This window comes from Modicisalibacter radicis (assembly GCF_900961225.1).
GTDB lineage: Bacteria > Pseudomonadota > Gammaproteobacteria > Pseudomonadales > Halomonadaceae > Modicisalibacter.
In genome coordinates this window covers 1-56275 of sequence record NZ_CAAHFN010000076.1, presented here as the reverse complement: position 1 = coordinate 56275, position 56275 = coordinate 1, and the positions used below count along the sequence as shown (strand labels likewise).

Below are 56275 nucleotides of genomic sequence, written 5' to 3'. Positions count from 1 at the left end.
CGATGATGTCGCCCGGCCAGGCTTCCTCGACCTGCGCCCGGTCGGAGGCCATGAAGGTCAGCGCGTCGGCGATCTTGACGTCCTTGCCGATCCGCACATGGCGCATCTTCATGTTCTTCTCGTACTTGCCCGAGCAGACCCGCAGGAAGGCCACCCGATCGCGGTGCTTGGGGTCCATGTTGGCCTGGATCTTGAACACGAAACCGGAAAAGCGCGGGTCCTCGGCGGTGACCTCGCGGGTATCGGTTTCGCGGGCCTGGGGCATCGGCGCGTATTCGACGAAGCCGTCGAGCATCTCGCGCACCCCGAAGTTACCCATCGCGGTGCCGAAGTAGACGGGCGTCAGCTCACCGCGGCGATAGGCCTCGAGATCGAATTCATGCGAGGCGCCACGCACCAGCTCGACCTCCATGCGCAGCTCCTCGGCCTGATCGGCGCCCAGCACCTCGTCGACCTCGGGGTTGTCGAGCCCCTCGATGCGCACGTCCTCGGGAATACGATTGCCCTGGCCCTGCCTGTAGAGGTGGATGACGTCGTTGTAGAGGTGGTAGACGCCGCGAAAATGACGACCCATGCCGATCGGCCAGGTCATCGGCGCGCACTGGATGTCGAGTACCGTCTCGACCTCGTCCATGACCTCGACCGGATCGCGGGTGTCACGGTCCATCTTGTTGATGAAGGTCAGAATCGGCGTGGTGCGCAGCCGGCAGACCTCCATCAGCTTGATGGTCCGGGCCTCGACCCCCTTGGCGCCGTCGATCACCATCAGCGCCGAATCCACCGCGGTCAGGGTACGGTAGGTATCCTCGGAGAAGTCCTCGTGCCCCGGCGTGTCGAGCAGATTGACGATCCGGCCGTTGTACGGAAACTGCATCACCGAGGTGGTCACCGAAATGCCGCGCTCCTGTTCCATCTTCATCCAGTCGGAGGTGGCGTGGCGGTCGTTGCGCTTGCTCTTCACCGAGCCCGCCAGCTGGATGGCATTGCCGAACAGCAGCATCTTCTCGGTGATGGTGGTCTTGCCCGCGTCGGGGTGGGAAATGATCGCGAAGGTGCGGCGTAATTCGGCGGCCTGCGCTATCTGGCTGTCTGTCATTCGTGGGATCGCTGGTCTGGGTACATCCGTCGCGACGCACAGCGCCGCGCCCGGCTGACGTGAATGGGCTGGCGGTCAATTCTACGGGCTACTCGGCCCGAGTTGTAGCCTGAGCGCAAGGCCGAGTTCAGGTATCATGCGCCGACCAGCCAGCCGGAGCGCCCATGCAACAACCGACCCCCCTGCCCCTGTCGACCCCCAACCGCAACCTGGTCCGGCTGACCTTCGTGCGCGGCATCACCTGGACCGGGTTCCTCGCGGCGATCATCTTCGGCATCGAGATTCTCGACTTTCAGTTGAGCGTCACGCCGGTGATCGGCGTGATCGTCGCCATGGGCCTGATCAACGTCGCCAGCTGGTGGCGGCTCGGCCGGCCACGCTCGGTCACCGACCTGGAATACCTGCTGCATCTGCTCGCCGACATCGCCGGGCTCTCGCTGCTGTTCTATTACACCGGCGGTGCGACCAATCCATTCATCTCCTATTACCTGGTGCCGGTGACCATCGCCGCCGCCACGCTGCCCTGGCGCCATGCCTGGACCATCGCCAGCGCCGCACTGGCCGGCTATACCTTCCTGATGCTGTTCTACGAGCCGGTTCCGCAGCTCAGCCATGCCGTGGTCGGCCCGGGCATCAGCCTGCACGTGCTCGGCATGTGGCTGAATTTCGCCCTGTCGGCGAGCCTGGTGACCTTCTTCATCTTCAAGATGGCGCATGCCCTGCGACGGCGCGAGATGGCACTGTCGCGCACCCGCGAGGCGGCGCTGCGCAACGAACAGGTGCTCGCGGTGGCCACCCAGGCAGCGGGCACCGCCCACGAACTGGGCACGCCGCTGTCGACCATGGCCGTGCTGCTCGCCGAAATGCGCCGCGACGCCGTCGGGCAGCCGACCCTCACGGCCGACATCGACCTGCTGCGCCAGCAGGTCGACACCTGCAAGACACGCCTGCAGCAGCTGGTCGCCAATGCCGACCGGCGGCGACTCGCCGAGCCCGATTCGCGCCCCGCCGTCGCCTGGCTCGAACAGGTCGTCCAGCGCTGGCTGGTGCTGCGCCCCGACGTCACCCATCGGGTCGAGATTCTCGGCAAGCGCGGCACGCCGATGCTGGCGGTCGACGCCACGCTCGAGCAGGCGCTGATGAACCTGCTCAACAATGCCGCCGACGCCAATCCCGACAATATCGTCATCAGCCTCGACTGGAACGCCGACGAGGTGATCATCGACATCCGCGATCACGGACCCGGGGTGTCCATGTCGATCGCCGACCAGCTCGGCGACACTTTCATATCGACCAAGAGCAAGGGCATGGGCATCGGGCTGTTTCTCACCCATGCCACCATCAACCGCTTCGGAGGCGGGGTGAGCCTGTACAATCACGAAGAGGGCGGCACGCTGACCGAGGTCAAGCTGCCGCGCCTGGTTGCCGGCCAATGAACGGCCACCATTCATCGCAGGAGGGGATACCGCCATGCCGACCGCCGAACGCCTGCTGATCGTCGACGATGACGAGATGTTCTGCCGCGTCATGGAGCGCGCGCTGAGCCGCCGCGGTTTCGAGGTGATGACCGCGGTGGATGCCGACCAGGCGCTGGGCCTGGCTCAACAGACGAGGCCCCAGCTGGCCACGCTGGATCTCAAGCTCGAGCACTCATCGGGGCTCAAGCTGCTGCCCGACCTGCTGGAGATCGTGCCGGACTGCCGCATCGTGGTGCTGACGGGCTACTCGAGCATCGCCACCGCCGTCGAGGCGATCAAGCTGGGCGCGGTCAACTACCTGTGCAAGCCGGTCGACGCCGACGAAGTGCTGGCCGCCTTCGAGCGCGACGGCGGCGATCCGGATATCGACATCGCCGACAACCCGCCGTCGATCAACCGCGTCACCTGGGAACACATCCAGAAGGTCCTGCAGGAACACCACGGCAACATCTCGGCGACCGCCCGCGCGCTGGGCATGCACCGCAGGACCCTGCAGCGCAAGCTTCAGAAACGCCCGGTGCGACGCTAGACTGGAATCATCAGACATCGTCATCAGGAGGCCTCATGCAGCTCGCCGAACGGCTCGCCATCGCCACCGACATCGCCGAGGAAGCCGGACGCGAAATCCTCAGGGCCCGCGAGAGCCCGTCCTACGAAAAGCGCTACAAGAAGGGCAACGAGCTGGTCACCGACGTCGATGTCGCCATCGACCGGATGATCAGCACGCGTCTCGAGCGGCACTTCCCGGACGAGCCGCGGCTCAGCGAGGAGCTCACCCCCGACCGGGAAACGCTCGACCAGCGCGGGCCGTTGTGGATCGTCGATCCCATCGACGGCACGGTCAACTTCGCCCAGGGCCTGCCCCACGTGGCGGTATCCATCGGCTGGGCGCTCGACGGCAAGATTCAGGTCGGCGTGGTGCATGCGCCGATTCTCGGCGAGACCTTCACCGCCATTCGCGGTCAGGGCGCCAGACGCGACGACCGGCAGATCCGCGCCAGCCTCGCCTCCTCGCTCGAGCGCAGCCTCGTCGCCACCGGCTTCCCCTATCGTCGCGACGGTCGCGCGCCCCTGCTGCGGCGTTTCTCGGCGGTCATGCAGAAGTGTCAGGACATACGCCGCTGCGGCTCCGCCGCGCTCGACCTGTGCAATGTCGCCTGCGGCCGGCTGGACGCCTATTACGAGAGCGTCGCGCCCTGGGACTTCGCCGCCGGCCTGCTGATCGCCCGCGAAGCCGGCGCCCGCACCGGGCATGTCTATGCCTGTCCGGAGGGCATCCCCGAGGAACTCTACGGCGAACATATCGTGGTTGCCGCCCCGGACATCTATTCGGAGCTGCGTACGTTGCTGAAGAACGCCGATGAAGATCGCCATGCCGACACGTCTTCATAGCGGCACGCAATGGCCTGGGTAGTGGTACCCTATTGGCATGTACCGCCACGATGAACGAGAATTGGCGACAAAATTTCCAACCGCATCCATCAACTCCCAGGAGAGCCAATGATCACCGTCATCTTCGGACGTTCCGGTTGCCCTTTCTGTGTGCGCGCCAAGGACCTCGCCGAGCAGATCAGCAGTGCTCGCGATGACTTCGAATACAAGTACATCGACATCCACGAAGAGGGCATCACCAAGGCCGACATGGAGAAGACCATCGGCAAGCCGGTCGAGACCGTGCCGCAGATCTTCGTCGACCAGACCCATATCGGCGGATTCACCGAATTCGACCAGTACGTTCGCGACAACCGGCTTATGCCCGAAAGCGTCAGCTAAGCGCCGCATCGTCCCCCGAACACCGGCCCCGAGGCCGGTGTTCTCGTTTCAGCGGCCGCCATGCGCGCCCCGTCCCGGATCGCATGATGCGCCGCAGCGCTGGCAGTCGACGGCCAGCGCGCCTAAAGTCGAAGGCATGCTTGCTTCCCGTCCAGGTTCTGGCGATCCACCGATAGGAGTCATAGATGCCCGCCCCGCTCGACACCCACGATGCAGCCCCGATCGGCGAACGTCACCGGCAGCTGCTCGAAGCCACACATGGCCATCCGCCGATTCCCACCGCCGTCGTCCACCCCTGCGACGCGCCCTCGTTGCGTGGTGCCCTGGCCGCCTGGCGGGAAGGCTTGATCGAGCCGCTGCTGGTCGGCCCGCGGACGCGTATCGAGGCCCTCGCCGTGGAATTCGATGCCGATCTCGGCGGGCTCAGGATCGTCGACACCCCGCATAGCCACGCTTCGGCGGAAACCGCCGTCAGGATCGCCGCCAGCGGTGAGGCCCGGGCACTGATGAAGGGGGCGCTGCATACCGACGAGCTGATGAGTGCGGTGCTCGCCCGCGATGCCGGCCTGCGCAGCGAACGCCAGATGAGCCATATCTATGCGCTGGATGTCGCCAGCTACCCTCGACCGCTGCTGATCACCGACGGCGCCCTGCATATCCAGCCCGACCTGGCCGCCAAGCGCGACATCGTCCAGAACGCCATCGAGCTCGCCCATGCGATAGGCCTGGCGCGTCCCCGCGTGGCGATCCTCTCGGCGGTCGAAACCGTCAACCCGCGCATCCCCTCGACCCTCGATGCCGCCGCGCTGTGCAAGATGAGCCAGCGCGGCCAGATCACCGGCGGCGAACTCGACGGTCCGCTGGCCATCGACAACGCCGTCTCGCTGCAGGCGGCCCGCACCAAGGGGCTCGACTCGGTGGTCGCCGGGTGCGCCGACATCCTCGTGGCGCCCGACCTCGAGGCCGCCAACATGATCGCCAAGCTGTTGATCCATCTGGCCGGTGCCCAGGCCGCCGGGCTGGTGATGGGGGCCCAGGTGCCGATCATGCTGACCAGCCGCAGCGACGATGTCGCCACCCGCCTCGCCTCGGCGGCGCTGGCCTGCCTGGTCGTGCGGCGCGGAGACGCCCCCTCATGAGCGGCCCGATCCTGACCGTCAATGCCGGTTCGTCATCGCTCAAGTTCGCGCTCTACGAGCGGGGCCGGGAGCAGCTTCGCGGACTGGTCGAGCGGATCCACGAGGCACCGCGCCTCAGCCTTCGCGATACCGATGCCAGCCGCGAGGGTTTCACGGTCGAAGGAACCGGCCACGCCGCGGTGGCCCAGGCCCTCCTTGGCTGGCTGGAAAACCGCATTGGCCAGGCGCCGCTCGCCGCCGTCGGTCATCGCGTCGTGCATGGCGGCCGCCGCCATGGCCGGGCTCGTCGCATCGACGAGGCCCTGCTGGACGAACTCGACGCGCTGGTCTCGCTGGCTCCGCTGCATCAGCCACAGTCGCTGGCGATCATCCGGCAGATCCAGGCGCACTGGCCGAACCTGCCCCAGGTCGCCTGTTTCGACACCGCCTTCCATCGCACGCAACCCTGGCTCAACCAGTGCTATGCGCTGCCGCGTCAACTGACCGAAGACGGCATCCTGCGCTACGGTTTCCACGGCCTTTCCTATGCGCATGTCGCCCGGCAGTTGCCCGACCTGCTGGGCGATCGGGCCCGGGGCCGGGTGCTGGTCGCCCACCTCGGCCATGGCTGTAGCCTGTGCGCGATCCGCGACGGCCGCAGCCAGGCGACGTCGATGGGCTTCACGGCGCTCGACGGCCTGATGATGGGGCGCCGGGCCGGCAGTCTCGACCCCGGGGTGGTGCTTTACCTGATGCAGTCCAGGGGCTGGAGCGCCGAGCAGGTCGAACACATGCTCTACCACGACAGTGGCCTCTACGGCGTCTCGGGCAGAATATCCGACGACATGCGCGACCTGCTCGAGAGCCAGGAACCGCAAGCCCGGGAAGCGGTGGCGCTGTTCGTGCGCCACGCGGTACGCGAAGCGGGGGCGCTTGTCGCCCTGCTGGGCGGACTCGATGCGCTGGTCTTCACCGCCGGCATCGGCGAGAAGGCCACGGCGGTCAGACGCGCCATCTGTGCCGAGCTCGGCTGGCTGGGCATCGAGCTCGACGACACCGCCAATGCCCGCCATGCACGACGCCTGGATGTCGGGCGCGGGCCTCTGGTCTGCGTGGTGACGGCCGACGAAGAGGCGGAGATCCACCGCGCGGTGGGGGAATGTCTGACCGACGACGGCTGAACATTCGCGAATCCTTCAGCGTTGAATAACCCGACGGGCAGTTGAAAACCGATCCATGTCGAGCCCCTATACTAGCTACTCAGGGCCCTGGGCATGGAGCGCCGAAACATGCAACGCGAAGAATTCCTGCAGCAGTTATGGCTGGATTACGTTCACCTGCACCCCGATCTCGGCGCGCTGGATTTCGCGCCATCCGTGGAGAACGCCGAGTATCTGGTCGCCGTCACGCTCAATCATGGCCCCTTCGCCGCCGAAGCCTTGCTGCCACCTCTTCGCCACTTCGGTTATCGCTGTGCCGGGCGATTCGCGATGGCCGATCGTGGCGTGCTGGTAACGCTTCTCTCGCCCGCCATGCCGGGCCCCTGGCTGGTGCTCTGCGAACTCCAGTCCGGCACCCTGACCCGTGAACCGCGCCGGCAACTGCAAGCCCTGGTCAATCAGACACCGCGCTGCGACACCCGCGGTCAGAACCTGCTGTGCCGGGGTCGTCCCTGGCCGATGCCCGACTGGGCGACCTATCAGCAGCTGCGTCAGGCCCATCCGCTGGCCGCCTGGCTGGCAGCGCTGGGGCCCCGGCTGCATCACGCCGGCTTCGATTGCAACGGCCTGGGCCAGCCCCTGGAGGCTCTCGACCAGCGGCTGCAACGAGCGGGCCTGATCGGGTCCAGCGATCGGCAGTCCGGGGTCTTCCCGGTCGCGCCACTGCTCGACTACCGCTTCTACCCCGCCTGCACCCGCCGGCTGGCCTTCGCCGATGGCGACGAACAGCGCATCGCGCTGGGCGGCATCGCGCTGGTCCGGAAGTGCCTGAGCAACAATCATGAGCGGGCCGCCGAACTGCTGCTCCCCGAACATACCCGCTGCGAGATCGCCTGAAGCCGCTCAATCGGCCCGGTCGGGGTAGATACGTCTGCCCGCTGCCCCGATCGCCGCTCGCCCGCGCTGCTCGCCAGCGTCCATCACCGACTCGGCCGGTGCCTCGTCCTCGGCCGGCGCGTCGTTGCTGCCGGCGTCTTCATAGTGATAGTTGACGAAGTCGAACTCCAGCTGCTGCGGCTCATGCCGGGGGTCGAGCTCGCTATGGTAGTGCGGCGTCTCCATGATCGGCATCGGCGCATAAGGCTCCTGCTCGATCGCCTGCTCGGCGGCGGTCGGCGCGCTGTACAACCGAACCGACACGAATACCGCCAGCGCCAGCGCGGCAGCGCCGAGGAACAACCACAGCCCCTCGGGTCCCAGGAACTGCATGACCAGCGAGGCGCTGAACGGGCCGATGATCGAGCCGATGCCGTACCAGATCATCAGCTTGGCGTTGGCGGCGATGATCTCGGAGGGCTCGAGCCAATCGTTGGTATGCGCCAGGCTCAGCGAATACAGGGTGTGCAGCATCGCCGTGTGCAGGCAGGCCACGACCAGCAGCGCCAGGTAGCTGTAGCTGGCGGCCGCCGAAATGAAGGCCCCGGTCACCGCCATCACGGCCGCCATGCACAGGATCACCTTGCGCCGGTCGAGACGATCGGAGATCCGCCCCAGCGACCATTGCGCGACCAGCGCGACCAGCGTGGTGGTCGCCATGAACTGGGCCGTCTGGCTGGTAGACAGGCCGATCTCCTGACCGAAGAACGGTGTCATGGCGAAGAAGGCCTGGGCCATCAGCCCGGCGGTAAATGCCCCCACCAGGCCCACCGGGGCCCGCTTGAACAGCTCCTTGAGCCGGATCTTGTGGGCCACGTCGTGGCTCGACTGCGAGGGTCCGTGGATACGGTGGATCGACAACGGTACCAGCGATAGCGCGAACAGCATGCCGGCCACCGAGAACAGCACGGCGGTGGCCGGATCGGCGATGTTGAGCATCCACTGGCCGCCGGCCAGCGACAACGTCGAGATCACCAGATACCAGCCCAGCACCTTGCCGCGGTTCTCGTTGCTCGATTCCCCCGACACCCACGATTCCATCACCATCAGCAGTCCGGCGGTCGCCGCGCCCCCGGCGACGCGCCAGACCAGCCAGGCCCAGGGGTTGATCCAGATGCCATGCAGCATCGCCGTGACCGCGAGCATCGCCGCGCAGGCGGCGAACACCCGGATGTGGCCCACCGAGCGGATGCGCTTCTCGAGGAAGTAACTGCCCAGCACGAAGCCCAGCGAAAAGCTCGACATCAACAGGCCCGCCATTTGCGACGGAAAGCCCTCCAGGGACATGCGCACCCCGAGCAGGGTCATGATCAGCCCGTGGCCGAGCAGGAAGCTGATTTCGCAGACGAAGAGAATCGGCAGGGTTGCCGGCAAGCCGCGCAAGAGCGTCACCTCCGGGTCGATGGGGAAAAACGAGGCCGCCGGAGCGAGTGAGACACCCGTCCGGCGGCTGAAATGCGGTAATGATGACAGATTGTAGCTTGCGGCCGCCGCCCCCACCAAATTCGCCGGCCCTGCCGGTAGTTATGCACAGTGGCTGTGCACAACCCTGTGAGCGATGGCTGGGCAACCGGTCCCAGGCCACGCGTGATGCGCGACCGGGAAGGTTGGCCACATCTTGATCAACCGACCAGCAGGCCCATGGCGTAGGCGCCGCCGAAACCCAGACTGTAGGCCAGCACCAGTGCGGGCAGGTAACGCAGATAACCGCTGAAGGTCAGTCCGCGCACCTTGGCCAGGGCGATGATCCCCGCCGCCGAGCCGATCACCAGCAGCGAGCCGCCGACGCCGGCGGCATAGGTCAGCGCCAGCCAGTCGGCACGCTGCATCTCGATGCCCGACTTGAGCAGTGCCGCGGTCAGCGGCACGTTATCGACCAGCGCCGAGAGCAGCCCCATCACGTAATTGGCCTGCCAGACCGGCAGCGACTGGTAGCCCTGGGTCAGGAAAGCCAGCACGCCGATCTCCTTGAGCATGCCCACCAGCAGCAGGATACCCAGGAAGAACAGCAGCGTGTCGTACTCGATGACCCGAATGTAGTCGAGCACCCGTCGCTCCTCGGCCTCGGAGCGACGCTCGACGTAATGACCGATCATGAACATCACCGACATCCCGAACAGGAAGGTCAACAACGGCGGAATGCCGAACAGCACGTTGCCGGTCAACGTGGCGAGGATGGTGATCAGAAAGACCGCCGCGATCAGACGGTCCGAGCGGCGGGTCTGGCGACGCTCGTGCGGGATGGTGACCGCGCCGCCGAGGCCGGGCATCAGCAACAGGGCCAGCACGATGACGGCGACCAGCGAGGGCAGCGACAGCAACATCAGGTCGGGGATCGCCACCTTGCCGCTCAGGAAGATCATCAGCGTGGTGACATCGCCGGTAATCAGGGCCACCCCGCCGGAATTGACCGCGAACACGGTCATCACCGCGAAGCGCCGGGTCTTCTCGGGCGGCAGCTGCAGCGACAGCACCAGGGTCAGCGAGACCAGCGAGGCGGTGATGTTGTCGGCCAGCGACGAGAACAGAAAGGCAAAGGCCGCGGTCAACAACAGCAAGGCGCGTTCGTCGATACGCTTGGGCAGGACGCGATAGATCAGATTGGCGATCATGCCCTTGGCATTGAGATAGGCGACGAAGGTCATCGCCGCCATCAGGAACAGCCACAGCGTGGCGATCTCGAGCAGGTTCTCGTTGAGCGCCTCGAGGGTCAGCCCGCTCTCCCGCGACGAAAAGATGAACAACAGCAGCCAACTGAGCGTGCCGATGAACAGCGTCGACTTGGCCTTGTTGAGATGGATGACGTCTTCCAGCGCGACGAGAACGAAAGCCAGCACCGCCAGCGCGACCAACAACCACGACAACCACGTCATCCGAAAGGCTCCTTGTCGAGCCGCCGGGCAATCGTGACAATTCACCGGCAGCCGTTTTCAATGATAGTGTTTTGCGCTGCACAAGCCGTGCGTCCGGGTCGTCGCGCGTCATCGCCCCACGCCCGCCATCGCCCGTCGGCCGCTCGCGAACTTCTGGGCCAACTCCAGCGCGCGCCAATCATAACCACCCCGGACAAGAAAAAGGAGCGGAAAGATGACCATGCCCCTCTGGCAGCCTTCACAGGCGAGCATCGAAGCCACCCAGATGCATGCCTTGATGCAACGCATCAACCGCGAGCATGGCCAGTCGCTCGCCGACTACGCCGACCTGCACGCATGGAGCGTCGCCAACCTCGAACGCTTCTGGCCGCTGGTCTGGGAGCTCGGCGGCGTGATCGCCGAGCAGCGCGGCGACAGCGTGCTTTCGCGTCCGGACGCCATGCCCGGCGCGCGCTGGTTCCCCGAGGCGCGGCTCAACTTCGCCGAGAACCTGCTGCGCCGGCGCGACGACAAGCCGGCACTGATCGCCTGCGACGAGCGCGGCCGTCGCCGCGAGCTGAGTTATGGCGAGCTCTACGAGCGGGTCGCCAAACTCGCCCATGCGCTGCGCGGCAGCGGCGTCACCCCCGGCGACCGGGTTGCCGGCTTCGTGCCCAACAGCGAACATGCGATCATCGGCCTGCTCGCCACGGCCAGCATCGGCGCGGTGTGGTCGTCCTGCTCGCCGGATTTCGGCTTCAACGGGGTGCTCGATCGCTTCGGCCAGATCCAGCCCAAGGTGCTGATCGCCACCGACGGCTACACCTGGAACGGCAAGCCGATCGATACCCGCGAACGCCTCGCCCGGATCAGCACCGCCATCGACTCGCTCAACCAGGTCGTGGTGTTCCCCTTCCTCCACGACGAACCCGACACCCACGGCATCGACAAGGCGGTCGCCTGGGACGACTACCTCAGCAACCCGGCCAGCGACATCGACTTCGAGGCACAGCCCTTCGATCATCCGCTGTACATCCTCTATTCCTCGGGCACCACCGGCGCGCCCAAATGCATCGTCCACTCGGCCGGCGGCAGCCTGCTCCAGCACCTCAAGGAGCACCGCCTGCATACCGACCTCGATGGCGACGACGTGCTGTTCTACTACACCACCTGCGGCTGGATGATGTGGAACTGGCTGGTCTCGGGCCTGGCCTGCGAAGCGACCCTGGTACTGTTCGACGGCTCGCCGTTCGCGCCGGACCCGCAAACGCTCTGGGAGATCGCCGCACGCGAGCGCATCAGCGTGTTCGGCACCAGCGCCAAGTACATCGCCGCCTGCGAGAAGGAGGGGCTCGCCCCCGGCCGCGATCACGACCTGTCGGCCCTGCGCGCGGTGCTCTCCACCGGCTCGGCACTGGCCCATGAATCGTTCGACTATGTCTATCGCGATATCAAGAGGGATCTGCTGCTGGCCTCGATCTCGGGCGGCACCGACATCGTCTCGTGCTTCGCGCTGGGCTGCCCGATCCGCCCGGTCTATCGCGGCCAGCTGCAGTGCCGCGGCCTGGGCATGGCGGTGGATGTATTCGACGACGACGGCAAGCCGCTGCGCGGCGAGAAAGGCGAGCTGGTATGCACCCGGCCCTTCCCGTCGATGCCGGTGGGTTTCTGGAACGACCCCGACGGCGAGCGCTATCGCGAGGCGTATTTCTCGGCCTTCCCGGGCATCTGGGCGCACGGCGACTACGCCGAGATCACCGCCGAGGATGGCCTGATCATCCACGGTCGCTCCGACGCGGTGCTCAACCCCGGCGGCGTGCGCATCGGCACCGCCGAGATCTACCGCCAGGTCGAGAAGGTCGACGGCGTGCTGGAATCGCTGTGCATCGGCCAGGAGTGGCAGGATGACGTGCGCGTGGTGCTGTTCGTTCGTCTGCAGGAGGGCGTCGCCCTCGACGACGCGCTGCGCGACGAAATCAAGCGTACCGTGCGCGCCAATACCACCCCGCGCCACGTGCCGGCACGCATCGTCCAGGTCGCCGACATTCCCCGCACGCTGTCGGGCAAGATCGTCGAGCTCGCGGTGCGCAATGTCGTTCACGACCGCCCGGTCAAGAACCAGGACGCGCTGGCCAACCCCGAAGCGCTCGAGCTCTACCGGGACCTGCCCGAGCTGCAGCATTGAGCGCGACGTACCCGCGAAGCCCCTCGCCGTCCTCACGCCGGACGCCAAGCATGGCCAGCGTGAGGCGCGCAAGGCTGGGCAGCCTGTTGCGCTTGCAGTAGCATGATCGCCAAGTCACTGATGGAGAATGGCATGTCGACCCTGAAAGGGCTCGTCAGCCTGCTGCTGCTGATATTCAGTACGCTGTTCTGGGGCATTCCCTTGCTCGTTTTGACACTGCTCAAACTGGTCACCCCGACACGCCGCCTGCGACTGCGGGTACTCGGCGGGCTCAACCAGGTCGCGCTGGCCTGGCTGGGAACCAACCTGTGGTGGATGCGCCACTGGATTCGCCCGGTCCTCGACATGCGCGTCCCCGAGGGACTGTCGCCCCAGCAGTGGTGGCTGGTGATCGCCAATCACCGCAGCTGGACCGACATCTTCGTGCTGCAGATGGCGCTGCATCGGCGCATCCCCATGCCGCGCTTCTTCATCAAGCGCGAGCTGATCTGGGTGCCGATCGTCGGCATCGCTTTCTGGGCCCTGGAATTTCCCCTCATGCGTCGCTACAAGCGCGAGCAACTCGCCCGCAACCCGGCCCTGGCCGAACGCGACCGCCAGGCCACCGAACGACTCTGCGAGCACGCCCAGCAGGTACCGATGGCCATCTACAACTTCGTCGAGGGCACGCGCTTCACCCCCGCCAAGCAGCAGGCGCAGGACTGCCCCTATCGACACCTGCTGCGGCCCAAGGCCGGCGGCAGCGCCCAGGTCATCAACCTGCTCGGAACGCGGCTAAGCGGGATCCTCGACGTGACCCTGGCTTATACCCGGCAACGCCCGAGCTTCTGGGACTTTCTCTGCGGCCGTGAAGGATCGATGAGCCTCTACGCCCGCCCTATCGAGTTGCCGACATGGATGCTCGGTGGCGATTACCACCAGGACCCGCACTACAAGGAACGCTTCCAGCAATGGCTCAACGCCCTATGGCAGGAAAAGGACGCCAGACTCGACTCGCTGCGCTGATCCTGCTCCTGCTAGTGCTGAGCGGTTGCGCCTCTCATTCACGTCCCACGATCAGCGACGGCACGCCGCTCGCCGGCAACTGGGTGAGCATCCGCCCCGGTGACACCCTCGGCGAACTGGCGCGCCGCGCCGACGTGCCGCTGTTGCGGCTGCAGCGCTTCAATCCCGGCGTCAAGGCCCGTCAGTTGCGGGTCGGACAGCGCATCCTGATCCCCACGCAACGCGAGCGCGCCCCGGGTGGCGGCCCCTATCGCTACCAGATTCGTCCCGGCGACACCTATACCGAAGTGGCGCGGCTTTTCGGCACCACGCCATCGCGCATCCAGGCCGCCAATTCAGGGCTGGCCCCCAACCAGCTCAGGGTCGGCCAACTGATCCAGGTTCCTCTGTCCGGCTCGCCGACGCGGAGCACCGCGAGGCGTGCCGCGCCCACCAAAGCCGCTTCGACCCGCGCGGCCAGCCTGCCCGACCCGGGGCCGCTGCCCAAGCAGAAAAAGCACTGGCCCTGGCCGCTCGACGACTATCGTCTGGTGCGCGATTTCGGACGCGATTCCCGCGGGACTCTCCAGCCCATGCTGCTGGCCACCCAGCAGGGCAGGCAGGCGCATGCGGTCGCCGACGGCGACGTTCGCTTCGCCAGCTCGATGCGCCAGCTCGGCCAGGTGGTGATCGTCCACCATCCCGGCAACCTGCAGAGCGTCTACGCCCTGTGCGGCGAGCTCGAGGTCAAGGAGGGCCAGCCGGTCAAGGCCGGCACGCCGCTCTGCATGGTCAGCCGCAACGCCACCACCGGCCGCTACGACCTGCTGTTCGACGTGCGCCACGGCGGCAAGCCGATCGACCCACGCCAGGTCCTGCGCTGAGCCGCGTCACCGACTCTTAACGCCCTTGTCGCGCGGCTGTCATCGCCGCACGCGAAGCTGAGCCCATTCAGCACGACGAGGGCTACCGCATGCGCATCGCCATGGTCAGCGAAACCTGGGCCCCCGATATCAATGGGGTCGCCCACACGCTGCAGCAGTTGAGCCGGGCGCTGATCCAGCGTGGCGTGACGCTGCAGCTGGTGCGCCCCAGACCCTTCCAGCCCGGCAAGGCCGCAGGGATGGAGCATGAACTGCAGGTCTCCGGCTTTCGCGCCCCGACCTACCCCGATGTACGCCTCGGCATGCCGGCGCGAAAGGCACTGACCCGGCTCTGGCAGCAGGCACGCCCCGACGCCATCTACATCGCCACCGAAGGCCCGCTGGGCTGGTCGGCGCTCAACGTCGCCAGACGACTGGCCATTCCGGCCGTCAGCGGCTTCCATACCAATTTCGATCACTATGCCGGCGACTACGGCATGCGCTGGCTGGAAGCCCCGGTACGCGGCACCCTGCGCTACTTCCACAACCGCAGCCAGGCGACGCTGGTGCCCACCGAGCAACGCGCCGAGGAGCTCCGGCGGACCGGCTTCGAGCGTGTGCGGGTCATGGGCCGCGGCATCGACGCCGACCACTTCGGCCCGCACAGGCGCGATGTCGCGCTGCGCCGGAGCTGGGGCGTCGACGAGCAACAGCCGGTGGCACTGCATGTGGGTCGGATCGCCCAGGAGAAGAACCTCGACCTGCTGGTCGAGTCGTTTGCGGCGATGCAGGCCGTGCAGCCCGATCTGCAACCCCTGGTGGTCGGCGACGGGCCGCAGCGTGCGGCACTGGAAAAGCGTCTGCCCGGCGCGATCTTCACCGGCTTCGTGGACAACGAATCGCTGGCCCGCCATTACGCCAGCGCCGACCTCTTCGTCTTTCCCTCGCGCTCGGAGACCTACGGCAACGTGGTCGCCGAAGCCATGGCCAGCGGCCTGGGCATCGTGGCCTTCGATTACGCGGCCGCGGCTTTGCTGATCGAGCACGATCGGCATGGCTTGAAGGCCCCCTTCGACGACCCGGCGGCCTTCGTCGCCCACGCCGCCGCACTCTGCCGCAACCCCGCCCAGGCAGCGCGGCTGGGGCGTGCCGCGCGCCAGCGTGTCGAACATCACGCCTGGTCGCGGGTCGCCGATGACTTCCTCGCCACCCTGCTACAGGTACAGGAGACGGCCCATGGAAAATCGCAATCTGCACGCGTTTGAACGGCTCGATCTGCTCGAATGGCAGACCTGCCACCGGCTGGCCGGCTACAGCCGTCACTGGCCCTTGCTGCTGACCCTGCGCATTGCCAGCCGACTCGGCGACTGGCCGGTCTGGGCCGCGCTGATCGCCTGCCAGGCGCTGATCCATGGCGCCCATGGCTGGTGGCTGGCGCTGCAGTTCGCGCTGACCGCCGGGGTCGCCGCGCTGATCTACCGGCTGGTCAAGACCCGACTGTGCCGCGAGAGGCCCTTCATCACCTTCGAGCAGATCCCCTGCACCATGCCGCCGATGGATCGCTACAGCTTTCCCAGCGGACACACCATGCACGCGGTGGCCTTCACCACGCTGACCGCCGACAGCGCGCCCTGGCTGCTGGTGGTCATCGCGCCCCTGGCCGCGCTGATCGCTCTGTCGCGGGTGGTTCTGGGACTGCACTACCTCAGCGATGTCGCGGCTGGCGCCCTGCTCGGCTACCTGATCGCCGAGGCCAGCCTTTGGCTGTGGTCCCCGGCCGCGCTGTAGGCTGGTCACCAGCGATGTCGCATGCCATCCTCGCGGCATGCACTCACGCGAGATACCCGGCTGGGAAACGCTGCTTGCCCAGCCGCCACTGCTGCTCCATCGGCAATGCCTGGAACCCGCCCATGCCGACCGCCTGCTCGAATGCCTCGAGCATGACCTGCCCTGGCAGCGTCCCGAGCTGACACTCTACGGCCGGCGTCACCCGATTCCGCGCAGCCAGGTGTGGATGGGCGACCCGGAAGCCGGCTACCGCTATTCGCAACGGGACTTCCAGCCCGAACCCTGGCACCCGGCGGTACGCGAATTGCGCGATCGAATACAGACGCTGGTCGTCGAACACGATGCCAGCGCACGCTTCAACAGCGTGCTGCTCAACCGCTACGTCGACGGTGAACAGCGCATGGGCTGGCACAGCGACGACGAGCCCGAACTCGGCGAGACGCCGCTGGTGGCCGCGGTCAGCCTGGGCGCCGAACGGCCACTGCGCTTTCGCCATCGCCATGGACCGCGCCGGGCCTTCAATGTCTGGCTGCCCCACGCCAGCCTGCTGGTCATGGGCCGCGGTTGCCAGCAGGCGCTTCAACATGCCTTGCTGCCGCGGGCGATCCCCGGGATACGTATCAGCCTGACGTTCCGTCAGGTTCACGGGGGCGCTCCCCAGATATCGACCTGAACGACCACCGAAAAAGACGAAGGCCATCCGTGTGGATGGCCTTCGCAGCAAGATAACGGTATAAGCAATGCGCGAGCGTGTCAGCCCCGATGGTAACCGGGGGTAACGAACGGCATCCTGCTGACCGTCATCGGCAGCCGCTTGCCACGCACCTCGGCATGGACGACGTTGCCTATCTCGGCGGACTCGATGGCGACATAGCCCATCGCCACCGGCCTGCCCACCGTCGGACCGAAGCTGCCCGAGGTGACCTGCCCGATCGAGTGGCCATCGGCGTCGAACAGCTCCGCGCCTTCACGGACCGGGGCGCGCCCTTCGCCGAGCAGGCCTACACGCTTGCGGCGATGATCGCGCGCCTGGATCTGATGGAGAATCACATCGGCGCCCAGGAAACCGGCTTCGCGCTCGCCGCCTGCACGTCGCGGCTTGCCGACCGCCCAGATCAGGCCGGCCTCGACCGGCGTCGTGGTCTGGTCGATGTCATGACCATACAGACACAACCCCGCCTCGAGACGCAGCGAATCGCGCGCCCCCAGGCCGATCGCCTCGACCTCTTCTTCCGCCAGCAGCAGGCGCGCCAGGCGCTCGGCATCCTCGCCGGGCACCGAGATCTCGAACCCATCCTCGCCCGTGTACCCGCTGCGACTGATCCGTACCGGGATATCGCCGATCGCAACACGCGCGTGCTGCATGAACGTCAGTTCGCAGGCTGCCGGACAAAGGCGGCGCATGACGGCCGCCGCCTTGGGGCCCTGCAGGGCGAGCAGGCCGCGTTCGAGCTCCTCGATCCGATGGTCGCCGCCCAGGCCGGTGCGCAGGTGGGCGATGTCCTGGGCCTTGCAGGCGGCGTTGACCACCAGATAGAGCTGATCCTCAGCGACCTTGGCCACCATGAGGTCGTCGAGGATGCCCCCCTCGGTGCCAGTGAACAGCGCATAGCGCTGGCTACCTTCCGCCAGCCCGACGATATCCGCGCAGACCAGGCTTTCCAGGGCCTGCGCCGGGTCCGGTCCGCGCAACATTACCTGACCCATGTGCGACACATCGAACAGTCCGCAGGCCTCGCGGGTATGCTCGTGCTCTTTCTTGACCCCCAGGGGATACTGCACCGGCATGTGATAGCCGGCAAATTCGACCATCTTGCCACCCAGTTCGAGGTGCAGGTCATGCAGCGGGGTCGTGCGCAGATCAGTCATCGGATGCTCCAGGGTCAGGTTGTTAAGGCCGGATTCAGCGATCGAGGTCCTCGCCGGGCAGTACCGGCTTGCCGGCGAAATAGTCCTTCGACAGCTTGAAGACCACCGGCGACAGCAGCGCCAGCGCGATCAGGTTGGGTATCGCCATCAGCGCATTGAAGACGCTGGCCATCAGCCACACGAAATCCAGCGGGGCGACGGCACCGGCGAGAATCGCCAGGATGTAGACCACCCGGTAGACCTTGATCGAGGCGATGCCGAACAGGTATTCGCAGCACTTCTCGCCGTAGAAGGCCCAGCCGAGGATGGTCGTGAAGGCGAACACCGCCAGCGCGAAGGACACCACGTACTGGCCGACGCCCGGGAGGGCCCCATCGAAGGCCATGGCGGTCAGCGCGGCGCCGGTCTCGCCGGAGGTCCACTCGGCGCTGGTCAGGATCGCCAGCGCGGTCACCGAGCAGACCACGATGGTGTCGATGAAGGTCCCGAGCATCGCCACCAGCCCCTGACGCACCGGATTCTTGGTCTGCGCCGCGGCATGGGCTATCGGCGCGCTGCCCAGCCCCGCCTCGTTGGAGAACACGCCACGCGCCACACCATACTGGATCGCCTTGGCCACGGCGGCACCGGCGAAACCACCGGCAGCGGATACCGGCGTGAAGGCGTGGCCGAAGATCAGCCCCAGCGCCGCGCCGACCTGCTCGGCATTGATGATCAGCACCAGCAGGCCACAGACGATATAGGCGACGGCCATGATCGGCACCAGCTTGCCGGCGACCTTGGCGATGCGCTTGATGCCGCCGAGAATCACCGCGCCGGCCAGCACCATGATCACCACCCCGGTCAGCCAGTGCGGCATGCCCAACGATTCGCTGAGACCGTCGGCGACCGAGTTGGACTGCACGGTATTGCCGATACCGAACGCCGCGACGGCGCCGAAGAACGCGAACAGCCCGCCCAGCCAGGCCCATTTTCTGCCCAGACCGTTGCGAATGTAGTACATCGGTCCGCCGACATGATCGCCCGCCTCATCGACCTCGCGATAGCGCACCGCCAGGACCGCTTCGGAGAACTTGGTGGCCATGCCCACCAGGGCAGTGATCCACATCCAGAACACCGCTCCCGGGCCACCCAGGAAGATTGCGGTGGCGACACCTGCGATGTTGCCCGTGCCGATGGTCGCCGATAGCGAGGTCATCAAGGCATTGAAGGGGGACACCTCGCCCTCCTTCCGATCGCTCTCCGAGGCACTGCGGCCCTGCCAGAGCAGCTTGAAGCCGATCCCCAGCTTGCGAATGGGCATGACTTTCAGGCCCAGTTGCAGATAGAGGCCCACGCCCAGCAGCAGGACCAGCATCAAAGGCCCCCAGACCACGCCTTCGATGGCTGAAAAAATATTGGTCAACGTTTCCACGTTCGTTCTCCCTTAACGATTGTTGTCTTGATGATTTGTCAGCCAAGCGCCGGCTCGTGTCGAGCGGCGGCCCCCTGGCAGAATTCACCATTATGACGCCAGGTTTCAGAAGGAAAACCCGACCTTCTGCTGGATTTCATCAAATAAGCAATGCCTCATGGCGAATGGAGCGCGCCGGACCAAAACAGGAAAATATTTCTTATCGGAAACACGGCCACATTACCCAGTGGCGGTCTCGATCTCAAGGATCGCGGCTCACCTTTTTCCCGGTGTCCCTTGAGCGTAGTAACCCGCCCACGCCTTTTCACGCGCCGACTGCGCCCTCGGCACGCAGGCATGTCAAGCTCCCGTGTCGAGCGACTGGACTTGCCCGGAAAATCTGCCCACCCTTACCCTGACGGTCAGGTCAAACAGGCCCGGGAACGTCTTGCCAGGCCCGGATGCTGGCAGCCAAAGGCTCGCCAATGGGCTCTTTTCGCGATACGATTCCTCGACAAGAAAACCTTTTTTCGTATAGGAAAACTTCATGAGCAACATTCCCGCGAATCTGCGCTATACCGACAGCCACGAGTGGATTCTCGACAACGGCGATGGCACCTTGACCATCGGCATCACCGACCATGCCCAGGAAGCCCTGGGGGACGTGGTCTTCGTCGAACTTCCCGAGGTAGGCCGCACGCTCGACAAGGGCGAGGAGTTCGGCGTGATCGAGTCGGTCAAGGCCGCATCGGACCTTTACGCCCCGCTGGATGGTGAAATCGTCTCCGTCAACGAAGCGCTCGAGGATGCACCGGAGACGGTCAATTCCTCGCCCTACGAAGATGGCTGGCTGCTGACCCTCAAGCCCAGCGACAGCGACGCACTCGACGACCTGCTCGATGCCGACGCCTACGCCGCCATTGTCGACGCAGAAGCGTGAAGCCGACGGGGCGGGCAACCTCAACCTGCCCGCCCCGCGCCCTTCCGTTTGACGTCTTTCTTTATCGGGCCTGACCGCCCCCTACCCTTCAGGGTGTTGCATGTCTACAGACAATCGCCGCCTGGCCGAACTGGTCAGTCATGATGCCTTCGTTAAGCGCCATAACGGTCCCGATGCCGACGATACGCAAGCCATGCTCGCCGCGCTCGATGTCGCCGACATGGCCTCACTGATCGACGAAACCATCCCCGCGGGGATCCGGCTCGATCGAGAGCTCGCCCTCGAGGCGCCCCGTGGCGAGGCCGAAGCGCTGGACTACCTGAAGCGCCTGGCCCGCCAGAACAAGGTCTTCAAGACCTATATCGGTCAGGGCTACTACAACACCCATACCCCGGCGGTGATCGTCCGCAACGTGCTCGAGAACCCGGGCTGGTATACCGCCTACACCCCTTACCAGCCGGAAATCGCCCAGGGCCGCCTGGAGGGGCTGCTCAACTTTCAGCAGATGGTCATGGACCTGACCGGCATGGACCTGGCCAACGCCTCGCTGCTCGACGAGGCCACCGCCGCCGCCGAGGCCATGGCGCTGTGCCGGCGAGCCAACAGGAAGGTCAAGAGCGAGCGTTTCTTCGTCGCCGACGACGTCTTTCCGCAGACCCTCGACGTCCTGCGCACCCGGGCCGTCTATCTGGGCATCGAGCTGGTCGTCGATCGTGCCGAGGCCGTCGCCGAGCATGATGTCTTCGGCGCACTGTTCCAGTATCCCGGCGACGGCGGTCGCGTGCACGACCTGGCGGCACTGATCGACACCGCGAAGCGCAACCAGGCGATGGCCTGCGTGGCCGCCGACCTGATGAGCCTGGCGCTGCTCAAGGAGCCCGGTGCGCTGGGTGCCGACATCGTGCTCGGCAACTCGCAGCGCTTCGGCGTGCCGATGGGCTTCGGCGGCCCTCATGCGGCCTTCTTCGCCACCACCGACAAGCACAAGCGCTCGATTCCCGGACGCATCATCGGGGTGTCCAAGGACAGCCGCGGCAATACCGCCCTGCGCATGGCCATGCAGACCCGCGAGCAGCACATCCGCCGCGAGAAGGCGACCTCCAACATCTGCACCGCCCAGGCACTGCTGGCCAACATCGCCGGCTTCTATGCCGTCTATCATGGTGCCGAGGGCCTGCGCACCATCGCCACCCGCATTCATCGGCTGACCAGCATTCTCGCCGAGGGCCTCAGGCGCAAGGGCGTGACGCTCGAGCACGACAGCTGGTTCGACACCCTGACCCTGACCGGCGTCGATGTCGGCAAGATTCATGGCCGTGCGCTGACCCACGAGATCAACCTGCGCCTGCGCGATGACGGCCGGGTCGGTGTCAGCCTCGACGAGACCACCACCCCCGCCGATGTGGCGGTGCTGTTCGACGTGCTGCTCGGCGAGGAACACGAACTCTCGGTCAGTGCGCTCGACGAGGCGATCGTCGCCGAGGGTCGCGACGGCATCCCGGCGGGCTATCGTCGCGAGAGTGCCTACCTGACGCATGCCAACTTCAACCGTTACCGCAGCGAAACCGAGATGCTGCGCTATCTCAAGCGACTCGAGAATCGCGACCTGTCGCTGACCCACGCGATGATTCCGCTGGGCTCGTGCACCATGAAGCTCAACGCCACCAGCGAGATGATCCCGATCACCTGGCCGGAGTTCGCCCGGATCCACCCCTTCGCGCCCAACGACCAGACGGTCGGCTACAAGCAGATGATCGACGAGCTGGCGGCGTTTCTGGTCGAGCTCACCGGTTACGACCACATCTCGATGCAGCCCAACTCGGGCGCCCAGGGCGAATACGCGGGGCTGGTGGCGATCCGTCGCTATCAGGCCGATATCGGCGAGGGGCATCGCGACATCTGCCTGATTCCCAGCTCGGCGCACGGCACCAACCCCGCCTCGGCGGCGATGGCGCAGATGAAGGTGGTGGTGGTCGAGTGCGACGACAGCGGCAACATCGACGTCGCCGACCTGCGCGCCAAGGCCGAACGGCACAGCGACGCACTCGCGGCGATCATGATCACCTACCCCTCCACCCACGGCGTGTTCGAGGAGACGGTACGCGAGGTGTGCCAGATCGTTCACGACCATGGCGGCCAGGTGTACATCGACGGTGCCAACATGAACGCCCAGGTGGGGCTCTGCCGCCCCGGAGATTTCGGCGGCGACGTTTCGCACCTCAACCTGCACAAGACCTTCTGCATCCCGCACGGCGGCGGCGGCCCGGGCATGGGCCCGATCGGCGTCAAGGGGCATCTCGCACCGTTCGTGTCCAATCACGTGGTGACGCCGATCGCCGGGGTCCGCGAGGCGTGCGGCGCGGTCGCGGCGGCGGCCTACGGCAGCGCCTCGATCCTGCCGATCTCGTGGGCCTACATCAAGATGATGGGCGCGCGCGGGCTGCGCGAGGCCACCGAACTGGCGATCCTCAACGCCAACTACATCGCCCTGCGCCTCGTCGATCACTACGCGGTGCTCTATCGCGGTGCCAACGGCAGGGTGGCCCATGAGTGCATCATCGATACCCGTCCGCTCAAGACGAGCTCGGGGATCAGCGAGGAAGACATCGCCAAGCGCCTGATGGATTACGGTTTCCATGCGCCGACCATGTCGTTCCCGGTGCCCGGCACGCTGATGATCGAACCCACCGAGTCGGAGTCACGCTATGAGATCGAGCGTTTCTGCGAGGCGATGATCGCGATTCGCGAGGAGATCGCGCGGGTGGAAAGCGGTGAATGGAGCCTCGAGGACAACCCGTTGGTCAATGCCCCGCACACCATGGCCGACCTGCGCGACGCCGAGTGGCCGCACCCCTATTCGCGCGAACTGGCGGCCTTCCCCTCGGAAGCCACCAAGGCCGCCAAGATATGGCCGGCGGTCAATCGCGTCGACAACGTGTTCGGCGATCGCAACCTGATCTGCTCCTGCCCGAGCATCGACGAATACCGCGACTGACGACACCTTCCGCAACGCCCCGGGAGCCCGCTTCGGCGGGGCTCCCGGGGCAGTCGCATCGCACGGTCGGTTCAGATATCGAACCCCGGCTCCTCGACCAGACCGTACAGGGTGTTGCGCCGCTCCTCGCGGAATTCGCCGAGCAGCTGCGTGTAGCGTCGCGGCGTCTCGCTGCCCGCCTGGGTGACGACATACAGCGTCTCGTAGACCTGGTTGGGCAGGGTCAGCGCCTTGACCTGCCGCTGCCAGGGCGAGGTTTCAAGGACCGGCCTCGAGACCACCGTGAAGCCCAGCCCACGGGCGACGGCGTCGAGCACCATGGCGACCTCGTTGGTGTGCCCCTGGCGCGGGAAATGGCTCATCGAGCGAAATTCGCCGGCGAAATTGGCACGCAGCAACTGCCCGGCATAATTGATGCCGTCCGAGTAGTTCATGAACCCCAGCGCCAGCAATTCCTGCAACGAGGTGCCGGTAAAATCGGCCGGCACGACCAGGCACAACGGCTCCTGGTGCCAGGGCTCGAACTCCAGATCCGGATGCTTGAACACCTCGGTCACGATGCCCAGATCGTAGCGGCCGGCCACCACGTCCTGCACGATCTCGTCGTTGAAGGCGAAACTGTAGCTGACGGTGAGCCCGGGGTGCATCTGCTGGTAGCCGAGAATGAACGGATAGAACAAGAGCCCGACGCTGCCCGGCGAAGCCACCCGGCAGTCGCCCGAATCCAGCGACTCGTTGTCCAGCGAATGGCGGAAATGCTCATGCTCGGCGAACAGCCGAACCGAATAATCGTAGGCCCGACGGCCGGCCTCGGTGAGGGTGAAGCGACGCCCGTAGCGGTTGATCAGCGACTTGTCGAGATAGTTTTCCAGCTTGCGAATGTGCTGACTGACCCCGGGCTGGGTCATCTCGAGTCGCCGTGCCGTGTGCGTGAAGCTGCCGGTCTCGACCAGGGTTATGAAAGTACGGAAATACTGGGCATTGAACATGGAACGGGCGACCACTCGCTGGAATTTCGTTGACCACAGCGCGCCAGGCAACGGCTCGATCCGGGGCGCAACCCGGACCAGGCTGCCACCAGATGACATGCCGGAGGCCATCTTAGCAAAGATGGCCCCGCGGCGCAGCGCTGCGGCCGGGATACCGGCGTGTTAGCATCGGGTGATGGGACTACGCTCAGTAAAAACCGTTACCATGCCCGGCACACTTGGCGTACCTACCGCCCCGCTCGACCGGCGCGATCGTCGATGGAACGCCCGCCCGCGACCGCGCCAATGTGTACACTTCAATTTACGCAACGACGCCCCCAGGCGTCGCCACACCCGATTGCAGGCATGACAAGGAACCGCTAATGCCGGAAACGATTTCGACCACGATTTCCCCGGAAGGCAGCCTCGAGGTGCTGTCTCAGCAGGAGGTCAACCGCTTGCGCGACACCTCGGCCAATGGTCTCCACGACCTTTTGCGTCGCTGCGCCCTGGCGGTACTCAACTGCGGCTCGCCGACCGACGACGGGCTGGCGGTGATGGAGACCTATCGCGATTTCGACATCGAGGTCCTGCAACAGGATCGCGGTATTCGTCTCAGGCTGACCAACGCCCCGGCCGATGCCTTCGTCGACGGGCGCATGATCCGCGGCATACGCGAGCACCTGTCGGCGATCCTGCGCGACATCGTCTACGTCTTCAACGAGATCCAGCAGCACTCGCGCTTCGACCTGGCAACCAGCGACGGCACCACCAACGCGGTCTTCCACATCCTGCGCAACGCCGGCACGCTCAAGTCGTCCCGCGAGCCCAGCCTGGTGGTCTGCTGGGGCGGCCATTCGATCTCGCGCGAGGAGTACGACTACACCAAGAGCGTCGGCTACCACCTGGGGCTGCGCGACCTGGACATCTGCACAGGCTGCGGCCCCGGCGCCATGAAAGGCCCGATGAAGGGGGCCAACGTCGCGCATGCCAAGCAGCGCCGCAAGCAGGGCCGCTACCTGGGCATCTCCGAGCCCGGGATCATCGCCGCCGAGTCGCCCAACCCGATCGTCAACGAGCTGGTGGTGATGCCCGACATCGAGAAGCGCCTCGAAGCGTTCGTTCGCGTCGGGCACGGCATCATCATCTTCCCTGGCGGCGTGGGCACCGCCGAGGAAGCCCTCTACCTGCTGGGCATCCTGCTGCATCCGGAGAACGCCGACACCCCGTTCCCGGTCATATTCAGCGGTCCGCCGAGCGCCGCCGACTACTTCAAGCGCATCGATGAGTTCCTGCGCTACACGCTGGGTGAAGAGGTCCGCCAGCGTTATCGCATCATCATCGACGACCCGGTGAAGGTGGCTCGCACCATGCGCGAGGGAATCGACGAGGTCACCGAGTTCCGCCGGGCGCATCATGACGCCTTCTACTTCAACTGGCGCCTCAACGTGCAACCCGGCTTCCAGCAGCCCTTCGAGCCCACCCACGAGGCGATGGCCGCCCTGCAGCTCCACCACGGCCAGCCGATCCATGAGCTCGCCGCCAACCTGCGCCGCGCGTTCTCGGGCATCGTCGCAGGCAACGTCAAGGAACCCGGCATTCGCGCCATCGAGGCGCACGGCCCTTTCCGGCTGCACGCCGAGTCCGAACTGATGGCGCGCCTGGACGACCTGCTCAACTCATTCGTCGCCCAGGGGCGGATGAAGCTACCCGGCAGCCATTACGTGCCCTGCTACACGCTGGACTAGGCGCGGCAAGGCGCGCCCCTCGGCACTCCAGCGCAAGCCGATGCCAGCCAAAAAGCAAGAGACCCGGCCGCCACGGTCGGGTCCTTGCGTGTGCAGTGTCCCTGGAGACGCTAGCGAACGGGCATCAGGCGCTGCGACGCAGCCCCACCGCCAGGGCATGGATCAACAGCCCCAGCGTGGTGCCATGCGAGAGCACCGCCAGGCCATCGAGGCCGGCCAGGCCGCCCTGTACAGCCTGCCAGACGGCGACCACGAGCAGGCTCGCGGCCATGGCAATCCCCATCCGTCCCAGCAACGGGGGAAAGCGTCGCCGCGCGACGGCGTCGAGCAATCGCCAGGAAGCCACGGCAACCCCCAGCACCACGACGGCGGCGATGCACAGCAGGATCAAGCGATCCTGCGCTACGCCGTCGGCGAGATAGCGCAGCAGGGTCGCCAGCATGGCGATCAGGATGCCGGTGAGGATGCTGACCCGTTCGGCGGTCATGACACGAGTCGTCATCGTCACCCGGCCTGCAGTTCGTTCTCGTCGATCCACGCCTCGGCCCAGGGCACGGCGGCGTCGTCGGCCATGAAGGTTTCCATGGCGTCGACCTCCAGGCGCTCGCCGACACGTTGCGCGCCATGGTCTTCGAGCAGCGCATCGAGGCTGCGCCCGGCGCCACAGAAGGTATCGCCATAGGAGCTGTCACCCAGCGCGACCAGCCCGTAGCGCAGCCCGCCGAGCGCGGGATGCCGCTCGTCGATCGAGCGGGCAAACGGCATGATGCCGCCGGGGTAGTCGCCACTGCCGGTGGTCGAGACGCAGAAAAGGGTCAGATCGGCGGCATCATCGGTAATGTCGTCGAGCGTCGGCTGCTCGAGGATGGACACCTCGTAGCCGGCCTGCTCGAAGAGCGGCTTGACCTGTTCGGCGACATCCAGGGCGCCGCCATAGACGGTGCCGACAATGATCTTGAGCGTGGGCATGGGCAGGACTTGCTTGGAAAATTTGCCCGGATACTAGCACGTAAAGCGCCGCTCGCGCAGGTCTCCCGGCCATGTCGCCCCAGGGCCGGGCCGCTTAGCCGCTCTGCTGCGCGCGATGTGCCGTGCCCACCTCGCCCTCCACCATGGCCTCGTGAACATCCTGAAGACTGGCGGGGTCGTCGATGGTCGACGGAACGCCGTAGGATTCGCCGTCGGCGATGTTGCGCAGCAGCTTGCGCAGGATCTTGCCCGAGCGGGTCTTGGGCAGGCGCGCAACCACCAGCACCTGACGCAGGCTGGCGATGGCTCCGATCTGCTCGCGAACCAGGGTCACCAGTTCACGCTCGAGCGCGACCGCATCGCCATCGAAACCGTCCTTGGGAATCACCAGCGCGACCGGCACCTGGCCCTTCAGTTCGTCCTGGATACCGATGACCGCGCACTCGGCCACCGCGGCATGCGAGCCCACGACCCCTTCCATCTCGCCGGTGGACAGGCGATGCCCGGCGACATTGATGACGTCATCGCTGCGACCCATGATGAACAGGTAGCCCTCCTCGTCGAAGTAGCCGCCGTCACCGCTCAGGTAACAGCCCGGGAAAGCCGCCATGTAGGCGCGCTGAAAGCGTTGCGGGTCGCGCCATATCCCCGTCAGGCAACCCGGCGGCATCGGCTCGCGAATCACCACGCTGCCCTGCTCGCGGCAGCCGGCCGGTTCGCCCCGCGAGTCCAGCACGGCCACGGCGAATCCGGGAACCGGTAGCGTCGCCGAACCGGCCTTGGTCGGCATCGGTTCAAGCCCCTGCAGATTGGCGACGATCGGCCAGCCGGTCTCGGTCTGCCACCAGTGATCGACGACCGGCACCGACAGCAGGTCCTCTAGCCAATGAAAGGTGGGCGGATCGAGGCGCTCGCCGGCGAGGAACAGCGTCCGCAGGCAGGCGATGTCGTGGCCTGCGAGTCGCCGGCCGTCCGGGTCTTCCTTCTTGATGGCGCGAAACGCGGTCGGCGCGGTGAAGAAAGCCCGCACCCGGTATTCCTCGATCAGACGCCAGAAAGCACCGGCATCGGGGGTCCGTACCGGCTTGCCCTCGTAGACCAGCGTGGTGCAGCCGTAGATCAACGGGGCGTAGACGATATAGGAGTGGCCGACGACCCAGCCGATATCCGAGGCCGAGAAGAACACCTCGCCAGGGGCCATGCCATAGACGCGGTCCAGCGAATAGTGCAGCGCCACCGCGTGGCCGCCGTTATCGCGCACCACCCCCTTGGGCTTGCCGGTGGTCCCCGAGGTGTACAGGATATACAGCGGATCGCTGGCCTTGACGGCGACGCAGTCGACAGGCGATGCACTCGCCACCAGCGCCCGCCAGTCGCGATCGCTGTCGTTCAATTCGGCACGCAGCGAGTCGCGCTGCAGGATCACGCAAGCCTCGGGGCGATGGCGGCTACGCGCCAGGGCCGCATCGACGATCGGTTTGTAGGGGATGACCCGATCCACCTCGACGCCGCAGGAGGCGGCAATCACCACCCGCGGCTCGGCGTCCTCGATGCGCACGGCAAGCTCATGAGCCGCGAAGCCGCCGAACACCACCGAGTGCACGGCCCCCAGCCTGGCGCAGGCGTACATGGCGATCAGCGCCTCGGGCACCATCGGCATGTAGATCACCACCCGATCGCCCTTGACCACACCCAGCGAGGCGAGCGCACCGGCGAACAGCGCCACCTCGTCGCGCAATTCCCGATAGCTCAGCGTGCGCCTGCCCCCGGTTACCGGCGAATCCCAGTGCATGGCGGGCTGGTCGCCGCGCCCCTCGGCAACGTGATGATCGAGTGCCACGTAGCAGGTATTCAGTTCGCCGTCGGCGTACCAGTGCGCATGCCCCTGCGCATCATAGCCGAGTATCTCGCGGGGCCGGCGAAACCAGGGGATACGCTGTGCCTGCTCGGCCCAGAAGGCCTCGGGATGCTCGATCGATCGCTGGTATTCGGTCTGGTATGCGCTCATGAAATGCCTGCCATTCAAGGATGATCGACAACCTCATCGGTCCCATCGGGCCGCGATGAATTGTTGACACAACTCTAGAGCATTCAGGCGGATTTACCGTCATACCATCGGCTAGTCGGCGGGAACGGATTGTTGCCAACCGCCTCTCGCCTTCCCGACAGAAAGTTTGTCGACAATGATCCGGCATAGCGACGCCGAAAATCATCGTGGCGATGAATTAGCGTTGGTCGCCCCGAAAAGGCAAATTTGCGTGGTTGTTGAAGTTTCACTAAATCAGTAAGAGAGGCAGACTTGTTGCGTTACCTCTCACGTCACCCGCGGCGGCTCCGACACCTGCGAGCAGGCATCGGCAGCGGGAAAATGGACACGGCGCAGGACGCGCCGGCCACAGGAGGCAAAACATGACTAACCGCCCGCTCGCTGCACGGCTGCTGAACGACCCCAACGATGCCATCCTTTCATCGACCAACCTGTTGAAGGCGGTCGCCAACGAAAATCGCCTGCGCATCCTCTGCCTGCTCGACAACGGCGAACTCTCGGTGTCCGAGCTGAACACCCGTCTGTCGCTGAGCCAGTCGGCACTCTCGCAGCACCTGGCCATACTGCGCCGTATCGGGCTGGTCTCCACCCGCCGCGCCTCGCAGACCATCTATTATTCGCTGCAGGGCAACGAAGCCAGGCAACTGATCGACACCCTGGCCAGGTTGTATCTGGACTAGCCTCAACGGCGCTGCCAACCGCTGGCCTCGAGCGCCTCGTAGACCCGCTGCAGGGCGTCCGAGATGCCTAGCGACACGGCTCGGCCCAGGCGCTCGGTCACGCCGCGGCGCTTTTCGAGGCTCACCGTGACGACCCGCGCCGCTTGCATGCGTTCCAGAAGGTAGGCCTCGCTGGTGCCCACGTCGTCGATCAGCCCCCTGCCCACCGCCTGGCTGCCATACCAGGTCTCGCCGGTCGCAATGCTGTCGATATCCAGCCCCGGGCGGCGTTCGGCAACGAAACGCTTGAACAGCTCGTGGGTGCTCTCCAGTTCCTCGACGAATTTCTCGCGCCCCTCCTCGGTGTTCTCGCCGAACACCGTCAGCGTCCGCTTGTAGCGTCCAGCGGTCAGGAGTTCGACATCGATGTCGTGGCGCTTGAGCAGCCGGTGAACATTGGGCATCTGAGCCACCACGCCGATCGAACCCAGCACCGCGAACGGCGCCGCACGCAGCCGGTCGGCGCAACAGGCCATCATGTAGCCGCCGCTGGCCGCCACCTTGTCGATGCACACCGTCGTCGTCACGCCCGCCTCGCGAAGGCGGTCGAGCTGGGCGGCGGCCAAGCCATAGGCGTGCACCAGGCCGCCCGGCGATTCCAGGCGCATGACGACTTCGTCACGCTCGCCGATCACGTCGAGAATCAACGATATCTCCTCGCCAAGCCGCGTCGTTCCCGATGCCTTGATGTCGCCGTGGAAATCGAGCACCCAGAGCGTGGGCCGCCGTTCGGGATCGCTCCCGTCGGTCTTGTCGCGGCGCTTGTCGTCACGCTTGAAGGCCTTGAGCGCCGCCTTGCGGCGCTTTCTGTCGAGGCCGACCAGGCGCAACTGCCGCTGGCGTGCGCGGTAACGCTTGTTGAGCTCCTCGATGCGCAGATGACTGCGCGCCTGGCCGGCCCTGGCGCGGCCGACGACCGCGAGCGCCGCCATGACCAGCACGAGCAGCGTTATCACCTGGGCCAGGAACAGGCCATATTCCGCGAACCATTGACTCACCCTGTTGCTCCTCGTTGCCTATTCAAGAATCCACATGGTCGTTCATCCGGCCGACCAAGAGTAACGCTTGATTCAAACGCCTGTTCAAAATAAGCTCGAAGGCTTTCCCGTTCGCAGGCTGCAGAGAACTTCATGAGCGAAACCACTCAGGTAATCGACAATCTCAAGTCTCGTTTCGACCCGCAAGCCGCCAAGGGCATGCACGAGACCTTCCAGTTCCACATCGCCGATGCCGACGACTACTTCATGACCGTCGATGACGGGACGCTGGATATCCAGCAAGGCGAGCATGACGACCCCTCGGTGTCGCTGTCCACCGACAGCGCCACCCTCAAGGGCGTCTTGAACGGGGAGCTCAACGGCATGCAGGCCTTCATGTCCGGGCGTCTCAAGGCCAGCGGCAACCTGATGCTGGCGACCAAGCTGACCCAGCTCTTTCCCTGAGGGCCCACGCTGGCGAGCCGGGTCGCCAAGCGGCGCCGGCAACGTGGGGGACCGATACCAGAAGGGCCCCGCCAAACGGCGGGGCCCTTTCATCTACGGGTCGGCCATTGCCGAGCGGCCCTTCGCCGATCAGCGTGCGCCGGCTGGCATCACTGCGGCGCGGGCCCGTCGAACGCCTCGACCCGCGCCTTGAGCTTCTGCCCGGGGCGAAAAGTGACCACGCGGCGGGCTGAAATCGGAATCTCTTCGCCGGTCTTGGGGTTGCGCCCCGGACGCTCGCGCTTGTCGCGCAGGTCGAAGTTGCCGAACCCCGAAAGCTTGACCTGCTCGTTCTCGCGCAAACAGCCCCGGATCTCCTCGAAGAACGCCTCGACCAGGGTCTTGGCTTCGCGCTTCGAGACGCCGAGCTCCGTGTGCAGGTGTTCAGCCAGTTCCGCCTTGGTCAATGCACCCATTGTCACTCCCTCGTGCTGGATGACGACGTTCAGCCGCGCAACTCGGCACCGAAACGCTGCTTCGACTCGGCGACGATCGCCTCGACTAACTGATTGATTTCTTCATCATTCAGCGTGCGCGAAGGATGCTGCCAGGTCAAGCCCAAAGCGACACTCTTGTAGCCTTCGGCGATGCCGGCCCCCTGGTAGACGTCGAACAGGTGCAGGTCCGTCAGCCATTCGCCGGCCCGCTCGCGCAGCGTATCGAGAAGCGCCTGGACGGCCACGGCTTCGTCGACCACCAGCGCCAGGTCGCGACGCACCTCGGGATAGCGCGACAGCGCAGCGAAGCTCGGCAACCGCCCTTCGACCACAGGGTCCAGCTCGACTTCGAAAACCAGCGGGTCGCTCTTCAGCCCCAATTCGGCGCGCACCGCCGGATGCAGGGCGCCGATCCAACCGACACGCTGCCCCCGATGCAGCACCGCGGCGGTCTGCCCCGGATGCAGGGCCGGATGTTCGGCGGGCTCGAAACGCCAGGCGTCGGCGTCGCCTCCCATCGCCAGCAGGCTCTCAAGATCGCCCTTGAGATCGAAGAAATCGACATTGTCGCGGCGCGCGGCCCAGCCCTCGGGATCGCGCGGCCCGCAGACCAGCCCGCCCAGCATCGCGGTCTGTTCCAGCGAGTCGAGTGCCCCTCTGAACACCAGCCCCGATTCGAACAACCTCACCCGCTGCTGCTGACGGTTGAGGTTGTGGGTCAACGCCTTGACCAGCCCCGGCAGCAAGCTGGCACGCATTACCGCCATGTCGCTGGAGATCGGATTGGCCAGACGCGGTGCATCGACGCCGGGCGCCAGCAGCGCCTGCAACTCGGGGGCGACGAAGCTGTAGCTGATCGCTTCCTGGTAGCCTCGCGCCACCAGTTGACGGCGCAGCCGCGACAGCGGCTGACGCACTTCGTGATCGGCCTGAAGCGACAGACGCGCCGCCGGCCGACGTACCGGCAGGCGGTTGTAGCCGTGGATCCGCGCCAGCTCTTCTATCAGGTCTTCCTCGATCGCCACGTCGAAGCGCCAGCTGGGCACTCCGACCCGCCAGCCCGCATCGCCCTGTGCCGTCACCCGCATGCCCAGCCGCGTCAGGATATCGACCACCTCGTCGGCGGGCAGCGGCATGCTCAGGCACTGCTCGATGCGCGCGGCGCGCAGCAGGATCTCCCGCTCACCGGGCAGGTGGTCGGGGCTCGCCGTCTCGCTCAAGGGCCCCGGCTCGCCGCCGGCGATCGCCAGCAGCAATTGAGTGGCACGTTCGATGGCCTGACGCGTCAGGGCCGGATCGACGCCGCGCTCGAAACGATGCGAGGCATCGGTGTGCAGCCCATAGGAGCGCGCCTGCCCGGCCACCGCCAGCGGCGTGAAGAAGGCCGCTTCGAGGAACACGTCGCGAGTGGTCTCGCCGACCCCCGAAAACTCGCCCCCCATCACCCCGGCGATGGCCAGCGGCTTTTCGGCATCGGCAATGATCAGGGTATCGTCGCGCAGGGCGATCCGCTGGCCGTCGAGCAGCACCAGCGTTTCCCCCTCGCGGGCGTAGCGCACCTCGATCGCCTGCTCGAGATTGGCCAGGTCGAAGGCATGCATCGGCTGGCCCAGTTCCAGCATCACGTAGTTGGTGACATCGACCAGCGGGTGGATGGCACGCACGCCGCTGCGGCGCAGCCGCTCGACCATCCACAATGGAGTCGCGGCGTCAGCGTCGACATTTTTGACGATACGCCCCACATAACGCGGGCAGGCTTCGGCCGCGGCGACATGGACCGCAAAGCTCGCGTCGTGAACGACCGCCTGTGCCGCCACGTCGGGCTCATCGACGGGTAGCCGGTTGAGCACCCCGACCTCGCGGGCCAATCCCTTGAGGCTCAGGCAATCGCCCCGATTGGGCGTCAGGTCGACCTCGATGGTGACATCGTCGAGCCCCATCCAGTCGCGGAAATCGACGCCGGCAGGTGCATCGAGGGGTAGCTCGAGGATACCCGGCGAGGCTTCCTCCTCGAGGCCAAGCTCCGAGGCGGAGCAGATCATGCCGCGCGATTCGACGCCGCGCAGCTTGGCCCTCTTGATCTTGAAATCGTCGGGCAGCACGGCACCGACGCGAGCGAAGGCCACCTTCTGGCCGCCGGCGACGTTGGACGCCCCGCAAACCACCTGGACGGGCTCCGCGGAACCATCGTCGACCCGGCACACGCTCAGCTTATCGGCATCGGGGTGCGGCTCGCGGCTCAGCACCTCGGCCACCACGACACCGCTGAATACCGCGGCGACCCGTTCCACGGCGTCCACCTCGAGTCCCGCCATGGTCACCTGGTCGGCCAGCGCCCGGGTCGCGAGATCCGGGGAGACCCACTCGCGCAGCCACTGTTCTGAAAATTTCATCTTGGAATCCCGTCTCCTTGATTCGCTCAGGCGAACTGGCGCAGAAAGCGCAGGTCGTTCTCGAAGAACAGCCGCAGATCATTGACGCCGTAACGCAGCATCGCCAGGCGCTCGGCGCCCATGCCGAAGGCGAAGCCCTTGTAACGCTCGGCGTCGATGCCCGAATGACGGAACACCTCGGGATGAACCATGCCGCAACCCATGACTTCCAGCCAGCCGCTGTGCGAACAGACCCGGCAGCCTTCGCCGCTGCACATCACGCACTGGATATCGACCTCGGCGGAGGGCTCGGTGAAGGGAAAGTACGAGGGGCGGAAGCGTACCGAGAGATCGTCGCGCTCGAAGAAGGCATGGAGGAAGTCCTCGATGGTGCCCTTGAGATCGGCGAAGCTGACGTCCTCGTCGACCAGCAGGCCTTCGACCTGATGGAACATCGGCGTGTGGGTCAGATCCGAGTCGCTGCGATAGACCCGCCCCGGGCAGACGATGCGGATCGGTGGCGCCTGATGTTCCATGGTGCGCACCTGGACCGGCGAGGTATGGGTGCGCAGCAGCCGCGTGGCATCGAAGTAGAAGGTATCCGCCATGCCGCGCGCCGGGTGATGGGCGGGAATGTTGAGGGCTTCGAAGTTGTGGTAGTCGTCCTCGATCTCGGGGCCCACCGCGACATCGAAGCCGATCCGGGTGAACAGTCCCTCGATACGCTCCAGGGTCCTCGTCACCGGATGCAGCCCGCCCTGGGACTGGCCCCGGCCGGGCAGCGTCACGTCGACACGTTCGGCGGCCAGCCGCTCGTTCAGTGCCGCCCGCTCGAGTTCGCCGCGTCGCGCCTCGAGGTCGCGGCCAAGCGCCTGCTTCGCCTGGTTGATTCGCTCGCCCGCCTGGGGGCGCTCCTCGGCTGGCAACTTGCCGAGCCCCTTGAGCAGCGCCGTGATCTCGCCCTTCTTGCCGAGATATTTCACCCGTACCTCGTCCAGAGAGGCGACGCTCTCGGTAGCCTGAATGGCCTGACGAGCCTCGGCGACCACCGTCGGTAAATGGTCCATCCGTTACGCTCCGAATCCTGAATCCTGGGACCCTGGCATCCGGGTCCAAAAAAACAGGGGAAGAGCGGCTGCTCTTCCCCTGCGGCGTTCACGATGCTGTCGACGAAGCTTGCGGCTTCGACGGCGCCATCACTTACTGGGCAGCCTTGGCCTTCTCGACGATGGCGGTAAAGGTAGCCTTTTCGTGAACGGCAAGATCGGCGAGAACCTTGCGATCGATCTCGATACCGGCCTGCTTGAGCCCGGCGATGAAGCGGCTGTAGGACAGTCCGTTCTGGCGAGCCGCCGCGTTGATCCGCGAGATCCACAGCGCGCGGAACTGGCGCTTGCGCTGACGGCGGTCGCGGTACGCATACTGGCCCGCCTTGATGACCGCCTGCTTGGCGACGCGGAACACGCGAGACCGGGCACCGTAGTAGCCCTTGGCCTGCTTCATGATTTTCTTGTGACGGCGGCGCGCTACGACACCACGCTTGACACGAGTCATGGCAATCTCCTGACGTTAAATGAATTCGACCAATGCGTTACAGGTTGGGCAACATGCGCGAGATCAATGCCTTGTCGGCATCGTGGATCTGCTTCATGCCGCGCAGCTGACGCTTACGCTTGGTGGACTTCTTGGTCAGGATGTGACTGCGGAACGACTGCTTGTGCTTGAAGCCGTTGGCCGTCTTCTTGAAGCGCTTGGCGGCGCCACTGTTACTCTTGATTTTCGGCATGGAGATAACTCCGCTCGGGTTTTTTAGAAAATCCATGGCCGGTGGCCCGACACGCACCAGCGTGCAGCGACCACCCGTTCACTTGCCGACGGATCACTTCTTCTTCGGGGCCAGGATCATGACCATCTGACGGCCTTCCATCTTGGGGAAGGACTCGACGGCGGCCAGCTCCTCGAGATCGGCGGCAATCCGTTCCATCAGCTTGCGGCCGATATCCTGGTGTGCCATTTCACGACCCCGGAAGCGCAAGGTGACCTTGCCCTTGTCGCCACCTTCGAGGAAGCGGATCAGGTTCTTGAGCTTGACCTGATAATCGCCCTCGTCGGTGCCAGGCCGGAACTTGACTTCCTTGACCTGGATCTGCTTGGTCTTCTTCTTCTGAGCAGCCTTCTGCTTCTTCTGCTCGAAGAGGAACTTGCCGTAATCCATGATCTTGCAGACGATCGGATCGGCATTGGAAATCTGCACGAGGTCCATACCTTCCGCTTCGGCGCGCTCGAGTGCATCGCTTGTGGGTACGATGCCCAGCTGCTCACCGTCGCTGGCGATCAGGCGGACCTGATCTTCGGTAATCCGCTCGTTCATTGGTGGGCGCTTTTCCTGAGGGCGCCCTCTCGGGTTGCTTCTCTTGATGGTTCCGTCTCCACTTTTGCCTTGGAAGATGTCGCTATTACCGCTCGGCCTGCACCCGGTCGATGAAGGCGTCCACCGTCATGCTGCCCAGGTCCTCGCCGCTGCGCGTGCGCACGGCCACCGAGTCGGTCTCGACTTCCTTATCTCCAACCACAAGGAGATAGGGGACCTTCTGCAACGTATGTTCGCGGATTTTAAAGCCGATCTTCTCGTTCCTCAAGTCCGACTTGACGCGCAGCCCGGTATTTTGCAGGCGTTTCTCGAGTTTTTCGGCATATTCGCGCTGCGCATCGGTGATGTTCAACACCACCGCCTGCTGGGGTGCCAGCCACAACGGCATCGCACCGGCGTAGTGCTCGATGAGGATGCCGATGAAGCGCTCCATGGAACCGACGATAGCCCGGTGGAGCATGACCGGCGGCTGGCGATCGCCCGCTTCGGTCACGTACTGCGCCCCCAGGCGGGTCGGCATCATGAAATCGACCTGCATGGTGCCCACCTGCCATTCGCGTCCCAGGCAGTCCTTCATGTGGTACTCGATCTTGGGGCCGTAGAACGCGCCCTCGCCCGGCAACTCGTCCCACTCGACCTCACAGGCAGAGAGCGCACCACGCAGCGCGGCTTCGGCACGGTCCCAGACCGCGTCGCTGCCCAGGCGCTTTTCCGGGCGCAGGGCGATCTTGACCGCAATCTCGTCGAAGCCGAAATCGCGATAGACCTTGAGCGCCTGACGATGAAATGCGGTGACTTCCGGCTCGATCTGGGCCTCGGTGCAGAACACGTGGCCGTCGTCCTGGGTGAAGGCCCGCACCCGCATGATGCCATGCAACGCCCCCGATGGCTCGTTACGATGACAACCACCGAACTCGCCGTAACGCACCGGCAGCTCACGGTAGCTGCGCAGACCGGAATTGAAGACCTGCACATGGCCCGGACAGTTCATCGGCTTGAGCGCATATTCGCGCTTTTCCGATTCGGTGAAGAACATGTTCTCGGCGTAGTTGTCCCAATGCCCGGACTTCTTCCACAGCGAGACATCCATGATCTGGGGGCAGCGGATCTCCTGGTAGCCGCCCTCCTTGTAGACGTTGCGCATGTACTGCTCGACCGTCTGCCACAGGGTCCAGCCCCGGGGATGCCAGAACACCATCCCCGGCGCTTCCTCCTGCATGTGGAAGAAGTCGAGCTTGCGGGCCAGCTTGCGGTGATCGCGCTTCTCGGCCTCCTCGAGGCGCTTGAGATAGGCCTTGAGCTGTTTCTTGTCGTCCCAGGCCGTGCCGTAGATACGCGTCAGCATCGGCTTCTCGGCATCGCCCCGCCAGTAGGCGCCGGCCAGCTTGGTCAGCTTGAAGGCCTTGAGATGCCGGGTATTGGGCACATGGGGTCCACGGCACATGTCCGTGTATTCCTCATGGTGATACAGACGAATCGTCTCCCCCTCGGGAATCTCGCGGACGATCTCCTGCTTGTAGGGCTCGTCGCGATGCAGGAAGGTCAGCATCGCCTGGTCGCGGTCGACATACTCGCGGACCACATCGTAGCCCTTGTCGATCAACTGCTTCATGCGCTGCTCGATGGCGTCGAGATCGTCGGGGGTCACCGAGCGGCCGAAATCGATATCGTAATAGAAGCCGTCTTCGATCACCGGCCCGATGGCCATCTTGGCATCGGGATACAGCTGCTTGACGGCATGACCGATCAAGTGGGCGCAGGAATGACGGATGATCTCGAGCCCTTCGGGGTCACGAGCGGTGACGATCGCCACCTCGGCGTCGTCTTCGACAAGATCGGCAGTATCGACAAGTCGACCGTCGATCTTGCCGGCCACGCAGGCCTTGGCCAGCCCGGGGCCGATCGACTCGGCGATTTGCATGATACTCAGCGGAGCGTCGTAACGGCGTTGACTGCCGTCGGGAAGGGTCACGATGGGCATTCAGGATCCTAAAGCGCAGTGGTGATCCATACCAGGGATCACGTGTCGCGTAAATCGGTGTATGGCGAGGCTGGGCACTTGCCGCCTGGCGCTCACGGAGCATACGACGCCGTGAGATCCGCCAGACGTCTAAAAGTGCGGGCACCTACATTAGCAGGCGCCCCGGTTCGAGTCCACCTGCGGGGCGGGCGTCTCCGCCACGGGGCAGCCGGAAACGAGGAAGGGGCGCCGAGGCGCCCCTTCCTGCATTCAGCCGGCGAATCGAGACGCCGGCCTCATGTCGTCGGCATTACTGGGTCCATTCGCCCAGTTCGACACGACGGTTCTCGGCACGACCCGCGGCCGTTTCATTGGTCGCGATCGGCTGCTCTTCGCCGTAGCCGATGGCGCGCATGCGGTCCGCGTCGATACCCTGCGAGGTCAGGTAGTCCTTGACCGATTCGGCACGACGCTGGGACAGCTCCTTGTTGTACGAATCGCTACCGATGGAGTCGGTATGCCCTTCGAGACGCACACGAACGTTTTCGCTGGCATCGAGCTTGGAGGCGACATCGTCGAGGATCATTTCAGCCTGCGAGGTCAGCGTGGCTGAATCGAACTCGAAGTTGACGTCCCGCAGCACGACATCGGCTTCACAGCCCAGTGCGTTGACTTCGGCACCAGCCGGGGTGTCGGGGCACTGATCCATGTAGTCGGGTACGCCGTCACCGTCGGAGTCGAGCGGGCAGCCTGACGCGTTCACTTCCACGCCAGCCGGGGTTCCCGGGCACTCGTCCTTGTAGTCGGGCACGCCGTCACCATCCGTGTCGAGCGGGCAGCCGGATGCATCGACAGCAACGCCAGCCGGCGTATTGGGGCACTGATCGCGATCGTCCGGAACACCGTCGCCATCGCTGTCGACGACATTGCTGCCATAATCGGCGCACAGCAGGGCACCGGCGGTAGCACCGGCGACGCCGCCTATGGCCGCACCATCGTCTTCGTCGGAATCGCTGCTGGATGCATAGCCGATTCCACCACCGATCAGACCACCTGCCAGGCCGCAGACGAAAGGCGACTGATACCAGGCATCCTGCTGGGTATCGCTCATGGAGGAGGAACCGGAGCTCGCACAGCCAGAAAGACCAAGCACAAGTGCGGACCCAACTAGCAAGCCAGTCGTTGATTTCTTCATGTAAGACTCCTTCTTTACACAGCGCTTGTCGTAACGTGTCGTTACTCGACGGGTCCAATCTAGTCGGAACCCAATAGCTCGGCCAGGACGTTTTTCCACCTATCCTGTCCTCGAAAAAGAAAGCACAAATGCGCCATTTAGGCTAGTGCTCTCCCGCCATCATCTCAGTTCACCCTCGATGACGCATTCTTTACTTCAGTTAACTCTCAGCGTGAAGGAATGCACTTGCCAGTGCAAACCCCCTCACTTGTACGAAGCCTGTACAAGGATACGCTGCAACATCGATCATGCAAGATGATAGTCGACCAGACCGCAGAAAATAGCGGCTGACCGGTCGAGCAGGTCGTCGGGGAAGTCAAAGGCCGGGTGATGCAACGGCCGACAGCCCTCCCCGCTTCCCAGGGTAAACATCGCCCCTTCGCAACCTCCGCTCAACACGCCGAAGTCCTCGGACCAGCGATGCGCCGCGGGCAATCTCGCCAGCGGCATCCGCAGCTCGCCGGCGACGCGCTCGATGGCGTTCACCGCGGCGGTTGCGTTGACGGTACTGGCGAAAACGTCGCACCAGTCGATGTCCACGCCCAGGTCGTCCTCCTCGGCTTCGACGCGGGCCAGGGCAACAGCGGCCTCGGCCAGGGCGCGCATCATGTCGTCGCTTTCCGTGCGCAGCGTCGCCATGACTTCCGCCTGTCCCGGCGAGGTACCGAAGGCGACATCGCCGAGTCGTGCATGAATCAGGGTGATCATCACCAGGCCGTGGTCGTCGGGCAGCTGCTGGGGCAGACGTTTGAGCCCCTGCAGGATGCGGCACATCGCCATCGCCGGGCTGCGCCCCTGTTCCGGATGCGCCGCGTGGGCGCATAGCCCGTTCAGGCGAATGATCAGGCCACGGGAAGCGCAGGTGAACACCCCCGGCCTGACCGACACTTCACCCAGAGGCCTGCCCGGCAGGTTGTGCATCGCATAGGCATAGTCGGGGCGGATCGACTCGAAGTCCGCCGAATCGAGCACCCGACCGGCACCATCGCCGGTCTCCTCGGCGGGCTGGAAGAGCAGGACCACCTCGCCGCTGCGCGGACGACGTTCGGCGAGCCGTTGCGCGACCCCCAGCAACGCAGCCATATGGCCATCATGGCCGCAGCTGTGAGCCACCGACTCGTTTTGCGAGCACCAGGCACGCTCGCTCTGCTCGCGGATCGGCAAGGCATCGAGCTCCGCCCGCAGCAGGACCCGCGGGCCGGGTTCGCGGCCACGAAACACCCCCGCCACGCCGTGCCCGCCAAGGCGACGAATCACCCTGTCCGCCCCGGCCTGGACGAGCCAGTCGGCCACTCGATCCGCCGTGCCGGCCTCATCGCCGGAAAGTTCGGGCGAGGAGTGCAGGGCGTGGCGAAGATCGGCGAGAGGGGTATCGAGCAGGGACGGGGGCATCACCATGACTCCATCGTTGACGTTGAAGAAGGCACGTTCAATGCAGGCTGGCCGGCCAGCCCCGAACGAACTCGTCGACCGCTCCCGCCGCCGCGAGGATTCGTTGCCGCAACTCGGCTTCGAGTGCCAGCCGCTCACGGTCCTCGCTCATGCGTTCGCGTGGCGACAGGGACTGACGCGCGGTGTGCGTATGCAGGTGCGCGGTGCGCCGATGCACCTCATCGAAGACTTGCAGCGATTCCCGCTCGAGCAAGCGGGGGTCGATGATCTCGAGCAGTACCTTGCAGCGCAGACTGCCCTCGGTCAGGTCCACCTGCTCGGCCTGCATCGCCCGCGCGATGATATCGAGGTTTTCCAGACAATTGTCATTGGCGCGCCGCACCTCCTCGGCACGAAACCGTTCGCGCCGACGCACCTCTTGCCAGAGCCGCCAGGCGTATGCGGCGAGCCCCAGGACCGCGATTGTCGCGAGCCCCAACAGCACCCAGCCCATCGATTGATTCATCTTCTGCCTCACCGGCCCGGTAATCGTTGCGCGCAGTATACGTGGCGCCGGGGGCCCACCCAACAGTAACTGATGATCCCGTGCCACACGCGGTATAGAATGCTGCCCGGCCTGTCGCCCATGCCCGGAGCAGGCTAGCCTGCAGCAGAGAGCCCACAAAAGGAAAACGGCAAGGAGGCCTCGCGTGCCCGACACCCCCCAAGATACTCGTGAAACCGACTCTCAGCCTTCTACCGCCGCGCGCATCGGGCTCTGGCTAGGCCTTTTCTGGCTCGCGCTGGTGCTGATCGTACCGGCCCCGGGCGAGATGCCGACGACCGCCTGGCACTGCGCCGGCCTGGCACTGCTGATGGCGACCTGGTGGTCGACCGAAGCGATACCGATACCCGCCACGGCCCTGATACCGCTGGTCCTGGTACCGGCGCTGGGCATCGACGACCTCAAGCCGACGGCCTCGAGTTACGCCAACCCGATCATCTTTCTGTTCCTCGGCGGCTTTCTGATCGGCCTGGGCATGCAGCGCTGGGACCTGCACCGGCGCATCGCCCTCAACGTGCTCAAGTACGTCGGCTATCAGCCACGCCGCCAGATTGCCGGCTTCATGCTCGCCACCGGCTTCTTGAGCATGTGGGTCTCCAACACCGCCACCAGCATCATGATGCTGCCGATCGGCATGTCGGTGATCAGCCTGCTCGGCGACAAGGACCCCCAGGAACTCAACCGCTACGCCACGGCCCTGCTCCTGGCTATCGCCTATGCCGCCAGCATCGGCGGTATCGCCACCTTGATCGGCACACCGCCCAACGCCCTGCTGGCGGCCTACCTGTCCAACGATCGCAATATCGACATCGGCTTCGCCCAGTGGATGGTCGTCGGGCTCCCGGTGAGCATCATCATGATGGTCGTTGCCTGGCTGTGGCTGACCCGCGGCGGCTTCTCGCTGGATGCCGGCGAAGACAGCAAGAACCTGGTCACACGGCAGCTGGACGAGCTGGGGGGCCTCTCCCCGGCCGAACGCCGCGTCGGAGTGATCTTCATGCTGGCCGCCTTGGCCTGGATCGTCCGCCCGCTGATCAACAACATCGGACTGGATTGGGTATCCGACACCACGATAGCCATCGCCGCCGGCCTGCTGCTGTTCCTGCTGCCGAGCGGCACCCAGCGCGGCATCAAGCTGCTCGATTGGGATCAGGCCAAGGAACTGCCTTGGGGCGTGCTGCTGCTGTTCGGCGGCGGGCTGGCGCTGGCCGGGGTGATCAAGAGCTCCGGGCTCGCCGAATGGATCGCCAACCAGCTCTCGATGTTCGAGGTGCTACCGCTGATCGGCCTGGTCGCCATGGTGGTGTTGATCATCATCTTCCTTACCGAAGTGACCTCCAACACCGCCACGGCGGCGGCTTTCCTGCCACTGCTCGGCGCCCTGGCGATGTCCCTGGACGTCTCGCCGCTGATCATCACGGTGCCGGCGGCCATCGCCGCCAGTTGCGCATTCATGATGCCCGTGGCCACGCCCCCCAACGCCATCGTGTTCGCCACCGGCCACATGAAGATCCAGTCGATGATTCGCGCCGGCTTCGCCCTCAATATCGCCGGCACGATCGTCGTCACGTTAGTGGCTTACTTCGTGGTCAACACCTTCTGGTGAGCCTCACGAGCTGCCGGCCCCGGGCCGGCAGCCTGTTCCCGAACCACCCGGCAAGGCCTCGCCTCCTCTGCCCGCTCCGTCTCGGCGGAGACAATCAAGCACCGATTTCGACCACCATCTTGCCGAGCGCAGCCTGGCCTCGAGGGCTATAGTCAGGAGATACCCGTGCTCCAGGAGGTCCATCATGAGTACGCCAACCCCCATCTCACCCCTGACCGTCCTGTTCGGCGACGACGACCAGACACCACCACCGTTCCAGGCCACGTCCTTGCCCTACTGGTGGCTACGGCAATGTCTCGACGCCCAGTCTCGCCTGCTGCGCCTGCAGCTCGTCTGGCTCGACGTGGCAACGGAGATCGCCCAGCATGAAGTCGAGTTCATCAGACTCACCGCGCAGGCCGGCGAACGCATGACTCGCTGTGGCTTCAATGAGAAGAGCTCCAAGAGCGCCGAGCAACTGATGCACTGCTATAACCGGGCGGTGACCGAGATCAACGATGCCGCTTTCGCCCGACTGCGCCGAATCAGCGAGCTGTCTCACGACTTCCGCGAACAGATCTGGGATGAAATCTGAGCCCGCCGACCGATGGCTCTCAAAGCCCGAACAACTTGACGATCAGCGGCAGCAGAAAGGCGGTGAGCAGCCCCGTCAGCCCCATCGCCAGCCCGGCAAAGGCACCGGCCACGGCACCGAACGACGCGAAGCTCTGCGCCGTGCCGAAGCCGTGAGCCACCAGCCCCATGGTAAAGCCACGTACGCTGGGATCCTCGATCTTCAGCCAGCGAAACAGCCATGGCCCCAGCACGCAGCCGATCGAGCCGGTCAGCAGCACGAGCCCCGCCGCCAACGAGGGTATGCCGCCCACCTGCTCGGCGATCCCCATGGCGATCGGCGACGTCACCGAACGCGGCGCCAACGACAACAGTGTCTCGCGCTGCGCGCCCAGCAGCATGGCGATACCCAGCGTCGATCCCACGGCGGTCACGATCCCCGTCACGCAAGCGAGCAGGATCGGCAGCAACAGCCGTCGCACGCGCTCGCGGTGGTCGAAAAGCGGGATCGCCAACGCTACCGTCGCCGGGCCCAACAGGAAATGGATGAACTGGGCGCCCTCGAAATAGCTGGCGTAGTCGATGCCCGTCAGCATCAAGAAGGCGATGAGCAAGACAATGGCCACCACCACCGGATGCACGAGCGGCGAGTGACGCGCCCAGCTGTTGATGTACGTGGCGACATAGAACGCCACCAGGGTGGCCAGTAGCGATACCAGCGGATTCCCGGATAGATAGACCCACAAACGTTCGATATCAGCCACCGTTACGACTCCCGCTTCCCCGCAGGTGGCGGCGCGCCAGCCAATCGAGCACCTTGGCGGTAACGGCCAGTGTCAGCGCCGTGGAAACCACCAGGGTAACGGCCAGAATGCCGAGCTCCTCACGGATCAGGCCGAAGTGCGTCATGAGCCCCACCCCGGCCGGCACGAACAGCAATGTCAGATAGCGCAGCAGGCCTTCGCCGGCCATTCGCAGCGCACTCGGCACGCGGCCGTTGATCAACAATCCAACCAGTAGCACGACCATCCCCAGCACCGGGCCGGGAACCGGTACCGCCATGGCCCGCACCAGCAGCTCGCCGATGAACTGGCAACCCAGCAGCACACTCATTCCAACGATCAATGGCATCTTCGCCCCCCCAGGATTCATTACGTGCGACAATTGTACAACGAAGGTCGCACGCCAGCCGCCGCAACCGCTCAACGGCAACGACAAGCGATTGAAAGGAAAGCGCAATTCTCGCTTGCATTTGGCGGGGAAATCGATATTATGTGCCTCGTCCATCGGGCGGGCTTCGGCAAAAGCTGAGTCCCCAGCCCTAGCAGGACACCAGTCGGAGCGTGGCGCAGCTTGGTAGCGCGCTGCAATGGGGTTGCAGAGGTCGCAGGTTCGAATCCTGTCGCTCCGACCAGAAATATCAAGAAAAACCGCCGCTTACGGGTAATCCCAGGTGGCGGTTTTCGTTTCATGAACCATCGGAACTTCCAGGTTCCAAGCAGGTGGCCGGTCATCTTCCAGGGGGCGCTGCTCACCGCCCGGCCGAGCGCGCTGGCCTCGCCGGTACCCAGGCTGGCGGCACGAATCGTCGTATAGCCCTCGATGGCCTGCATGCCGCCGCTGGTCAGGCTGACACTGGCGCCCATCAGCTTCGCCCAGTCTGTAATGACCCCCTGGTTTCTGCACACCCTACGCCGTTAATGCTGGGTGTGCTCGGGGTGCCACATAGTCCAGAGACTGATGTGGCCGCTCTTCGTTGTAGTACCGGATCCAGCGATCGATCACGACCCTGGCTTGGCCCAGCGATTCGAAACGGTGAAGCCAGATGCACTCCTCCTTCAAGGACCGGAAGAAGCGCTCCACGAGCCCGTTCTGTACGGCGTCGTGAACTCCTGCGTGAGGCCATAGGCCTTTACCGTGCCCGTGTAGTGGTGGCTACTGAAAACGAGCCCGTTATCGGAGCGAAGTGCCAGCGGTTGCTGAACGTGTCCCAGTGCCCCCAGCCGATAAATCAGTGCTTCCTCCAAGGCGGCCTCTGCTGTCTTGCTGCTGCCATTGTCCGATAATCGCCAACCGAGGATTTCACGCGTGCAACAGTCGATGATGACCGCCAAGCTGGCCCGCCGATCCTTACCGCACCATACGTGGGTGATATCCGTGGCCCAGCGCTCATCTGGCCGTGAGGTGACCGACGGCAAGCTTCTGGCGCGAGGTCGGAAGCCCTGCGGTCGCTTGCGCACCTGCCAGCCTTTGAGCTGCAGGATGCGCTGGATCGGCTTGCGGTTCTCGCCCAGCACGCACGCCAGCCGGCGATAGCCGTAGCTGGGGAAGCGTTCCAGCGTCAGCTTCACACGGGCCGTCAGGTCCGTATTCACGACACGAGGCCGTGCCTTTGGCCGGTAATACAGACTGCGCCGAGGGAAACCCAGCCAGCGACAAAGTTTGGCAAGTGATACCACCTGGCCTTCCTGGGCCATTTCCGCCTGCAGCGACCTTACGAGTTCTCGTCCTCGTCGAGCAGGCGACGCCACTTTTTTAGTGCGTAGATCTGCAAGTGGGCCTCGCCCAGCGCCTCCTTGGTTTCCCGCAAGTCGGACTCGTATTGCTCGCGGATATCCTTGGGGCGGGCCTTGAACCCGTTTTCCATGTTGCGCTGGGCTTCATCGATCCAGCCTTCGACCTCGGAGACGGTGAGGTCATGCTGTCGCGCGACCTCAGCGACCGTGGTCTTGCCCTTGAAGATGTCCATGACCACAGACGCCTTGCGCTTCGCGGTCCATCGTTTGATGGGGGTGTCGTCGCTCATCCTGTCCTCCTGATGACTGCACTATAGCCTGTGCAGCTCTGGAGGGGGTCACTTCAACTCGCCGTTGTAGACCCGGCCGGTGATCAGCGGGCGGTCGGCATCGCCTTCGAGGAAGTCGACGAGGACTTCCTGGCCGATCCGCGGCACGAACACGCTGCCCCAGCCGGCACCGGCGTTGGGCTGGGAGACCCGCAGCCAGACGCTGGAATTCTCGTCATGCTGACCTTGGCGGTCCCAGTGGATTTGAACGTAAAAATGGTGAAGATCATCGCTTTGGAAAAATCTCTTCCCCGCACTCATCGATCACGGCCTGGGGCCACTGCGGTAAGCGACAATAGCGGCAGAAGAAGTAGTGGCCCACGACTTGTACTCCCACAAAGGGCAGTAGCAGTGTGCGTATAATCGAGTAGACGATATGAAATGTCAGTCTCGTCGAGCCTCGGGCGCCCGGGAACAGATATTCCGCGGCCTCCCCTAGGCTAGGTTTCAGGCCGAGCGACACCGGAACGGGCTCTACCGAATCGCCCCCCTCTTCCATGCAGCGTCGCACGTATTCGAAGCGTGCCGAGAGGTCGCCGATCATCGATTGGCGGGCTTTATCGCTATTCGACGTCATATGATGGTAGTCATCGAACGAGAAGCTGTCCTTGACGCTGCCATCCTCATTTAACAAGTAACCCTTGAGCACATAGTAATAGCCTTCGATACTACCTGCCGAATAGGCGATGCAGAAGGTGCATTCGTCCCAACGACAGCTTCTCGGCTGGAAATCGACGTCGCTAACGAAATGGACGTTTTTCGAGTGGGTATTGAAGATAACGTATCGCAACCCTTGAAGCTTGAGCTCGCTTTTTGCAGAAAATAAAAGCGGATAAGAAAAAAATATGCCAAGAATTAAAAAAAATACTAAAAGAAGCCCACCTGAAACACCAATCTCGACTTCAGAAAGCCATGGCATTATCAAGGCCAGATACATGAATATAGCCAAAAGCACGGTCCCTCCCAGCGTTCCCCAAGAGAGGTACATACCACTTTCCCGAAACCAGGCATTTGCCAGCACCAGACAGTTATTCCGCCTGGCAAACACCGAGGCCGGCACCTCGGGCGTCGTCTGCGCTTGCTTGATATCGAAGGTATGTTCCCGGGAAAACGTCGAATACGTCAGCCGACCATGACGGTAGACGCCAACCGCCTCGAGGATCTTGTGCTGCACCTTGTTCATGATCAGCCCACCAGTACTTGTCGGAGTTCCTTGTCACTGGTCCCGATATCGGGCCAGCGTTCGTCGCTGCCATAGAAGCAGTGCCTGAGCCAGGTCTGCGCCGCGCTGTCCTGGAAGGACTCGATCAACAGGGCGATGCCCAGTGCGATCAAAAAGATAACCCCGGCTCCACCGGCGAGAAAACGGGTAAAGATCGACATAAAACCTAGCAATGTATTAACTCCAGTTGAAAAACCATACAAAGCAGCCATGAAAAAATTTCCCTTATTGTAGTTTTCAACTGTCTCCTGAAAATCATAATACGCAAATCCCCAAGCCGCGCCTGCACCCAGAAAACGCCCCGTCCAACGAAAGCCAAATTTGGTTTTGGTCATTTCATCGATCCCTCGCACGGCTTCGAACCGCTGAATGCCGGTTTCCGTTGCACTCAGCACACCGCCAATCAAACCGGCACTACACGCCACGAAGCGTCCGGTGGCTTCCTCGTCGGTGAACACGTTTGCCTGCTTCATGGCGTCTTGCGCGAACAGGGTCGATACCGTGCTGAACAGCAGCCCCACCGCGGCAACCCGCATATCGCCATTGGTCCACGCCTGGAAGCGTGGCAGGGCGGTGTCACGAATATTGTCCGGGGTCAACATGAGGGGGCGCTGGGTTCTCAGCAATCTGGCCTGGGCGGCGCCGCCTGACCCCGGGCCATCGGCCACCTGTCGCAACATTGTGTCGTCGAGCAGGACGACATGGGGAACCCGCAGCACGGGCTCGTCCCCGCCCGCCGCCAGCCAGCTTCTCATGATCCGTTCCATCTGGCGCTGACTGGGGCGCTTGTTACGGGGAATCTGCGCGCGCATCTTTGCCGCCATGAAGGCCAGTTGCTGTTCCGGCGTGCCCGCCAGGGGGCGCTGGATCATCAGTTTCTCGTTGCCGAGCATGGCGGCCGCCAAATAAAGGTTCATGGCGGCCGAGTCGATCTGGCGGGAGAGGAACTTGGCCACCGGCGCACCGGTCTGATGAATCAGCCGGGCGAAGGCGTTCTTGGCCGTGTTCTCGCTGACCTCGGGGTTCAGCATGTGTTTTCGGCTGGCCCGCCAGGTATCGTTGAGTCGCTTGAGAATGGTGTAGGCATTGCCGGTAGTAATCGGTGTCTTGGCCAGGTCGTTGATGACGACCGCATGCGTATCCTGATTCAGGGTCAAAGCGCGCAGCAGGAGGTTCGAGGGATCGTCCAGATTCCCCTGGCTCGCCCACTGCTGGATGACCTCGTCGCACTCGCCCCGGTCCGCGGCATCCTCGATGCATTCGATGAAATGGTGCGTGTAGGCGTTGCCGGCGTCCAGGTCGTCCTGTCGATAGTCGCATCGGAAGCGACACTTGAGATCATCGGTCTGTAGCCAGGTGGCGTGATCTTGGGAGAGCGGCACATGAATCTCTGTTTGAGCCGTCTCGAGATCGGCGAGTACGGTCTGCTGGATGTCCTTTTTGATGGCCTCGTCAGATAGCCGCAGATACTCGGTGGTATCCAGTTCGATCAGGCCGAGGTGTTGGTTACGTGTGCGTTGCCAGGCCAGCTCGCCCCGCTTTTCGAGGATTTCCGGGTCTTTGATACGATCATGAATCTGCCTTTCGAGCGTGGCGATTTGTTCTTCGTAGTAATCGATGATCTGGCGATTGCCCTCGGAATTCTCTCCCTTGGCCAAGTCAAGCCCCGACCTGGCGGCATCAAGATCGTCTTGCAGCATACCGATGACATCGTCGCCCAGCCGCTGCTGCTGAGAGGGCCGCATGACGGCAGCCTTGATGGCCTGTATTCCCTCCCAGGACGTGATGCGCCAGCTATGCCGCTGCAGCGACGCCGCCACCGCCTGAATCTGCTCGGCGTTGAGCTCGACGGTGATACCGCGCGGGTCGTGCGTGGCGAAGATAATGGATCGCCCCTGCGATTTTCGCTCGGCCGTTTCGATCAGGTCCTCGGCCTCGAAGGCGCGCCAGTGGAACGGATAGACGGATTCGAAGGTGGCGGTGTTTTGAGGATCGTCCTGATCGGCCACCGTGTTGCGAAAGCTCTGGGTCGTATTGGGCCGGTATTCGCTGACCCACTCCGTCAGTGCCGAGAGCGGTGCGGTGTGGGGCTGACTCGCTGCCGGGGAGATACAGAGAGAAGGATTGAGAAACTGCATGCGTGCCGATGGGTCGCGCTCGACCTCGGCGCGGATGCTGTCATTCCAATCGGTGTCCGAGAACACTAGCCAGGCCTGGGTGACCTGCTCGGGCCGGCTGATGGTGACACAGCGGGCCATCTGCCAGTCGCTGGATCTACGACAGGCCTCGCTTTTTCCATGCCTGGGGCCGCTTGGCCGTCGAGCGGCAGGGGAATGAAGTTGCTGTCGCTGGTGACAGCATACTTGCGCCATCTGACACCTTCGGCGTCGCCGCTCGGGAAATGCAGATAAAAGTAGCCGAGTCGCATACAGCGCAGGATGCAGGCCGGCCGGTGATCAACGGCCGGCCGGCGTCACTCCGGATGCCGTGCTTTCCCGACGCAGCTGACGCGGCCAATAAACCGGCCAGCACAACAGCAACGAACACCAGTGCGCCACCGCGTGAATCAGCATGACCGGCGAAGCGATCAGCACCAGCGCGATCATGCGCGGGCTCCAGGGCGCGGCTGCCCACTTGTTCTCCAGAAAACTCCAGGGGGCCAGCAGCGAGCGCCACGGCCAGGGAAAACGGGGAATGCACTTGGGTTTGGGGATGCTTTCCGGCCCCTCCTCCATGTAGCGGCGGATGTACTCCCACAGCGCATAGAGTTCGTGATCGCTGCGCAACGGCGCCCCGAGAAAGACCACGTCGTGATACTCGGCACCGGTGCGCTGCTTGAAGAAGAACAGCATCAGGATTTCGCGCTTGCGCTTCTTGGTCACCACCTGATCGTCGGGATCGACCGAGGCCACCACGTCGTCCCAGTCATAGACCTGATTGCCACCGGCAAAATTGGGGCGGTTGATGTAGATCTTACGCGTCTTGCGATTGAAACGGACCACGATATGGCGCTGGACCAGACACTCCATGCGGAATATCCAGAAGAGGTACCAAAATGCAGCCAGCATCACAAACCAGATACACCAAAGACCCACCACACCAACGTAATCCCCAAAACTTGCTGCTCGACCCGCCTCAGCAACCACACCAGTAAACAAAATATTGGTCAGGCCCGGAAGAATAAGAATAGGAAAGATAACCAACCCTAGCAGCAAAGGCGAAAGCCCCAACAATACCCCCCCCTCCATTCATCGAAGAAAGTCCTGACATCCATATAGGTATCATTCATCTTGTAGATGGAGCGTGCATCGGATGGCGCGTCGCTGACCTGCCGTTCCTGCATGCCCCGATACTGCTTGTCGTATTTCTCGGTCGCCTTCTCGAACTGCTTCATATCACCCTCGAAGCCGGTGATATCCTTCTTGCTCGCCGTCAGGGTGCGGCGCATCAGCCACTCAACGAAATACATCAGGTCACGTCCTGTAAGGCCTGGTGAAAGGCACCGACTTCTTCCGCATAGTCGGCGTAATGATCGGGCTCGCTCTCGGTGGTAAAGACACAGCGCTTGCACCACGCCTCGAGCGCGTCATCGCCGAACATTCCCTCACACCGGCTCGGAGGCCGTGCTTTCCCGACGCAGCTGACGCGGCCAGTACACCGGCCAGCACAGCAGCAGCGAACACCAGTGCGCCACCGCGTGAAGCAGCATGACCGGCGAAGCGATCAGCACCAGCGCGATCATGCGCGGGCTCCAGGGCGCCGCGGCCCATTTGTTCTCGAGAAAACTCCAGGGGGCCAGCAGCGATCGCCACGGCCAGGGAAAACGGGGAATGCAGTTGGGTTTGGGAATGCTATCCGGCCCCTCTTCCATATAGCGACGAATGTACTCCCATAGCGCATAGAGCTCATGGTCGCTGCGCAGCGGCGCCCCGAGAAAGACCACGTCATGATACTGCGCACCGGTGCGCTGCTTGAAGAAGAACAGCATCAGGATTTCCCGCTTGCGCTTCTTGGTCACCACCTGATCGTCAGGGTCGACCGAGGCGATCACGTCGTCCCAGTCGTAGACTTTATTGCCACCGGCGAAGCTGGGCCGATTGATATAGATCTTACGCGTCTTGCGATTGAAGCGAACCACGATATGCCGCTGAACCAGACACTCCATGCGGAATATCCAGAAGAGATATGCAAATGCAGCCACCATAATCAACCATAGACCCCACGTACCTACTGTTGCCAAATAGTCTATAGTCTCAGCGGACCTACCCGTATTAGGCATCACTCCAGTCCAAAAAATACTGCTCAGCCCCAATAAGAAATATGGAAAAAAAAACAAGCCTAACAATAGAGGACTTAGACCCAACAACCCCCCCCCCCGCCACTCATCAAAGAAGGTTCTGACATCCATATAGGTGTCGTTCATCTTGTAGATAGAGCGTGCATCGGATGGCGCGTCGCTGACCTGCCGCTCCTGCATTCCGCGATACTGCTTACCGTACTTCTCGGTCGTCTTCTCGAACTGCTTCATATCACCCTCGAACCCGGTGATATCCTTCTTGCTCGCCGTCAGGGTGCGGCGCATCAGCCACTCAACGAAATACATCAGGTCACGTCCTGTAAAGCCTGGTGAAAGGCGCCGACCTCTTCGGCGTAGTCAGCGTAATAGTCGGGAGCGCCTTCCGTGGTAAAGGCACAGCGTTTACACCACGCCTCCAGCGCATCGTCGCCGAAAACCCAGAACCCGATCGTCAGAATGATGCCTGCCCAGGAGACCATGGCAAAACCGGCCAACATCACACCACGGATGGCAGCCGTGGCCAGGGAGCGAGCCAGTGGCGCCAGCAAAGCGGCCAACTGTCTCGCCAGCGCGGTTTTGCCCTGCTGCGCAACATGAGACAAAAAGGCGGCGGATGACGCCAGTGTTACTGCCGTACCGAGAATAGCTATACCCACGTTAGCTAAAAATCTTGCGCCATACGCAAAAATAAGGATGGTATTATCTTTCTTCACTTGAACAGCGAACTCTTGCAGATCATCTATCGCTGAAAACAATGCCCCCACCGACGCCAGCATCCCGCCCCAGAACGAGAAACCGCCCAGACGGAATTGAGCGGCCCTGCCGACATCCGTCGAATGGTATTTCCCCATCACCATGACCATATTGATGCTGGACGCCGCCGTGTCCGCGATGGCGCTGGCCACGAGCACGAAGGCGCCCGCTATCTTGGTGTAATCACGCGCATCCTTGTCCTGCTTGGAGAGCGTCTGGTAGAGCGCATAGCTTTCGATGATCGCGACCGCCACGCCCAGCCGGAACTGCATGAACTGGCTGCCGTTGCCCTCCAGCGCCGCTTGCATGTCTCGTGACAATAAGCGTTTGGCCTTGGCGAGCTCACGTGCCGAGCCCTTGCTGAACCAGCGGCGGTTGACGCCGATCTGCGCGGCATGTCGGGCAAGCTGCGCCCGCATCAATCCAAGGGAAATCCGCAGCGTGGTTCGGTCCATGGTCTCGCTGCGCGCCTTTTCGAAGAACCCTTTCATGAACTGGGTATACCAGGCCATGGTGACGCCCAGCCGGTTCGAACGGAACCAGTCGGGTGTCTCGCCCTCCAGCGCCGCGTTGGCCGTATTGAACGCCGTGGTGAGGTGCTTGAACCCTTGCAGGATGTTCTGAGGTTCGGGCCCCATCCAACTGTCGTCGGTATCGGCGACCTGTGTGTCCTTGGCACGAAACGACTCGATATCCTGTTGGCCGGCGCGGCGGATATCGTACTGATTGAGACAGTAGACCGCCCAGGCAAGATTCGAGCGATCGTTCATGTTCATGTCGCGCCACCACTGATCCAGCAGCGCAGCGCCCTCTCCGGTGCCCTCCATCCCTACCGTGGCCTGCACGACCTGAATGCTGTAGGCCCAGCCCCAGATCGGCTCACGCGAGTCGTAATAATCCAGCGCATCGAGAAAGGGTGCGCCACGAAGCCAGGCGAGGTGGTCAGACACTCTGGCGGCCATGAGGGCTTCCTGGCGACGGGACTGCTCGGCCATGCTATCGTCGAAAACCTGCCGTGCGTTCTGATCCAGCAACGGCGCATACTGGCTATCGTATTCCTGGCGAAACTCCGCGCCACGTTCTGCCGTGATCCGTCGGGAGCTCGATTCGAGAATCTCCGCTTGCCGTTCCTCGTACTCCTCGGCCAGCTCGTAGTCGCGAGCGGTCGGCTGGCTGTTGCCGCCAATCTCCGCTTCGCCCACTGCCCGCACGTGAGGCATGTACCGCAGCCCGGCACGCGACCTAAAACTCGTCACGTCCCTCTGCGCAAAGGCATTGACCCGTCCCTTGACATAGTTCTCGCGGAGATCTCGTATTAGCTCCGAGGTATAGAAGCGCTGCTCGTTGGTGAGGCCATCCGCATCCTTTTTTTCCATCCAGTCCCGCAGCGGTTCCAGCGCGTCGTTACGGTGGTTGTTCAGCTCCTGAGTAATGCCGATGGCATCGCCGAGGACGACCGCAAAGCCCTGGAGGCCATCCAAAGCTCGCTGTAGGCTTTCGAAACGCGACCAGTAGTTTTTCAAATCGGCCGGCTGCGCATTTTCATCGAACGGATCGGTCAGCGAGGGAAAGGCTTGTTTCTGCAACAACTCGCCCACGGCCTCATCTTGCCAGCCAACATATTCCGCTATCTGGGATTGCAGCATCGTAGGCGGAATGACACTTTCGCCACTACAACTATGCGCCAGCTCGGCGATGGCAAAGCGCTGCAGGGGCTCTCTGAGCCGGGCGTTCGACTTGAGCCGTTCGAGCATTCGTACGCTCAGCGGGTCCGGCAGAAAGAGCATGTACCCCTCTGATACGTCCTCCACGTCATTGATGGAGAAGTAAGGAGTCCCCCCGCCCTCTCTCGTCGGCTCATAGGGGTTGATCCGAGTGAGCAAGGCATCGGCGGAGACGTAGTAGCAGTGCTCCCAGCGGTACGTGCCCAGGCGGTTCAGCAAGACATAGAGATAGCCTTCCCGCAGAAAGCGCGCGGTATACCTAGCCTGCGACAGGCCGATATCTGCCACCGGCTCGCCCTGATACTCGGGCACGTTCGCAAGAGCAGCACTATCGTCGTCTTCTGCATAAACGGCGCTGTAACGTAGTGGCAGAATATTGACCGATTTCTTACAGTCCACCGTCGTGCCGTCGTCATCGGTCTGCGGCATCGCCGACAGTCTATCGCCAATGCCTTGTCCGATACTCAAGGGATCGAGAAGGCTATCCATGATGTTCCTCGCTAACGCTGTGTGACGCGACCGCTTTCAAGTTCTCCGCCAATGAACGCGGCCTTTGCGCGGACATCTCGACCGCCCGGAAGAAATCTGGTTCGCCCACTACCTGCATCCCGTAAGCCACGCAGTACGCGGCATAGACGCTCAAGTCCTGGATGTCATCAAAGCCGGAAGCGCGTGCCGATTCTATGGCTTTATCCACCATCGCCAGACGCAGACCAGGGCATGCCGTATTGAACAACGCTGGCGACGACTGCTCCAACTCGCCCAATATTCGATGGGTCATGGGGTCGCTGCCGATGGCTTGCAGTAACGCGGGCGTCAACGTGATCGTTTCCTCGGAATCGACCGCCCCTTCAAGGCTCTCCCAACCACCCGCGAATTCTTCCCACCCGTCCAGCCCAGGTAACCACCATGCCCCTAAACTGCCGAAGAGCCGATCGTACCAAGGCATGTCCGAAAAGCGATGTAGAACCGGCATGACGTTGGGCGCATAGAAACGTAGCAACTGCTCTTCGCCATTGGCGTCTTTCACGACGCAGAGTTTACCCAACTTCACCGCCTCTTGGGCCACTGGCTGATGGGTAATCAGCACCCCGTGAAAGCCTCGCTCCGCCAGAGGGTAAACATCGGAAAGCAGCGTCTCGATATCATCGTCGAACAGCCAGGGCCCCAAAGGTTGCAGCACCTGGAACTGGGACTGCTGCAGCCAAGGATGGCCTCTAAAGCGCTTCCACAGCGCATTGCGCTCATCTTCACTCAGCAGGCCGGTTTCGATGACGGCACAGACCGAGGCTGAGCCCCGCTCGACATCCTCCAGCCCTTGTACATACCCAGAAACACGTGACTTCAACGCTTCATCACTTAGGCTCATGACTGCACCTTGACCAAGGCTCGTTGTTCCTTCAGTGCTTTTAACCAGCAACTGACACAGATGGGTTCATCGGCCTCGGGCAATGCCGGCTTGCCAACATACATCTCCGTCGGCCCCCCAAAATTCTTCGTCGCCCCCTTGACGGTGACCTTGCCGGGCGCATGCAGCTCGATATTGCCGCCCTTGATGCGCACGTAGGCGCCGCCGCTGACCAGCAGGATCTCCTCGGCGGCAG

At 63.9% G+C, this 56275-nt stretch carries 55 protein-coding genes, 1 tRNA gene and 1 pseudogene (1 of these 57 cut by a window edge); 21 read left to right on the top strand and 36 right to left on the bottom strand.

Annotated features, from left to right (window positions below):
* Positions 1 to 1096: the 5' portion of a peptide chain release factor 3 gene (locus tag HR9077_RS14235; protein ID WP_136067656.1), read on the bottom strand. 494 nt of this gene lie to the left of the window's left edge; the window shows 1096 of its 1590 coding nt (coding positions 1–1096); it begins with the start codon at positions 1094 to 1096; the stop codon falls past the left edge of the window.
* Between the two features lie 164 nt (positions 1097 to 1260).
* Here HR9077_RS14235 and HR9077_RS14230 point away from each other — a divergent pair, with 164 nt between their 5' ends.
* The 7 genes from HR9077_RS14230 (at position 1261) to HR9077_RS14200 (ending at position 7522) form a co-directional block, all read left to right on the top strand.
* Entirely contained in the window at positions 1261 to 2532 is a 1272-nt protein-coding gene (locus HR9077_RS14230) for an ATP-binding protein (RefSeq protein WP_136067655.1), read from the top strand.
* A 34-nt stretch (positions 2533 to 2566) separates the two neighbouring features.
* Positions 2567 to 3103, top strand: coding sequence for a response regulator transcription factor (locus HR9077_RS14225; protein WP_136067654.1), 537 nt, complete (start codon positions 2567 to 2569; stop codon positions 3101 to 3103).
* A gap of 35 nt (positions 3104 to 3138) precedes the next feature.
* Entirely contained in the window at positions 3139 to 3966 is an 828-nt protein-coding gene (locus tag HR9077_RS14220; RefSeq protein ID WP_136067653.1) for an inositol monophosphatase family protein, read from the top strand.
* A gap of 108 nt (positions 3967 to 4074) precedes the next feature.
* Positions 4075 to 4347 (top strand): GrxA family glutaredoxin, encoded by a 273-nt coding sequence (locus tag HR9077_RS14215; RefSeq protein WP_136067652.1) that lies wholly within the window; start codon positions 4075 to 4077, stop codon positions 4345 to 4347.
* Positions 4348 to 4532: 185 nt separating this feature from the next.
* Positions 4533 to 5486, top strand: a complete 954-nt coding sequence (locus tag HR9077_RS14210; RefSeq protein ID WP_136067651.1) for a bifunctional enoyl-CoA hydratase/phosphate acetyltransferase — start codon at positions 4533 to 4535, stop codon at positions 5484 to 5486.
* Positions 5483 to 6646: an acetate/propionate family kinase gene (locus tag HR9077_RS14205; protein ID WP_136067650.1), complete on the top strand. Its 1164-nt coding sequence runs from the start codon at positions 5483 to 5485 to the stop codon at positions 6644 to 6646. The genes HR9077_RS14210 and HR9077_RS14205 overlap by 4 nt, the downstream gene beginning before the upstream one ends.
* A gap of 108 nt (positions 6647 to 6754) precedes the next feature.
* The gene (locus tag HR9077_RS14200; protein WP_136067649.1) at positions 6755 to 7522 is read left to right on the top strand and encodes a VOC family protein; all 768 of its coding nucleotides are present in this window, start codon (positions 6755 to 6757) and stop codon (positions 7520 to 7522) included.
* A 6-nt stretch (positions 7523 to 7528) separates the two neighbouring features.
* On the opposite strand, the gene HR9077_RS14195 is transcribed toward HR9077_RS14200, so the two are convergent.
* Both HR9077_RS14195 and nhaD read right to left on the bottom strand, forming a co-directional pair.
* On the bottom strand, positions 7529 to 8944 hold the full coding sequence (locus HR9077_RS14195) for an MFS transporter (protein WP_136067836.1): 1416 nt from the start codon (positions 8942 to 8944) through the stop codon (positions 7529 to 7531).
* Positions 8945 to 9183: 239 nt separating this feature from the next.
* On the bottom strand, positions 9184 to 10434 hold the full coding sequence (gene nhaD / locus HR9077_RS14190) for a sodium:proton antiporter NhaD (RefSeq protein ID WP_136067648.1): 1251 nt from the start codon (positions 10432 to 10434) through the stop codon (positions 9184 to 9186).
* 214 nt (positions 10435 to 10648) lie between these two features.
* On the opposite strand from nhaD, the gene HR9077_RS14185 reads away from it, so the two are divergent.
* The 6 genes from HR9077_RS14185 to HR9077_RS14160 all read left to right on the top strand — a co-directional run bounded on the left by HR9077_RS14185 (position 10649) and on the right by HR9077_RS14160 (position 16906).
* Positions 10649 to 12598, top strand: a complete 1950-nt coding sequence (locus HR9077_RS14185; protein WP_136067647.1) for an acetoacetate--CoA ligase — start codon at positions 10649 to 10651, stop codon at positions 12596 to 12598.
* Between the two features lie 132 nt (positions 12599 to 12730).
* On the top strand, positions 12731 to 13603 hold the full coding sequence (locus HR9077_RS14180) for an acetyltransferase (RefSeq protein WP_136067646.1): 873 nt from the start codon (positions 12731 to 12733) through the stop codon (positions 13601 to 13603).
* Positions 13549 to 14466, top strand: a complete 918-nt coding sequence (locus tag HR9077_RS14175; protein WP_244613256.1) for a LysM peptidoglycan-binding domain-containing protein — start codon at positions 13549 to 13551, stop codon at positions 14464 to 14466. The genes HR9077_RS14180 and HR9077_RS14175 overlap by 55 nt, the downstream gene beginning before the upstream one ends.
* Before the next feature lie 89 nt (positions 14467 to 14555).
* Complete coding sequence (locus HR9077_RS14170; protein WP_136067645.1) at positions 14556 to 15710, top strand: glycosyltransferase family 4 protein; 1155 nt, start codon at positions 14556 to 14558, stop codon at positions 15708 to 15710.
* Positions 15682 to 16233 carry a phosphatase PAP2 family protein gene (locus HR9077_RS14165; RefSeq protein WP_136067644.1) on the top strand — a complete coding sequence of 184 codons (552 nt, stop codon included), beginning with the start codon at positions 15682 to 15684 and terminating at the stop codon, positions 16231 to 16233. Before HR9077_RS14170 ends, HR9077_RS14165 begins: the two co-directional genes overlap by 29 nt.
* 37 nt (positions 16234 to 16270) lie before the next feature.
* Positions 16271 to 16906, top strand: coding sequence for an alpha-ketoglutarate-dependent dioxygenase AlkB family protein (locus tag HR9077_RS14160; protein WP_136067643.1), 636 nt, complete (start codon positions 16271 to 16273; stop codon positions 16904 to 16906).
* An 80-nt stretch (positions 16907 to 16986) separates the two neighbouring features.
* On the opposite strand, the gene gcvT is transcribed toward HR9077_RS14160, so the two are convergent.
* The 3 genes from gcvT to HR9077_RS14145 all read right to left on the bottom strand — a co-directional run bounded on the left by gcvT (position 16987) and on the right by HR9077_RS14145 (position 20044).
* Positions 16987 to 18102 (bottom strand): glycine cleavage system aminomethyltransferase GcvT, encoded by a 1116-nt coding sequence (gene gcvT / locus HR9077_RS14155; RefSeq protein WP_136067642.1) that lies wholly within the window; start codon positions 18100 to 18102, stop codon positions 16987 to 16989.
* A 34-nt stretch (positions 18103 to 18136) separates the two neighbouring features.
* On the bottom strand, positions 18137 to 19516 hold the full coding sequence (locus HR9077_RS14150) for an alanine/glycine:cation symporter family protein (protein WP_136067641.1): 1380 nt from the start codon (positions 19514 to 19516) through the stop codon (positions 18137 to 18139).
* A 339-nt stretch (positions 19517 to 19855) separates the two neighbouring features.
* Complete coding sequence (locus HR9077_RS14145; RefSeq protein ID WP_136067640.1) at positions 19856 to 20044, bottom strand: hypothetical protein; 189 nt, start codon at positions 20042 to 20044, stop codon at positions 19856 to 19858.
* Between HR9077_RS14145 and gcvH the strand changes: the two genes are divergently transcribed.
* Together gcvH and gcvP are read left to right on the top strand one after the other, a co-directional pair.
* The gene (gcvH, locus tag HR9077_RS14140) at positions 20043 to 20435 is read left to right on the top strand and encodes a glycine cleavage system protein GcvH (RefSeq protein ID WP_136067639.1); all 393 of its coding nucleotides are present in this window, start codon (positions 20043 to 20045) and stop codon (positions 20433 to 20435) included. The two genes, HR9077_RS14145 and gcvH, sit on opposite strands and share 2 nt — an antisense overlap.
* 100 nt (positions 20436 to 20535) lie before the next feature.
* Entirely contained in the window at positions 20536 to 23430 is a 2895-nt protein-coding gene (gene gcvP, locus HR9077_RS14135) for an aminomethyl-transferring glycine dehydrogenase (protein ID WP_136067638.1), read from the top strand.
* 71 nt (positions 23431 to 23501) lie between these two features.
* Here gcvP and HR9077_RS14130 read toward each other — a convergent pair whose 3' ends face one another.
* Positions 23502 to 24419, bottom strand: a complete 918-nt coding sequence (locus tag HR9077_RS14130) for a LysR family transcriptional regulator (RefSeq protein WP_136067834.1) — start codon at positions 24417 to 24419, stop codon at positions 23502 to 23504.
* Between the two features lie 362 nt (positions 24420 to 24781).
* On the opposite strand from HR9077_RS14130, the gene ppnN reads away from it, so the two are divergent.
* Entirely contained in the window at positions 24782 to 26146 is a 1365-nt protein-coding gene (ppnN, locus tag HR9077_RS14125; RefSeq protein WP_136067637.1) for a nucleotide 5'-monophosphate nucleosidase PpnN, read from the top strand.
* A gap of 124 nt (positions 26147 to 26270) precedes the next feature.
* Here ppnN and HR9077_RS14120 read toward each other — a convergent pair whose 3' ends face one another.
* The 3 genes from HR9077_RS14120 to HR9077_RS14110 all read right to left on the bottom strand — a co-directional run bounded on the left by HR9077_RS14120 (position 26271) and on the right by HR9077_RS14110 (position 29123).
* Positions 26271 to 26648, bottom strand: a complete 378-nt coding sequence (locus HR9077_RS14120) for a hypothetical protein (RefSeq protein WP_244613254.1) — start codon at positions 26646 to 26648, stop codon at positions 26271 to 26273.
* A 2-nt stretch (positions 26649 to 26650) separates the two neighbouring features.
* Positions 26651 to 27115, bottom strand: a complete 465-nt coding sequence (locus HR9077_RS14115; protein ID WP_136067636.1) for a flavodoxin domain-containing protein — start codon at positions 27113 to 27115, stop codon at positions 26651 to 26653.
* A gap of 94 nt (positions 27116 to 27209) precedes the next feature.
* Positions 27210 to 29123, bottom strand: coding sequence for a propionyl-CoA synthetase (locus HR9077_RS14110; protein WP_136067635.1), 1914 nt, complete (start codon positions 29121 to 29123; stop codon positions 27210 to 27212).
* 401 nt (positions 29124 to 29524) lie between these two features.
* Here HR9077_RS14110 and HR9077_RS14105 point away from each other — a divergent pair, with 401 nt between their 5' ends.
* Positions 29525 to 29842, top strand: a complete 318-nt coding sequence (locus HR9077_RS14105) for an ArsR/SmtB family transcription factor (RefSeq protein ID WP_136067634.1) — start codon at positions 29525 to 29527, stop codon at positions 29840 to 29842.
* A gap of 2 nt (positions 29843 to 29844) precedes the next feature.
* On the opposite strand, the gene sohB is transcribed toward HR9077_RS14105, so the two are convergent.
* A complete protein-coding gene (sohB, locus tag HR9077_RS14100) occupies positions 29845 to 30879 on the bottom strand; it encodes a protease SohB (RefSeq protein WP_136067633.1) in 1035 nt (344 codons plus the stop codon).
* Positions 30880 to 31011: 132 nt separating this feature from the next.
* Here sohB and HR9077_RS14095 point away from each other — a divergent pair, with 132 nt between their 5' ends.
* Positions 31012 to 31323 carry an SCP2 sterol-binding domain-containing protein gene (locus HR9077_RS14095; protein WP_136067632.1) on the top strand — a complete coding sequence of 104 codons (312 nt, stop codon included), beginning with the start codon at positions 31012 to 31014 and terminating at the stop codon, positions 31321 to 31323.
* A 149-nt stretch (positions 31324 to 31472) separates the two neighbouring features.
* Here HR9077_RS14095 and ihfA read toward each other — a convergent pair whose 3' ends face one another.
* From ihfA to HR9077_RS14045, 10 genes are all read right to left on the bottom strand, one after another.
* Positions 31473 to 31778, bottom strand: a complete 306-nt coding sequence (ihfA, locus tag HR9077_RS14090; RefSeq protein ID WP_136067631.1) for an integration host factor subunit alpha — start codon at positions 31776 to 31778, stop codon at positions 31473 to 31475.
* A gap of 29 nt (positions 31779 to 31807) precedes the next feature.
* Entirely contained in the window at positions 31808 to 34192 is a 2385-nt protein-coding gene (gene pheT / locus HR9077_RS14085; protein ID WP_136067630.1) for a phenylalanine--tRNA ligase subunit beta, read from the bottom strand.
* 26 nt (positions 34193 to 34218) lie between these two features.
* Positions 34219 to 35238 (bottom strand): phenylalanine--tRNA ligase subunit alpha, encoded by a 1020-nt coding sequence (gene pheS, locus HR9077_RS14080; RefSeq protein WP_136067629.1) that lies wholly within the window; start codon positions 35236 to 35238, stop codon positions 34219 to 34221.
* Positions 35239 to 35371: 133 nt separating this feature from the next.
* Entirely contained in the window at positions 35372 to 35725 is a 354-nt protein-coding gene (gene rplT, locus HR9077_RS14075; RefSeq protein WP_136067628.1) for a 50S ribosomal protein L20, read from the bottom strand.
* Between the two features lie 37 nt (positions 35726 to 35762).
* A complete protein-coding gene (gene rpmI, locus HR9077_RS14070; RefSeq protein WP_136067627.1) occupies positions 35763 to 35957 on the bottom strand; it encodes a 50S ribosomal protein L35 in 195 nt (64 codons plus the stop codon).
* Positions 35958 to 36050: 93 nt separating this feature from the next.
* Positions 36051 to 36590, bottom strand: coding sequence for a translation initiation factor IF-3 (gene infC / locus HR9077_RS14065; RefSeq protein ID WP_280178449.1), 540 nt, complete (start codon positions 36588 to 36590; stop codon positions 36051 to 36053).
* 37 nt (positions 36591 to 36627) lie between these two features.
* Positions 36628 to 38523, bottom strand: a complete 1896-nt coding sequence (gene thrS / locus HR9077_RS14060; RefSeq protein WP_136067626.1) for a threonine--tRNA ligase — start codon at positions 38521 to 38523, stop codon at positions 36628 to 36630.
* A 289-nt stretch (positions 38524 to 38812) separates the two neighbouring features.
* Entirely contained in the window at positions 38813 to 39697 is an 885-nt protein-coding gene (locus tag HR9077_RS14055) for an OmpA family protein (RefSeq protein ID WP_136067625.1), read from the bottom strand.
* Positions 39698 to 39982: 285 nt separating this feature from the next.
* The gene (locus HR9077_RS14050; protein WP_136067624.1) at positions 39983 to 41128 is read right to left on the bottom strand and encodes an amidohydrolase; all 1146 of its coding nucleotides are present in this window, start codon (positions 41126 to 41128) and stop codon (positions 39983 to 39985) included.
* 37 nt (positions 41129 to 41165) lie between these two features.
* Complete coding sequence (locus tag HR9077_RS14045) at positions 41166 to 41633, bottom strand: DUF2489 domain-containing protein (protein ID WP_136067623.1); 468 nt, start codon at positions 41631 to 41633, stop codon at positions 41166 to 41168.
* A gap of 184 nt (positions 41634 to 41817) precedes the next feature.
* Here HR9077_RS14045 and HR9077_RS14040 point away from each other — a divergent pair, with 184 nt between their 5' ends.
* The gene (locus HR9077_RS14040; protein ID WP_136067622.1) at positions 41818 to 43278 is read left to right on the top strand and encodes an SLC13 family permease; all 1461 of its coding nucleotides are present in this window, start codon (positions 41818 to 41820) and stop codon (positions 43276 to 43278) included.
* Positions 43279 to 43462: 184 nt separating this feature from the next.
* Positions 43463 to 43852, top strand: coding sequence for a hypothetical protein (locus tag HR9077_RS14035; RefSeq protein ID WP_136067621.1), 390 nt, complete (start codon positions 43463 to 43465; stop codon positions 43850 to 43852).
* 19 nt (positions 43853 to 43871) lie between these two features.
* Here the strand turns inward: HR9077_RS14035 and HR9077_RS14030 are convergent, their stop codons facing one another.
* Both HR9077_RS14030 and HR9077_RS14025 read right to left on the bottom strand, forming a co-directional pair.
* Positions 43872 to 44594, bottom strand: a complete 723-nt coding sequence (locus HR9077_RS14030) for an LrgB family protein (protein ID WP_458692922.1) — start codon at positions 44592 to 44594, stop codon at positions 43872 to 43874.
* Positions 44587 to 44961, bottom strand: coding sequence for a CidA/LrgA family protein (locus tag HR9077_RS14025; RefSeq protein WP_136067620.1), 375 nt, complete (start codon positions 44959 to 44961; stop codon positions 44587 to 44589). Before HR9077_RS14025 ends, HR9077_RS14030 begins: the two co-directional genes overlap by 8 nt.
* 206 nt (positions 44962 to 45167) lie before the next feature.
* On the opposite strand from HR9077_RS14025, the gene HR9077_RS14020 reads away from it, so the two are divergent.
* A tRNA-Pro gene (locus HR9077_RS14020) sits at positions 45168 to 45244 on the top strand.
* Between the two features lie 275 nt (positions 45245 to 45519).
* Here the strand turns inward: HR9077_RS14020 and HR9077_RS22485 are convergent.
* The 13 genes and pseudogenes from HR9077_RS22485 to HR9077_RS13970 all read right to left on the bottom strand — a co-directional run.
* Positions 45520 to 45693, bottom strand: coding sequence for an integrase core domain-containing protein (locus HR9077_RS22485; RefSeq protein ID WP_458692921.1), 174 nt, complete (start codon positions 45691 to 45693; stop codon positions 45520 to 45522).
* Positions 45669 to 46205, bottom strand: a complete 537-nt coding sequence (locus HR9077_RS14015) for a DDE-type integrase/transposase/recombinase (RefSeq protein WP_244613252.1) — start codon at positions 46203 to 46205, stop codon at positions 45669 to 45671. The genes HR9077_RS22485 and HR9077_RS14015 overlap by 25 nt, the downstream gene beginning before the upstream one ends.
* Before the next feature lie 119 nt (positions 46206 to 46324).
* Positions 46325 to 46636, bottom strand: coding sequence for a DUF1153 domain-containing protein (locus tag HR9077_RS14010; protein WP_035410216.1), 312 nt, complete (start codon positions 46634 to 46636; stop codon positions 46325 to 46327).
* 57 nt (positions 46637 to 46693) lie between these two features.
* Positions 46694 to 46885: pseudogene (locus HR9077_RS14005) on the bottom strand (phage baseplate assembly protein V); the annotation flags it as partial.
* A gap of 16 nt (positions 46886 to 46901) precedes the next feature.
* Positions 46902 to 47858, bottom strand: a complete 957-nt coding sequence (locus tag HR9077_RS14000) for a hypothetical protein (protein ID WP_136067619.1) — start codon at positions 47856 to 47858, stop codon at positions 46902 to 46904.
* A 2-nt stretch (positions 47859 to 47860) separates the two neighbouring features.
* Entirely contained in the window at positions 47861 to 50269 is a 2409-nt protein-coding gene (locus HR9077_RS13995) for a T6SS effector BTH_I2691 family protein (RefSeq protein ID WP_280178444.1), read from the bottom strand.
* A gap of 84 nt (positions 50270 to 50353) precedes the next feature.
* Positions 50354 to 50926 (bottom strand): DUF6708 domain-containing protein, encoded by a 573-nt coding sequence (locus HR9077_RS22205; RefSeq protein WP_244613250.1) that lies wholly within the window; start codon positions 50924 to 50926, stop codon positions 50354 to 50356.
* A gap of 176 nt (positions 50927 to 51102) precedes the next feature.
* Positions 51103 to 51366, bottom strand: coding sequence for a hypothetical protein (locus HR9077_RS22200; protein WP_244613249.1), 264 nt, complete (start codon positions 51364 to 51366; stop codon positions 51103 to 51105).
* A complete protein-coding gene (locus HR9077_RS22350) occupies positions 51366 to 51497 on the bottom strand; it encodes a hypothetical protein (RefSeq protein ID WP_280178443.1) in 132 nt (43 codons plus the stop codon). Before HR9077_RS22350 ends, HR9077_RS22200 begins: the two co-directional genes overlap by 1 nt.
* Positions 51498 to 51501: 4 nt before the next feature.
* Complete coding sequence (locus tag HR9077_RS13985; RefSeq protein ID WP_244613247.1) at positions 51502 to 52500, bottom strand: DUF6708 domain-containing protein; 999 nt, start codon at positions 52498 to 52500, stop codon at positions 51502 to 51504.
* A complete protein-coding gene (locus HR9077_RS13980) occupies positions 52500 to 55160 on the bottom strand; it encodes a T6SS effector BTH_I2691 family protein (RefSeq protein ID WP_136067617.1) in 2661 nt (886 codons plus the stop codon). Before HR9077_RS13980 ends, HR9077_RS13985 begins: the two co-directional genes overlap by 1 nt.
* Positions 55153 to 56040, bottom strand: a complete 888-nt coding sequence (locus tag HR9077_RS13975) for a DUF4123 domain-containing protein (protein ID WP_136067616.1) — start codon at positions 56038 to 56040, stop codon at positions 55153 to 55155. Before HR9077_RS13975 ends, HR9077_RS13980 begins: the two co-directional genes overlap by 8 nt.
* Positions 56037 to 56275: DUF2345 domain-containing protein (locus HR9077_RS13970; RefSeq protein WP_136067615.1), on the bottom strand; the 239-nt coding region annotated here is incomplete at its 5' end. The genes HR9077_RS13970 and HR9077_RS13975, both read right to left, overlap by 4 nt.

What these genes read in the sequence shown, in the direction of transcription:
- HR9077_RS14230 (WP_136067655.1), top strand. Translation starts at nt 1,261, where the DNA reads ATGCAACAACCGACCCCCCTGCCCCTGTCGACCCCCAACCGCAACCTG.
- HR9077_RS14225 (WP_136067654.1), top strand. Translation starts at nt 2,567, where the DNA reads ATGCCGACCGCCGAACGCCTGCTGATCGTCGACGATGACGAGATGTTC.
- HR9077_RS14220 (WP_136067653.1), top strand. Translation starts at nt 3,139, where the DNA reads ATGCAGCTCGCCGAACGGCTCGCCATCGCCACCGACATCGCCGAGGAA.
- HR9077_RS14215 (WP_136067652.1), top strand. Translation starts at nt 4,075, where the DNA reads ATGATCACCGTCATCTTCGGACGTTCCGGTTGCCCTTTCTGTGTGCGC.
- HR9077_RS14210 (WP_136067651.1), top strand. Translation starts at nt 4,533, where the DNA reads ATGCCCGCCCCGCTCGACACCCACGATGCAGCCCCGATCGGCGAACGT.
- HR9077_RS14205 (WP_136067650.1), top strand. Translation starts at nt 5,483, where the DNA reads ATGAGCGGCCCGATCCTGACCGTCAATGCCGGTTCGTCATCGCTCAAG.
- HR9077_RS14200 (WP_136067649.1), top strand. Translation starts at nt 6,755, where the DNA reads ATGCAACGCGAAGAATTCCTGCAGCAGTTATGGCTGGATTACGTTCAC.
- nhaD (WP_136067648.1), bottom strand. Translation starts at nt 10,434, where the DNA reads ATGACGTGGTTGTCGTGGTTGTTGGTCGCGCTGGCGGTGCTGGCTTTC.
- HR9077_RS14185 (WP_136067647.1), top strand. Translation starts at nt 10,649, where the DNA reads ATGACCATGCCCCTCTGGCAGCCTTCACAGGCGAGCATCGAAGCCACC.
- HR9077_RS14180 (WP_136067646.1), top strand. Translation starts at nt 12,731, where the DNA reads ATGTCGACCCTGAAAGGGCTCGTCAGCCTGCTGCTGCTGATATTCAGT.
- HR9077_RS14175 (WP_244613256.1), top strand. Translation starts at nt 13,549, where the DNA reads ATGGCTCAACGCCCTATGGCAGGAAAAGGACGCCAGACTCGACTCGCT.
- HR9077_RS14170 (WP_136067645.1), top strand. Translation starts at nt 14,556, where the DNA reads ATGCGCATCGCCATGGTCAGCGAAACCTGGGCCCCCGATATCAATGGG.
- HR9077_RS14165 (WP_136067644.1), top strand. Translation starts at nt 15,682, where the DNA reads ATGGAAAATCGCAATCTGCACGCGTTTGAACGGCTCGATCTGCTCGAA.
- HR9077_RS14160 (WP_136067643.1), top strand. Translation starts at nt 16,271, where the DNA reads ATGCACTCACGCGAGATACCCGGCTGGGAAACGCTGCTTGCCCAGCCG.
- gcvT (WP_136067642.1), bottom strand. Translation starts at nt 18,102, where the DNA reads ATGACTGATCTGCGCACGACCCCGCTGCATGACCTGCACCTCGAACTG.
- gcvH (WP_136067639.1), top strand. Translation starts at nt 20,043, where the DNA reads ATGAGCAACATTCCCGCGAATCTGCGCTATACCGACAGCCACGAGTGG.
- HR9077_RS14145 (WP_136067640.1), bottom strand. Translation starts at nt 20,044, where the DNA reads ATGAAGTTTTCCTATACGAAAAAAGGTTTTCTTGTCGAGGAATCGTAT.
- gcvP (WP_136067638.1), top strand. Translation starts at nt 20,536, where the DNA reads ATGTCTACAGACAATCGCCGCCTGGCCGAACTGGTCAGTCATGATGCC.
- HR9077_RS14130 (WP_136067834.1), bottom strand. Translation starts at nt 24,419, where the DNA reads ATGTTCAATGCCCAGTATTTCCGTACTTTCATAACCCTGGTCGAGACC.
- ppnN (WP_136067637.1), top strand. Translation starts at nt 24,782, where the DNA reads ATGCCGGAAACGATTTCGACCACGATTTCCCCGGAAGGCAGCCTCGAG.
- HR9077_RS14120 (WP_244613254.1), bottom strand. Translation starts at nt 26,648, where the DNA reads ATGACGACTCGTGTCATGACCGCCGAACGGGTCAGCATCCTCACCGGC.
- HR9077_RS14115 (WP_136067636.1), bottom strand. Translation starts at nt 27,115, where the DNA reads ATGCCCACGCTCAAGATCATTGTCGGCACCGTCTATGGCGGCGCCCTG.
- HR9077_RS14110 (WP_136067635.1), bottom strand. Translation starts at nt 29,123, where the DNA reads ATGAGCGCATACCAGACCGAATACCAGCGATCGATCGAGCATCCCGAG.
- HR9077_RS14105 (WP_136067634.1), top strand. Translation starts at nt 29,525, where the DNA reads ATGACTAACCGCCCGCTCGCTGCACGGCTGCTGAACGACCCCAACGAT.
- HR9077_RS14095 (WP_136067632.1), top strand. Translation starts at nt 31,012, where the DNA reads ATGAGCGAAACCACTCAGGTAATCGACAATCTCAAGTCTCGTTTCGAC.
- ihfA (WP_136067631.1), bottom strand. Translation starts at nt 31,778, where the DNA reads ATGGGTGCATTGACCAAGGCGGAACTGGCTGAACACCTGCACACGGAG.
- pheT (WP_136067630.1), bottom strand. Translation starts at nt 34,192, where the DNA reads ATGAAATTTTCAGAACAGTGGCTGCGCGAGTGGGTCTCCCCGGATCTC.
- pheS (WP_136067629.1), bottom strand. Translation starts at nt 35,238, where the DNA reads ATGGACCATTTACCGACGGTGGTCGCCGAGGCTCGTCAGGCCATTCAG.
- rplT (WP_136067628.1), bottom strand. Translation starts at nt 35,725, where the DNA reads ATGACTCGTGTCAAGCGTGGTGTCGTAGCGCGCCGCCGTCACAAGAAA.
- rpmI (WP_136067627.1), bottom strand. Translation starts at nt 35,957, where the DNA reads ATGCCGAAAATCAAGAGTAACAGTGGCGCCGCCAAGCGCTTCAAGAAG.
- thrS (WP_136067626.1), bottom strand. Translation starts at nt 38,523, where the DNA reads ATGCCCATCGTGACCCTTCCCGACGGCAGTCAACGCCGTTACGACGCT.
- HR9077_RS14055 (WP_136067625.1), bottom strand. Translation starts at nt 39,697, where the DNA reads ATGAAGAAATCAACGACTGGCTTGCTAGTTGGGTCCGCACTTGTGCTT.
- HR9077_RS14050 (WP_136067624.1), bottom strand. Translation starts at nt 41,128, where the DNA reads ATGCCCCCGTCCCTGCTCGATACCCCTCTCGCCGATCTTCGCCACGCC.
- HR9077_RS14045 (WP_136067623.1), bottom strand. Translation starts at nt 41,633, where the DNA reads ATGAATCAATCGATGGGCTGGGTGCTGTTGGGGCTCGCGACAATCGCG.
- HR9077_RS14035 (WP_136067621.1), top strand. Translation starts at nt 43,463, where the DNA reads ATGAGTACGCCAACCCCCATCTCACCCCTGACCGTCCTGTTCGGCGAC.
- HR9077_RS14025 (WP_136067620.1), bottom strand. Translation starts at nt 44,961, where the DNA reads ATGCCATTGATCGTTGGAATGAGTGTGCTGCTGGGTTGCCAGTTCATC.
- HR9077_RS14010 (WP_035410216.1), bottom strand. Translation starts at nt 46,636, where the DNA reads ATGAGCGACGACACCCCCATCAAACGATGGACCGCGAAGCGCAAGGCG.
- HR9077_RS14000 (WP_136067619.1), bottom strand. Translation starts at nt 47,858, where the DNA reads ATGAACAAGGTGCAGCACAAGATCCTCGAGGCGGTTGGCGTCTACCGT.
- HR9077_RS13995 (WP_280178444.1), bottom strand. Translation starts at nt 50,269, where the DNA reads ATGGCGCAAGTATGCTGTCACCAGCGACAGCAACTTCATTCCCCTGCC.
- HR9077_RS22205 (WP_244613250.1), bottom strand. Translation starts at nt 50,926, where the DNA reads ATGGAGTGTCTGGTCCAGCGCCATATCGTGGTCCGTTTCAATCGCAAG.
- HR9077_RS22200 (WP_244613249.1), bottom strand. Translation starts at nt 51,366, where the DNA reads ATGTATTTCGTTGAGTGGCTGATGCGCCGCACCCTGACGGCGAGCAAG.
- HR9077_RS22350 (WP_280178443.1), bottom strand. Translation starts at nt 51,497, where the DNA reads ATGTTCGGCGATGACGCGCTCGAGGCGTGGTGCAAGCGCTGTGTCTTT.
- HR9077_RS13985 (WP_244613247.1), bottom strand. Translation starts at nt 52,500, where the DNA reads ATGTATTTCGTTGAGTGGCTGATGCGCCGCACCCTGACGGCGAGCAAG.
- HR9077_RS13980 (WP_136067617.1), bottom strand. Translation starts at nt 55,160, where the DNA reads ATGGATAGCCTTCTCGATCCCTTGAGTATCGGACAAGGCATTGGCGAT.
- HR9077_RS13975 (WP_136067616.1), bottom strand. Translation starts at nt 56,040, where the DNA reads ATGAGCCTAAGTGATGAAGCGTTGAAGTCACGTGTTTCTGGGTATGTA.